General features: G+C 71.4%; 55 protein-coding genes, 1 tRNA gene and 1 pseudogene (2 of these 57 cut by a window edge). 21 read left to right on the top strand and 36 right to left on the bottom strand.

What is annotated here, in order from left to right:
- Together KAK03_RS06580 and KAK03_RS06575 are read left to right on the top strand one after the other, a co-directional pair.
- Window positions 1-61 carry the 3' end of an FABP family protein gene (locus tag KAK03_RS06580; RefSeq protein ID WP_210852608.1) on the top strand. It extends 572 nt beyond the left edge of the window, so only the last 61 of its 633 coding nucleotides appear in the window; its start codon lies off the left edge, out of view; its stop codon occupies window positions 59-61.
- Entirely contained in the window at window positions 61-930 is an 870-nt protein-coding gene (locus KAK03_RS06575; protein ID WP_247660970.1) for a DMT family transporter, read from the top strand. Before KAK03_RS06580 ends, KAK03_RS06575 begins: the two co-directional genes overlap by 1 nt.
- 14 nt (window positions 931-944) lie before the next feature.
- On the opposite strand, the gene KAK03_RS06570 is transcribed toward KAK03_RS06575, so the two are convergent.
- A tRNA-Arg gene (locus KAK03_RS06570) sits at window positions 945-1,020 on the bottom strand.
- A 147-nt stretch (window positions 1,021-1,167) separates the two neighbouring features.
- On the opposite strand from KAK03_RS06570, the gene KAK03_RS06565 reads away from it, so the two are divergent.
- A complete protein-coding gene (locus KAK03_RS06565; protein ID WP_210852606.1) occupies window positions 1,168-1,665 on the top strand; it encodes a c-type cytochrome in 498 nt (165 codons plus the stop codon).
- A 47-nt stretch (window positions 1,666-1,712) separates the two neighbouring features.
- On the opposite strand, the gene KAK03_RS06560 is transcribed toward KAK03_RS06565, so the two are convergent.
- From KAK03_RS06560 to KAK03_RS06515, 10 genes are all read right to left on the bottom strand, one after another.
- Window positions 1,713-2,228, bottom strand: coding sequence for a DUF2946 family protein (locus tag KAK03_RS06560; RefSeq protein ID WP_210852604.1), 516 nt, complete (start codon window positions 2,226-2,228; stop codon window positions 1,713-1,715).
- Window positions 2,229-2,237: 9 nt separating this feature from the next.
- On the bottom strand, window positions 2,238-3,209 hold the full coding sequence (locus tag KAK03_RS06555; RefSeq protein WP_210852602.1) for a YheT family hydrolase: 972 nt from the start codon (window positions 3,207-3,209) through the stop codon (window positions 2,238-2,240).
- A complete protein-coding gene (locus KAK03_RS06550; RefSeq protein ID WP_210852600.1) occupies window positions 3,209-3,661 on the bottom strand; it encodes a YybH family protein in 453 nt (150 codons plus the stop codon). Before KAK03_RS06550 ends, KAK03_RS06555 begins: the two co-directional genes overlap by 1 nt.
- Before the next feature lie 2 nt (window positions 3,662-3,663).
- Entirely contained in the window at window positions 3,664-4,548 is an 885-nt protein-coding gene (gene purU, locus KAK03_RS06545; protein WP_210852598.1) for a formyltetrahydrofolate deformylase, read from the bottom strand.
- A gap of 69 nt (window positions 4,549-4,617) precedes the next feature.
- Entirely contained in the window at window positions 4,618-4,983 is a 366-nt protein-coding gene (locus KAK03_RS06540) for a phosphate-starvation-inducible protein PsiE (protein ID WP_247660969.1), read from the bottom strand.
- A gap of 55 nt (window positions 4,984-5,038) precedes the next feature.
- On the bottom strand, window positions 5,039-6,028 hold the full coding sequence (locus tag KAK03_RS06535; RefSeq protein ID WP_210852596.1) for an NAD(P)H-binding protein: 990 nt from the start codon (window positions 6,026-6,028) through the stop codon (window positions 5,039-5,041).
- Between the two features lie 49 nt (window positions 6,029-6,077).
- Entirely contained in the window at window positions 6,078-6,860 is a 783-nt protein-coding gene (locus KAK03_RS06530; RefSeq protein WP_210852594.1) for an indolepyruvate oxidoreductase subunit beta, read from the bottom strand.
- Entirely contained in the window at window positions 6,857-8,515 is a 1,659-nt protein-coding gene (locus KAK03_RS06525) for a thiamine pyrophosphate-dependent enzyme (RefSeq protein WP_210852586.1), read from the bottom strand. Before KAK03_RS06525 ends, KAK03_RS06530 begins: the two co-directional genes overlap by 4 nt.
- A 134-nt stretch (window positions 8,516-8,649) precedes the next feature.
- On the bottom strand, window positions 8,650-9,120 hold the full coding sequence (locus KAK03_RS06520) for an aromatic-ring-hydroxylating dioxygenase subunit beta (protein ID WP_210852584.1): 471 nt from the start codon (window positions 9,118-9,120) through the stop codon (window positions 8,650-8,652).
- Entirely contained in the window at window positions 9,117-10,370 is a 1,254-nt protein-coding gene (locus tag KAK03_RS06515) for an aromatic ring-hydroxylating dioxygenase subunit alpha (RefSeq protein WP_210852582.1), read from the bottom strand. Before KAK03_RS06515 ends, KAK03_RS06520 begins: the two co-directional genes overlap by 4 nt.
- A 98-nt stretch (window positions 10,371-10,468) precedes the next feature.
- Between KAK03_RS06515 and KAK03_RS06510 the strand changes: the two genes are divergently transcribed.
- From KAK03_RS06510 to ybiB, 3 genes are all read left to right on the top strand, one after another.
- Window positions 10,469-11,389 (top strand): LysR family transcriptional regulator, encoded by a 921-nt coding sequence (locus tag KAK03_RS06510; RefSeq protein WP_210852580.1) that lies wholly within the window; start codon window positions 10,469-10,471, stop codon window positions 11,387-11,389.
- 141 nt (window positions 11,390-11,530) lie between these two features.
- Window positions 11,531-13,642, top strand: coding sequence for a methyl-accepting chemotaxis protein (locus KAK03_RS06505; protein WP_210852578.1), 2,112 nt, complete (start codon window positions 11,531-11,533; stop codon window positions 13,640-13,642).
- Window positions 13,643-13,695: 53 nt separating this feature from the next.
- Window positions 13,696-14,628, top strand: a complete 933-nt coding sequence (gene ybiB / locus KAK03_RS06500) for a DNA-binding protein YbiB (protein ID WP_210852576.1) — start codon at window positions 13,696-13,698, stop codon at window positions 14,626-14,628.
- Here ybiB and KAK03_RS06495 read toward each other — a convergent pair whose 3' ends face one another.
- From KAK03_RS06495 to KAK03_RS06475, 5 genes are all read right to left on the bottom strand, one after another.
- A complete protein-coding gene (locus KAK03_RS06495; protein ID WP_210852574.1) occupies window positions 14,629-16,425 on the bottom strand; it encodes a sensor histidine kinase in 1,797 nt (598 codons plus the stop codon). It lies immediately after the preceding gene.
- On the bottom strand, window positions 16,425-17,270 hold the full coding sequence (locus KAK03_RS06490) for a phosphate/phosphite/phosphonate ABC transporter substrate-binding protein (RefSeq protein ID WP_210852572.1): 846 nt from the start codon (window positions 17,268-17,270) through the stop codon (window positions 16,425-16,427). Before KAK03_RS06490 ends, KAK03_RS06495 begins: the two co-directional genes overlap by 1 nt.
- A 140-nt stretch (window positions 17,271-17,410) precedes the next feature.
- Complete coding sequence (locus KAK03_RS06485; protein ID WP_210852570.1) at window positions 17,411-17,617, bottom strand: zinc-finger domain-containing protein; 207 nt, start codon at window positions 17,615-17,617, stop codon at window positions 17,411-17,413.
- Between the two features lie 20 nt (window positions 17,618-17,637).
- A complete protein-coding gene (locus KAK03_RS06480; RefSeq protein ID WP_210852568.1) occupies window positions 17,638-18,561 on the bottom strand; it encodes a branched-chain amino acid transaminase in 924 nt (307 codons plus the stop codon).
- Window positions 18,562-18,601: 40 nt separating this feature from the next.
- The gene (locus KAK03_RS06475; RefSeq protein WP_210852566.1) at window positions 18,602-18,982 is read right to left on the bottom strand and encodes a hypothetical protein; all 381 of its coding nucleotides are present in this window, start codon (window positions 18,980-18,982) and stop codon (window positions 18,602-18,604) included.
- Between the two features lie 131 nt (window positions 18,983-19,113).
- Here KAK03_RS06475 and KAK03_RS06470 point away from each other — a divergent pair, with 131 nt between their 5' ends.
- A complete protein-coding gene (locus KAK03_RS06470) occupies window positions 19,114-19,482 on the top strand; it encodes a hypothetical protein (protein WP_210852564.1) in 369 nt (122 codons plus the stop codon).
- Here KAK03_RS06470 and KAK03_RS06465 read toward each other — a convergent pair.
- Complete coding sequence (locus KAK03_RS06465; RefSeq protein WP_210852562.1) at window positions 19,455-19,814, bottom strand: antibiotic biosynthesis monooxygenase family protein; 360 nt, start codon at window positions 19,812-19,814, stop codon at window positions 19,455-19,457. The genes KAK03_RS06470 and KAK03_RS06465 overlap by 28 nt on opposite strands.
- Entirely contained in the window at window positions 19,814-20,446 is a 633-nt protein-coding gene (locus KAK03_RS06460) for a LysE family transporter (protein ID WP_210852560.1), read from the bottom strand. The genes KAK03_RS06465 and KAK03_RS06460 overlap by 1 nt, the downstream gene beginning before the upstream one ends.
- 37 nt (window positions 20,447-20,483) lie before the next feature.
- Here KAK03_RS06460 and radA point away from each other — a divergent pair, with 37 nt between their 5' ends.
- Window positions 20,484-21,851, top strand: coding sequence for a DNA repair protein RadA (radA, locus tag KAK03_RS06455; protein WP_210852558.1), 1,368 nt, complete (start codon window positions 20,484-20,486; stop codon window positions 21,849-21,851).
- 75 nt (window positions 21,852-21,926) lie between these two features.
- On the opposite strand, the gene KAK03_RS06450 is transcribed toward radA, so the two are convergent.
- The 3 genes from KAK03_RS06450 to KAK03_RS06440 form a co-directional block, all read right to left on the bottom strand.
- A complete protein-coding gene (locus tag KAK03_RS06450) occupies window positions 21,927-22,316 on the bottom strand; it encodes a hypothetical protein (protein WP_210852556.1) in 390 nt (129 codons plus the stop codon).
- 87 nt (window positions 22,317-22,403) lie between these two features.
- Window positions 22,404-23,123 carry a PepSY domain-containing protein gene (locus tag KAK03_RS06445; protein WP_210852555.1) on the bottom strand — a complete coding sequence of 240 codons (720 nt, stop codon included), beginning with the start codon at window positions 23,121-23,123 and terminating at the stop codon, window positions 22,404-22,406.
- A gap of 6 nt (window positions 23,124-23,129) precedes the next feature.
- Window positions 23,130-24,587, bottom strand: a complete 1,458-nt coding sequence (locus tag KAK03_RS06440; RefSeq protein ID WP_210852552.1) for an aminotransferase-like domain-containing protein — start codon at window positions 24,585-24,587, stop codon at window positions 23,130-23,132.
- Window positions 24,588-24,739: 152 nt separating this feature from the next.
- Here KAK03_RS06440 and KAK03_RS06435 point away from each other — a divergent pair, with 152 nt between their 5' ends.
- From KAK03_RS06435 to KAK03_RS06425, 3 genes are all read left to right on the top strand, one after another.
- Window positions 24,740-25,033, top strand: a complete 294-nt coding sequence (locus KAK03_RS06435) for a DUF2917 domain-containing protein (protein ID WP_210852550.1) — start codon at window positions 24,740-24,742, stop codon at window positions 25,031-25,033.
- A gap of 72 nt (window positions 25,034-25,105) precedes the next feature.
- Window positions 25,106-25,618, top strand: a complete 513-nt coding sequence (locus KAK03_RS06430) for a hypothetical protein (protein ID WP_210852548.1) — start codon at window positions 25,106-25,108, stop codon at window positions 25,616-25,618.
- A 47-nt stretch (window positions 25,619-25,665) separates the two neighbouring features.
- Window positions 25,666-27,294, top strand: coding sequence for a peptide chain release factor 3 (locus KAK03_RS06425; RefSeq protein WP_210852547.1), 1,629 nt, complete (start codon window positions 25,666-25,668; stop codon window positions 27,292-27,294).
- A gap of 19 nt (window positions 27,295-27,313) precedes the next feature.
- Here the strand turns inward: KAK03_RS06425 and KAK03_RS06420 are convergent, their stop codons facing one another.
- From KAK03_RS06420 to KAK03_RS06400, 5 genes are all read right to left on the bottom strand, one after another.
- Window positions 27,314-29,197 (bottom strand): DUF4135 domain-containing protein, encoded by a 1,884-nt coding sequence (locus KAK03_RS06420; RefSeq protein WP_210852545.1) that lies wholly within the window; start codon window positions 29,195-29,197, stop codon window positions 27,314-27,316.
- 20 nt (window positions 29,198-29,217) lie between these two features.
- Complete coding sequence (locus KAK03_RS06415; RefSeq protein ID WP_210852544.1) at window positions 29,218-30,630, bottom strand: hypothetical protein; 1,413 nt, start codon at window positions 30,628-30,630, stop codon at window positions 29,218-29,220.
- A gap of 281 nt (window positions 30,631-30,911) precedes the next feature.
- Complete coding sequence (locus KAK03_RS06410; protein ID WP_210852542.1) at window positions 30,912-31,502, bottom strand: hypothetical protein; 591 nt, start codon at window positions 31,500-31,502, stop codon at window positions 30,912-30,914.
- Window positions 31,503-31,537: 35 nt separating this feature from the next.
- On the bottom strand, window positions 31,538-32,164 hold the full coding sequence (locus KAK03_RS06405; protein ID WP_247660968.1) for a hypothetical protein: 627 nt from the start codon (window positions 32,162-32,164) through the stop codon (window positions 31,538-31,540).
- A 123-nt stretch (window positions 32,165-32,287) separates the two neighbouring features.
- Window positions 32,288-33,427, bottom strand: a complete 1,140-nt coding sequence (locus KAK03_RS06400; RefSeq protein ID WP_210852540.1) for an HD-GYP domain-containing protein — start codon at window positions 33,425-33,427, stop codon at window positions 32,288-32,290.
- Window positions 33,428-33,539: 112 nt separating this feature from the next.
- Here KAK03_RS06400 and ubiA point away from each other — a divergent pair, with 112 nt between their 5' ends.
- A complete protein-coding gene (gene ubiA / locus KAK03_RS06395; protein WP_210852539.1) occupies window positions 33,540-34,433 on the top strand; it encodes a 4-hydroxybenzoate octaprenyltransferase in 894 nt (297 codons plus the stop codon).
- Window positions 34,434-34,463: 30 nt separating this feature from the next.
- A complete protein-coding gene (locus KAK03_RS06390; protein ID WP_210852536.1) occupies window positions 34,464-34,934 on the top strand; it encodes a glutaredoxin family protein in 471 nt (156 codons plus the stop codon).
- An 18-nt stretch (window positions 34,935-34,952) separates the two neighbouring features.
- On the opposite strand, the gene proC is transcribed toward KAK03_RS06390, so the two are convergent.
- Window positions 34,953-35,783: a pyrroline-5-carboxylate reductase gene (gene proC, locus KAK03_RS06385; protein WP_210852534.1), complete on the bottom strand. Its 831-nt coding sequence runs from the start codon at window positions 35,781-35,783 to the stop codon at window positions 34,953-34,955.
- 224 nt (window positions 35,784-36,007) lie between these two features.
- On the opposite strand from proC, the gene KAK03_RS06380 reads away from it, so the two are divergent.
- Window positions 36,008-37,282, top strand: a complete 1,275-nt coding sequence (locus KAK03_RS06380) for a Glu/Leu/Phe/Val family dehydrogenase (RefSeq protein ID WP_210852532.1) — start codon at window positions 36,008-36,010, stop codon at window positions 37,280-37,282.
- Between the two features lie 59 nt (window positions 37,283-37,341).
- Window positions 37,342-38,310, top strand: coding sequence for a Bug family tripartite tricarboxylate transporter substrate binding protein (locus KAK03_RS06375; RefSeq protein ID WP_210852531.1), 969 nt, complete (start codon window positions 37,342-37,344; stop codon window positions 38,308-38,310).
- Here the strand turns inward: KAK03_RS06375 and KAK03_RS06370 are convergent, their stop codons facing one another.
- Entirely contained in the window at window positions 38,311-39,969 is a 1,659-nt protein-coding gene (locus tag KAK03_RS06370) for an MBL fold metallo-hydrolase (protein ID WP_210852529.1), read from the bottom strand. It lies immediately after the preceding gene.
- 44 nt (window positions 39,970-40,013) lie between these two features.
- On the opposite strand from KAK03_RS06370, the gene KAK03_RS06365 reads away from it, so the two are divergent.
- Window positions 40,014-40,352 carry a 2Fe-2S iron-sulfur cluster-binding protein gene (locus KAK03_RS06365; protein WP_210852526.1) on the top strand — a complete coding sequence of 113 codons (339 nt, stop codon included), beginning with the start codon at window positions 40,014-40,016 and terminating at the stop codon, window positions 40,350-40,352.
- Here the strand turns inward: KAK03_RS06365 and KAK03_RS06360 are convergent.
- Complete coding sequence (locus KAK03_RS06360; protein WP_210852525.1) at window positions 40,301-41,131, bottom strand: HDOD domain-containing protein; 831 nt, start codon at window positions 41,129-41,131, stop codon at window positions 40,301-40,303. The two genes, KAK03_RS06365 and KAK03_RS06360, sit on opposite strands and share 52 nt — an antisense overlap.
- Window positions 41,132-41,259: 128 nt before the next feature.
- Between KAK03_RS06360 and KAK03_RS06355 the strand changes: the two genes are divergently transcribed.
- On the top strand, window positions 41,260-42,963 hold the full coding sequence (locus KAK03_RS06355) for an ExeA family protein (RefSeq protein WP_210852523.1): 1,704 nt from the start codon (window positions 41,260-41,262) through the stop codon (window positions 42,961-42,963).
- A 17-nt stretch (window positions 42,964-42,980) separates the two neighbouring features.
- On the top strand, window positions 42,981-43,718 hold the full coding sequence (locus KAK03_RS06350) for a general secretion pathway protein GspB (protein WP_210852521.1): 738 nt from the start codon (window positions 42,981-42,983) through the stop codon (window positions 43,716-43,718).
- Window positions 43,719-44,101: 383 nt separating this feature from the next.
- Here the strand turns inward: KAK03_RS06350 and metW are convergent, their stop codons facing one another.
- Together metW and metX are read right to left on the bottom strand one after the other, a co-directional pair.
- The gene (gene metW / locus KAK03_RS06345; RefSeq protein ID WP_210852519.1) at window positions 44,102-44,686 is read right to left on the bottom strand and encodes a methionine biosynthesis protein MetW; all 585 of its coding nucleotides are present in this window, start codon (window positions 44,684-44,686) and stop codon (window positions 44,102-44,104) included.
- Between the two features lies 1 nt (window position 44,687).
- Complete coding sequence (gene metX / locus KAK03_RS06340) at window positions 44,688-45,824, bottom strand: homoserine O-succinyltransferase MetX (RefSeq protein WP_210852517.1); 1,137 nt, start codon at window positions 45,822-45,824, stop codon at window positions 44,688-44,690.
- Window positions 45,825-46,038: 214 nt separating this feature from the next.
- Between metX and KAK03_RS06335 the strand changes: the two genes are divergently transcribed.
- From KAK03_RS06335 to KAK03_RS06325, 3 genes and pseudogenes are all read left to right on the top strand, one after another.
- On the top strand, window positions 46,039-46,986 hold the full coding sequence (locus tag KAK03_RS06335) for an HlyD family secretion protein (protein WP_210852515.1): 948 nt from the start codon (window positions 46,039-46,041) through the stop codon (window positions 46,984-46,986).
- Window positions 46,983-47,687, top strand: a pseudogene (locus KAK03_RS06330) (ABC transporter ATP-binding protein); the annotation flags it as partial. The gene KAK03_RS06335 and the pseudogene KAK03_RS06330, both read left to right, overlap by 4 nt.
- Window positions 47,688-47,752: 65 nt before the next feature.
- The gene (locus KAK03_RS06325; protein ID WP_210852513.1) at window positions 47,753-48,889 is read left to right on the top strand and encodes an ABC transporter permease; all 1,137 of its coding nucleotides are present in this window, start codon (window positions 47,753-47,755) and stop codon (window positions 48,887-48,889) included.
- Between the two features lie 20 nt (window positions 48,890-48,909).
- Here the strand turns inward: KAK03_RS06325 and KAK03_RS06320 are convergent, their stop codons facing one another.
- The 5 genes from KAK03_RS06320 to KAK03_RS24870 form a co-directional block, all read right to left on the bottom strand.
- Entirely contained in the window at window positions 48,910-49,860 is a 951-nt protein-coding gene (locus KAK03_RS06320) for an Ig domain-containing protein (protein WP_210852511.1), read from the bottom strand.
- A 67-nt stretch (window positions 49,861-49,927) separates the two neighbouring features.
- Window positions 49,928-50,956 (bottom strand): MBL fold metallo-hydrolase, encoded by a 1,029-nt coding sequence (locus KAK03_RS06315; RefSeq protein WP_210852509.1) that lies wholly within the window; start codon window positions 50,954-50,956, stop codon window positions 49,928-49,930.
- A gap of 79 nt (window positions 50,957-51,035) precedes the next feature.
- Complete coding sequence (locus tag KAK03_RS06310) at window positions 51,036-51,974, bottom strand: DUF535 family protein (RefSeq protein WP_210852507.1); 939 nt, start codon at window positions 51,972-51,974, stop codon at window positions 51,036-51,038.
- Between the two features lie 218 nt (window positions 51,975-52,192).
- A complete protein-coding gene (locus KAK03_RS06305) occupies window positions 52,193-53,524 on the bottom strand; it encodes a S1C family serine protease (RefSeq protein ID WP_210852505.1) in 1,332 nt (443 codons plus the stop codon).
- Between the two features lie 162 nt (window positions 53,525-53,686).
- On the bottom strand, window positions 53,687-54,173 hold the 3' end of the coding sequence (locus tag KAK03_RS24870) for an SEC-C metal-binding domain-containing protein (protein ID WP_247660967.1). It continues 1,664 nt past the right edge of the window; the window shows 487 of its 2,151 coding nt (coding positions 1,665-2,151); its start codon lies beyond the right edge, outside the window — the gene reads right to left on this strand; its stop codon occupies window positions 53,687-53,689.

Genomic DNA, 54,173 nt, shown 5'->3' with positions numbered 1-54,173 from the left:
CGACCGCAGCACGCTGACCAAGGTGGCCGAGCCCACGCCCAATCCGCTGGCGCGGGGCTGATGGCCGGCGCCGAGGCCTCGGTCGGGCGCGCCGCCGGCTGGATGGCCGGCTGGCTGACGCTGATGGTGGTGATCGCGGTGGCGGGCCGCGAGGCGTCGCGCGAGCTGTCGGTGTTCCAGATCATGCTGCTGCGCTCGACGCTGGGCATGGCCATGCTGTGGCCGCTGGTGCATGCCGCCGGTGGCCTGGGCGCGGTGCAGACCCGGCGCCTGCCGCAGCATGTGCTGCGCAACACGGTGCATTACGCCGCGCAGTACGGCTGGTTCGTGGCGCTGACGCTGATCCCGCTGGCGCAGGTGGTGGCGATCGAGTTCACGATGCCGATCTGGTCGGCCGCGCTGGCCGTGCTGTTCCTGGGCGAGCGCATGAGCGGCCTGAAGTGGCTGGCCGTGGGGCTGGGCCTGGTGGGCGTGGCGGCGATCGTGCGGCCGCGCGGGGGTGAGCTGGACGCCGGGCAGCTGATCGCGCTGGTGTCGGCGCTGGGCTTTGCGGTCTCGGTTGTGCTGGTGAAGTCGCTCACCCGCACCGACGAGGCGGTGGCGATCAGCTTCTGGATGCTGGTGGTGCAAAGCGCGATCGGCCTGGTGCCGGCGCTGTGGGTCTGGCACTGGCCCTCGGCCACGACCTGGGGCTGGGTGGTGGTGGTGGCCTTCTGCGGCACCTACTCGCACTACTGCTTTGCCCGGGCGATGCGCCATGCCGACGCCACCGTGGTCGTGCCGATGGATTTCCTGCGGGTGCCGCTGACGGCGCTGGTGGGCTGGCTGGCCTATGCGGAGCGGCTGGACCTGTTCACGGCCGCGGGGGTGGGCCTGATCCTGGCGGGCAATGCGCTGAACCTGCTGCGCGCGCCGGTGGGGCGGCGCTGAGCGGCCCCGGCGGGTGGCGCGCCCGGCTGGGATCGAACCAGCAACCCCTGGCTTCGGAGGCCAGTACTCTATCCATTGAGCTACGGGCGCAGCGCAGGAAGCCGCAGATTCTAGCAGTGTCAAGCCCGAGTCAGGGATGACCCGGGGGTGCGGCCTATAATCCCAGGTTGACGTTCCCGGTCGGACTGGCCGGCCGAACCCCGTCCTTCCAACCATCCCTGTCCCCCCGAGGATCCCATGCGCGACGTTCACACCCCGGCCCGTCAACGCGGCGAGGCCAGTTCCAAGAACCTGGTCACCCTGGCGGTGGTCGCCCTGCTGGCGGTGCTGGTGGGCATCTTCTTCCTGCCCAACAACAAGAAGATGAGCGACAGCTCGGACGAAGCCCAGGCCATTGCCGAGCGCCTGCAGCCGGTGGGCCGCGTGGAAGTCAAGGCCGCGGCCGGCGGTGGCGCTGCGCGCACCGGCGAGGAAGTCTTCAAGGCCGTCTGCGCCGCCTGCCATGCCGCCGGTGCGCTGGGTGCGCCCAAGTTCGGCGACGCCGCGGCCTGGGGCCCGCGCATCAAGACCGGCTACGAGGCGCTGCTGAACTCGGCGCTCAAGGGCAAGAACAGCATGCCGGCCCAGGGTGGCGGCGACACCTCCGACCTGGAAATCGGCCGCGCCGTGGTCTACATGGTGAACAACGCCGGCGGCAAGTTCGACGAGCCCAAGGCCCCGGCCGAAGCCAAGTAAGCCCGCGCCCGCACCGCGATCAAGGCCGCCCCAGGGGCGGCCTTTTTTCATGGCTGCGGGTGCAACTGGTAGCCGAAGCGCGCCGGCATCTGCGCGAACGGCAGTTCGGCCAGCGGCCAGTCGCCGCGCTCCAGCGCGTCGGACGCGGCCAGCATGTCCTGCGGGTGGACGATGCCGAAGCCGAGGTCGGCTTCCAGGAACAGCCGGCCCGCCTCGTCCAGCCAGGCCTGGCGGGCCTGTGCGGCCAGGCCGGTGTGCGACTGCAGCGCGCCGCGCTCATCCACCCGCCACACATGGGGCGCGGCCTCCAGCGTCACGTACACCCGCTGCGGGCCGTTCTGGAAGTACCAGGCGCCCTGCGCATCGGCCTCGTAGTTGCGGTGGATGAAGGCGCGCAGCTTGTCGTGGCGGATCGCGCTGCCCTTGACCTGCGGGAAGGGCCCGGCGCGCTGGATGCGCTCGTCGCGCATGAACCAGTCGCCGCGCGCGTCCAGCGCCAGCCAGTCGTGGCAGGCGGGCACGTTGGGCCACTTGGCCAGCGCGGCCTTGACGATCTCGTCCATGGGCGCAGCTTACGCGTGATCGGCCAGCCAGGCGCTCACCGCCTGCGGCATGGCCGTGACGTGGCCGGGGAATCGGCCGCTGGCAAAGCCCACATGGCCGCCGTGCGGCGGCTGCCACAGCGTCACGCAGCGGCCCACCTCGTGGGCGCGCGGCAGGCAGGCGGCGGGCACGAAGGGGTCGTTCAGCGCATTCACCACCAGCGCCGGGATGCGGATGGCCGCCAGGTGCGGCTTGGCCGAGGCACGGGTCCAGTAGTCGAGCGCTCCCCGGAAGCCGTGCACCGGCCCGGTGAAGACCTCGTCGAACTCGAACAGCGTGCGCGCGGCGCGCAGGCGCTCGCGGTCGAACAGGCCCGGGTGCTGCTCCCACTTGGCCAGCGCCTTGGGCAGCATGCTGCGCAGGAACATCGGCGTGTAGACGCGCCGGTTCAGGCCGCGGCCCAGCGCCAGGCCGCCGGCCACCAGGTCGATCGGCGAGCACACCGCGGCCACCGCGGCGGCGGTGGCGGCCGCGCTGTCGCCGCTTTCCTGGGCCCAGCGCAGCAGCGCATTGCCACCCAGAGAGATGCCCACCACCCGCAGCGGCGCCGCGGCGCGCTGGCGCAGCCGGGCCAGGATCCAGCCGATCTCGGCGAAGTCGCCCGAGTGGTAGGCGCGCGGCGCGCGGTTGAGTTCGCCCGAGCAGCCGCGGAAGTGCGGCACCGCGAAATGCCAGCCGCGGCTGCGCGCCACCTCGGCAAAGGCCAGCGCATAGGCGCTGGACGAAGAGCCCTCCAGGCCGTGGAACAGCACCAGCCAGGGGGCCTCGGCCGGGGCGTCGCCCTGCAGCACATCGACATCGACGAAGTCGCCGTCGGGCGTGTCCCAGCGCTCGCGCGTGTAGCGGGGCCGCGGACCCAGGTGGTGGCGCGCGTACAGCGCCGGCCAGATCGTCTGCGCGTGGCCGCCGGGCAGCCAGCGCGGCCCGTGGTGGCCCTGCATCAGTGCAGCACCGACGGGGTCTCGACCAGCTCCGGCGGCTCGTGCGGCGTGCCGGGGCTGGCGTGGTGCATCACCAGCCGCCAGCCCTGGGCGGTCTTGGCGTAGACGTTGGTGGCCATCACGTAGCCGGTGCGCACGCCTTCGTCGGTGCGCAGCTCGACCTGCTCCACCACGCTGTGCACCGCGCTGTCCATGGTGTGGATGCGCCGCACATTGCTGGGCTGCACATGGATCGGGCCGTTGCTGAACACCGCCTCGAAGGCCACGCGCACCGCTTCCCAGCCCACCATGCGCGGGCCGCCGGGGTGGATGCACACCACCTCGTCGTCCTCGGCCCACAGCGACATCAGCTTGTCGAGGTCGGCCTCGCGCAGCGCCTCGTAGAAGCGCTGCTCGGCGTCATCGGGCGATGCCAGCAGCATCGCGGTCTGGGCCTTGCCGATGCGGGGCATGGTCAGCGGAAGACCACCGTGCGGTGGCCGTTCATCAGCACGCGGCGCTCAACATGCCAGCGCACCGCGCGGGCCAGCACCACGCATTCCACATCGCGGCCCACGGCGGTCAGGTCCTCGGCCGACAAGGAGTGGTCCACCCGCGCCACGTCCTGCTCGATGATCGGGCCCTCGTCCAGATCAGGCGTCACGTAGTGGGCGGTGGCGCCGATCAGCTTCACCCCGCGGGTGTGCGCCTGGTAGTAGGGCTTGGCGCCCTTGAAGCTGGGCAGGAAGCTGTGGTGGATGTTGATCGCCCGGCCGCGCAGCGCCTGGCAGAACTCCTGCGACAGGATCTGCATGTAGCGCGCCAGCACCACCAGGTCGATCTGCTCGGCTTCGACGATGGCCTCGACCTGGCGCTCCTGGGCGCGCTTGACCTCGGCACTGGAGCCGCCGGCCAGCGGCAGGTGGTGGAAGGGCAGGCCGTAGCTGGCGGCCAGGTCGGCGAAGGTGGTGTGGTTGCTGACGATGGCGCGGATGTCCATCGGCAGCTGGCCGCTCTTCCAGCGGAACAGCAGGTCGTTCAGGCAGTGGCCGTGCTGGCTGACCATCAGCAGCACGCGCGGGCGCTCGTCCACCGCGTGGAAGCGGGCGTCCATCGTGAACTGCGCGCGCACATGGCCGAACAGCTTGTCCAGCGTGTCGACGCTGGCCAGGTGCTCGGGCGCCTCGAAGTGCACGCGCATGAAGAAGAGGCCGGTGGCGCCCTCGTCCTGCACGTCGCCGAACTGCTGCGAATCGATGATGTTGCAGCCGGCCTGGTACAGCAGGCCCGAGACGCTGTGGACGATGCCCTTGGCGTCCGGGCAGGACAGGGTGAGGATGAATTCGTGCGGCCGGCTCATGGGGGCGTGATTGTAAGGACGCCCTGGCCAGGACGACCCGCCGCAGGCGCCGCGCTCAGGCGGGCCGGCTCACTCTTGCGGACGGATGCGGCCGATGACCCAGCAGGCCGTGGCGATCAGCAGGATCGCGCCGCTCTCGTACAGCAGGATCGACGGGTCGGCCTCCTTGCCCTGCAGGATGATCAACCGCGCCAGCGCGGTCATCGCGATGAACAGCGGGATCGTGATCGGGATGCGGTGGCTGGCGTAGAAGGCGCCGAGCATGCCCAGCACCTCGGCGTAGATGAACATCAGCAGCAGGTCCTTCAGCTCGACCCGGCGCAGCTCCAGCAGGTGGAACACCTCCTGCGCCATGGCCACCACGGTGAACAGCGCGATCAGCATCAGGAAGGCCTTCTCGGTGCCTTCAAGAACGGACTTGACCGACAGGGACATGCGCGACTCCGGACAGGCCTGGGATGGCCTGCAATGTAGGCGCGGAGCGAATGACCTAGAAGACGGCGTGGTCGCCGCGCTCGTCGCTGCGCTCGCCGGCGAGCAGCTGGCGGTAGTGTTCCGCCAGCGTCTGCCGGCCGGTGGCGGGCGTGGCCTGGGCGTCGTAGCGGCCGCTGGCCGCATCCCACACCAGCATCGATTCGGTCGCGTAGTAGCGGCCGATGCGGGCCAGCTCGGCCTTGGCCGCCATCGCCGGCCAGACCCGGCCCAGCGTGCCCAGCAGGCCGACCACGCCGTCCAGCAGCGCCACCGGCACCTGGCGAAAGCGCGGCGGCCGGCCGGCCAGCGCGAACAGCAGCTCGCCCTGGGCGCGCGGCGTGATCGCCTCGCCCGGTCCGCCGATCGGCAGGATGCCGCGGTGGCCGGCGGGGTCGTCCACGCAGTCGGCCAGGTACTGCGCCAGGTCCTGGTTGCCGATCGGCTTGCAGGCGGTCAGCGTGCCATCGCCGAACACCAGGAAGGGCTGGCCGCGGCGCACCCGCTCGACCTGGCCCGACAGCGACTTGAAGAAGGCGGTGGGCCGCACGATCGCGTGGTCCAGGCCCGAGTCGATCAGCTCGCGCTCCAGCGCCAGCTTGGCATGCTGGAAGGCCAGCCGGGGTTTCTGCACGCAGATCGCCGACAGCAGCACCACCCGCGCCACGCCGGCCTGGCGCGCCAGACGCAGCGCCTGGGCCGGGGCGCGGTGCTCAATCGCCCAGGCATCGGCCGGGGCGCCGTGGCGCGAGGCCAGGCAGGACACCAGGGTGTCGAAGCGCTGGCCGGCGAAGCCGTCGCGCGCCAGCGAGTCCGCGTCCGTGACATCGCCCGCGCGCCAGTCCACGCCAGGGAGCTGGCGCGCCAGATCGGCGGGCGTCAGGCGCCCCTGCACGCCGGCGCGTGGCCGCACCAGGGCGGTGACCTGGTGACCGCGGTCGCGCAGCGCCTGCGCGGTGGCCAGACCAATGGTGCCGCTGGCACCGAGCAGGAAGATGCGCTGGCCCATCAGTGGCCGGCGGGGGTGGGCGGGGACGGGGTCACCGCCCGATCGTAGTTCAGGCCGTCACCGCATGCACCGCCTCCAGCGGCAGCAGCTTTGGCGCGGCCCAGACCTGCCGCGCGGTGGCCTCGCCGTGCGGCCCCAGCAGGCGCTCGGCCCAGGCGGCGAGCAGCGTGTCGTCCACCGGGTGCGGGGCAAAGGCCAGCCGGCTGCTGACCCGCGCCACGCGCGCCGAGGGCACACCCGCCGCGCGCATCGCCTGCACGAAGCCGGTGGCCGCCGCGCCCTTGCGGAAGGCGCGCAGGTTGGCCTGCACGATGCGCTCGCCCTTGGGCTCGAACAGCGTCTGCAGCTGCGCCTCCAGCGCCTCGCGCGGCAGGGGCAGCAGCGGCGCGGCGGCGCCCAGCACCACGGTGTTCTGCGCCTTCACCGTGCCGGCGGCGTGGGCCAGCCGGGTGGCGTCCACCGCCACCAGGTTCGGCAGCGAGAACAGCACCGTCAGCATCGTCTCCAGGTCCGGGTAGTGGTCGATGTTGACCAGCGGGGTCACGTCGGTCACCACCGTGCCGTCGGTGCGCAGCAGCGGCGTGTAACGCAGCGCCTCGAGCGGCTCCACCGCGGCCACCAGCGCGGCCGAGCCGGCGGCGATCAGGTCGCTGGCCACCGGCTGGTCCGACAGCCGCACGCAGGCCGACACCGCACCACCGCGCTGCGCCATGCCGTGCACCTCGGACTGCTTGATGTGCAGGCCGGCCGCATGGGCCGCCTGGTCGATCACCCAGGCGATCGACAGCACGCCCTGGCCGCCCACGCCGCCCAGCACCAGGTCGAGCGTCATGCGGCCACCACCGGGGTCTCGCCGCGGGCGTGCCTGAGCGCCTTGATCTCCTTGGCGTAGGTGACGCAGGCGCGCCGCGCGATGATCACCGACAGGCCCTCGTAGGCCAGCTCCTGGCGGATCACGGCCACCGTGTGGTCCTTCTGATGGCGCGTGGGCTCGACCACGCGGATGTGCGCGCGCGGCACGCCCAGGCCGGCCACCAGGTCCACCACCTGCTCGTCGGTGGCGGCCGTGGGCTGGCCGCCGGTCATCGCGACGATCGAGTTGTCGAGGATGAAGACCTTGATGTTGACCTTCGCCTGCACCGCGTCGAGCAGCGGTGCCAGGCCGGAATGGGTGAAGGTGCCGTCACCGATCACGCACAGCGCCGGGCTCATGCCGGCGTGCGCGGCGCCGATGGCCATGCCGATCGACGAGCCCATGCACAGGCAGGAGTGGATCGCGCGCAGCGGCTCGAGCGTGCCCAGCGAGTAGCAGCCGATGTCGCCCATCACCCGCACGTCCTCGCCCAGCTCGGCGATGACTTCCTTGATGGCCAGGTAGGTGTCGGTGTGCGGGCACTTGTCGCACAGGCGTGGCGGGCGCGGCGCCAGCACCGCGGCCAGGCCCGGCACCTGCAGCACCGGGGCCACCGGCCGGCCGAAGGCGCGGCGCACCAGGTCCTGGTTCAGCTCGCCGGTGCGCGGCAGCGCGCCGCTGAGCTTGCCCAGGATGCGCCGCTCGCGCATCAGGCCCAGCGCGCTGACCTGGCGCTCGATGAAGGGGTAGCCCTCCTCGACCACGGTGACCTCGCTGGACGCGTCGAGCAGTTCACGGATGCGCGCCACCGGCAGCGGGTAGGCGCCGATGCGCAGCAGGTTGTAGCCGGCCAGGTCCTCGCCCAGCGCCTCGACCAGGTAGTTCCAGGCGATGCCGCTGACCAGGATGCCGGGCCGGCCCTGGCCGGTGATCTGCAGCCGGTTCACCGCGTGGCTGGCGCTCCAGTCCTGCAGCGCGGCCTGCTTGTCGACCAGCGCCGCGTAGGCCCGGCGGGCGTTGGCGGGGATCAGCGTGAAACGATCGGGGTCGGGCACCCAGTGGGCGTCGTTGGGGGCGCGGCGGGTGCCGGCGCGCACCGCCGAGCGGCTGTGCGCCAGCCGGGTCACCAGGCGCAGCAGCACCGGCAGCTGCAGCCGCTCGGACAGCTCGAAGGCCTCGCGGGTGAAGTCGTAGCACTGCTGCTGGTCGGCCGGCTCCAGGCAGGGAACCATCGCGAAATCGGCGAAGAAGCGCGAGTCCTGCTCGTTCTGCGAGCTGTGCATGCCCGGGTCGTCGGCCACCACGACCACCAGGCCGCCATGGGTGCCCGACACCGCCACGTTCATGAACGGATCGGCCGCCACGTTCAGGCCCACGTGCTTCATCGCCACCAGGGCGCGCCTGCCGGCGTAGGACACGCCCACGCCTTCTTCCAGCGCCACCTTCTCGTTGGTCGACCACAGGCCTTGCACCGGCAGGCCCAGGGCCCGGGCCTGGGCCTGGAGGGTCTGGAAGATCTCGGTCGAGGGGGTGCCCGGGTAGGCATAGGCGGCGCTGAGGCCGGCGTCGATCGCGCCGCGGGCGACGGCTTCGTCGCCGAGCAGGATCTGGTCGTCGGGGGCGGTGGGGTCCATGCGGGTGGTTCCTGGGCAGGCCCGCGGACAGGCGGCGGGAATGGCCCGCAGTATTCGGACTCCGGCGATCGCGGAGGTTGACCAGGGACAAGCCCTGCGAATCTCGGGGCGGACGGACGACCTCCGGGCCGCGCTCAGATCGGGTAGATCAGCGAGTTGGGGATCATCTCGCTGTCGTACACGCACACCCGCTCGGCGAATCGCCAGCCGGCGGGGGTGTGCACCACGCGGTCGAGGTAGCGGCCGACGTTGAACACCGTGCTGAGCTGGGACAGCTTGGTGCGGAACACCGCGTAGTTCGCCTCGCAGCGCAGGCCCGCGTCGTCCTGCGACAGCAGGCGCGGCAGGCCCACCACATGGCGCTGGTAGTAGGGGTCGTGGAAGAGCGTCTCGCGGATCGCGTACACCCGGTCCTGCAGCATCGCGCGGCTGTCGAAGGCCAGCGTGGCCAGCGGCAGGCCGCGCTCGAAGTTCTCGCGCGGCACGATGCGGTAGACGCAGTCCTCGGTGAACAGCGCCACCCAGGCGTCCCAGTCGCCCGCGTCCACCGCGGCGGCGTAGTCGGCATGCAGCTGCGCGATCTCGTACAGGGTCTGCGCGTTCATTCGCCGGCCTCCATCACCTCGCGCCAGTAGCGGTACATGCCGCGGATCAGCGTCTCGGTCACCATGTGGCCGGTGTCGCCTACGTCGCGCCCGCCCAGCTCGGCCAGCGTGTGGCCGCCAGGGGTGCTGTCGAAGGCCTGCTGCGAGAACTCGATCACCTCGCCGTCGTCGGCCGAAACGAAGCCCGCCGGTCCGAACAGGTTGGCCTGGCGCAGCCGGCGCTCGGTCATCGCCGCGTCGTCGTCGGCAAAGCCGAAGTGCGTCCACTCGAAGAAGAAGGCGCCGTGGCCGTCGGGCACGATCTGGCGGGTCGAGACGCTGTTGACCTGCTGCTGCAGGATCACGCTGGGGAAGACCGTGGTCATCACGGCCGTCGGCCCACCCCACCAAGGCTCCGGCACGATGTCCAGAAAGCGCGGGTCGTTGAGCTGCATGCGCGACTTGAAGCTCGACACCGCCGTGACCTGCCCGGCCTCACCGGCCTGGCCGCGGGTGGAGATCATCGCGGCGTGGCGGTGGCGCGCGTCCATCTTCAGCGCCGACTCGTTGTCGGCGCGCCAGAGCCCGAAGGTGACGAACCAGGTGTGCAGCAGGCCCGGGTGGTAGGGGTCCTTGATGTTCTCCTGCATCAGCTTCCAGTTGCCCGGGATGTGCTGGCGGTTGTAGCCCAGCAGCTTCAGCGGCCGGCCGTTGAACAGGCGGTCGTAGTAGCCCAGGATGGTCGGGCCCAGGTAGTCCTCGAAGCTCTCCACGCCATGGTCGAAGGAGGCGAACACCGCGCCGCCTCGGCGCGCCACCTTCAGCCGCGTCAGGCCATGCTCGGCCGGGTTGAAGTCGGCCGGCATGCCGCCATGCACCTGGTCGCCCTTGCGCACGCCGCGCTGGAAGGGCACGCCCTTGAGGCTGCCGTCCAGGCCGTAGCCCCACTGGTGGTACGGGCAGACGAAGTTCTTCGCCCGGCCGTGGCGCTCGCGGCAGAAGCGCATGCCGCGGTGGGCGCAGACGTTCTCGACCACATGGATCTCGCCGTCGGCGCTGCGCGTCATGATCACCGAACGCTCGCCGATGCTGGTGCGCTTGAAGTCGCCCGGCTCGGCCACCTCCACCTCCAGGCCCACATAGCACCAGTGGCCCTGGTAGAAGAAGCGCTGCAGCTCGCGCTGGTGCAGCTGCTCGTCGGTGTAAACGCCGAACGGGATGCGGTGGGTGCCCTCGGAAGCCCAGGGCGGCAGGGCGGTGGTGGGGGTCATGCGAGCCTTGCATTGGGTCAAGGCACGCATGATCGGCAATCCTCGGTCATCAGCCAATAGAATTTCACGAATAGTCCATATTCACTGAATCAATACACATGGGCGCCCCGGCCAGCGACCTGAACCTGTGGGTGGTGTTCGACCAGCTGATGCGCACGCGCCAGGTCTCGCGGGCGGCGCTGGCGCTGGGGCTGTCGCAGCCGGCGGTCAGCAATGCGCTGGCGCGGCTGCGGCGCCAGCTGGGGGACCCGCTGTTCGTGCGCACGCCCACCGGCATGCAGCCCACGCCGCGCGCAGAGGCCATGGCCCCGGCGGTGCGCGAGGCGCTGGCCCGGCTGCAGGAAGCCGGACAGGCCCAGGCGGCCTTCGAGCCCACCCACAGCACGCGCGAGTTCCGCCTGGGCCTGAGCGACATTGGCGAGATCTACTTCCTGCCGCCGCTGATGCAGCACCTGGCGGCCCAGGCGCCGGGGATCCGCGTGTCGACGCTGCGCCAGCCCAGTGCGCAGATGGCCGAGGCGCTGGCCGGCGGTCAGCTGGACCTGGCGATCGGCCTGCTGCCGCAACTGCAGCGCGGCTTCTACAAGCGCCAGCTGTTCGACCAGCGCTATGTGTGCCTGATGCGCAGCGGCCACCCGCTGGCCAACGCGCCGCTGAGCGCCGAGGCCTTCGAGGCCGCCGAGCACCTGCGCGTGCTGGCCGAGGGCACCGGCCACGGCCAGGTCGACGAGGCGCTGGCCCGTCACGGCCTGCGCCGCCGCGTGCGCCTGAGCGTGCCGCATTTCGTGGCGGTGGGTCACCTGCTGGCTGGCACCGACCTGCTGGCCACGGTGCCTGAGCGCCTGGCCCAGGCGCTGCAAGGACCGTTCGGCCTGGTGCAACTGCCGGTGCCCGCACCGCTGCCGGCGGCAGCGATCAGCCTGTACTGGCATGCCCGGCAGCACCAGGACCCGGCCAACCGCTGGCTGCGCGCCACCCTGGCGGCCCGTTTCGGTGCACCGGCCGGTCCGCCGGCCTGAGCTTCCGGCCCGATCCACCCGGGGGTATGCCCTGGCGGCACGAATAGAGGGGTTTAGACCTGCTTGCTTTGGGGGCTTGTGGCGGCCGATCGTGTCGATACTGGTGTCACCTCCCGACATTGCCGGACACAGACGCTCGCCATGAGAAACAACGGACCCGTGACCCAGCAGGAGTACGCCTTCCCGAAGGGTGCCACCCTGGTGTCGGTGACCGACATCCAAGGTCGCATCACCTACTGCAATGGCCCCTTCATCGAGGTCAGCGGCTACAGCCGCGACGAGCTGATGGGCCAGCCGCACAACCTGGTGCGGCACCCGGACATGCCGGCCGAGGCCTTCCGGGACCTGTGGGCCACCGTGGAGCAGGGTCGGCCCTGGACGGCGCTGGTGAAGAACCGGCGCAAGAACGGCGACCACTACTGGGTGCGGGCCAACGTGACCCCGATGCTCAATGGCAGCGAGGTGGTGGGTTACCTGTCGGTGCGCAGCGAACCCAGCCGCGACGAGGTGCAGGCCGCCGAGGCCCTGTACCGGCAGATGCGTGACGAGGCCGCGCACGGCCGCCTGGTCACCACCTTGCAGCATGGCCAGCTGCGCCGACTGACCCTGTCCGGCCGGTCCGGCGAATGGCTGGCGCGTGCCCGCGATGCGCTGGGCGGCATCAGCGGCAGCCTGCCGGTGCTGGCGGCCCTGGGTGGCGTCGGCCTGGCCCTGGTGCTGCCCGCCGGCTGGGCGCTGGCCGCCGCGCTGGTGCCGGGCGCCCTGGCGGCCTGGGGCACGGCGCGCCACACGCGCCGCGTGCTGACCGGACTGACCGACGATGCCCAGCACCTGGCCGCCTGCGACCTGTCGCACACCCCGGCCACCGGCGCCCGAGGCACCCAGGGCCGGCTGCAACTGGCGCTGCGCCAGCTGGCCGTGAACCTGCGCACCGTGGTCTTCGACAGCCGGCGCGAGATGGACCATGTGCGCAGCTCGATCGGCGAGATCTCGGCGGGCAACCAGGACCTGTCGGCCCGCACCGAGTCGCAGGCCGCCAACCTGCAGCAGACCGCGGCATCGATGGAAGAGATCAATGGCGCGATCAAGCTCAGCGCCGAGTCCGCCCGGCGTGGCGCCGACCTGGCGGTGGACACCGCCCAGACCACCCGCGCCTGCGCCGAGGCCGTCGAGCAGGTGGTGGGCGACATGGATGAGATCCGCCGCGCCGCCGATGGCATGGGCGAGATCGTCCAGACCATCGAGGGCGTGGCCTTCCAGACCAACCTGCTGGCGCTCAATGCGGCGGTTGAAGCCGCGCGGGCCGGCGAATCGGGCCGCGGCTTCGCGGTGGTCGCCGCCGAGGTGCGCGTGCTGGCGCAACGCACCGCCGACGCGGTGCAGCAGATCCGCGGGTTGATTTCCGGCACCCAGGAGCGGGTGACGGTGGGCGTCAACCATGCCCGCGAGACCCGCGAACTGATGGCCCGTGCCCGTGACGCCGTGGGCGAGGTGGCGCAGGTGCTGGAACAGGTCAGCACCGCCGCTGCCGAGCAGCAGCAGGGCGTCAGCCAGATCAACGAGGCCGTCTCGCAGATGGACGGCCTGACGCAGCAGAATGCGGCCATGGTCGAACAACTGGCCGCCTCGGCCAACACGGTGTCGGCCCAGGCCGGCGCGGTGGTGGACACGATGCGCCTGTTCCGCCTGTCGGCCGACGAGCGCAGCGTCGCCCAGATCGACGCGGTGCAGCTGCGCCGCGAGGCCCGCGCCGCCGACAAGCAGGATTTTTCGCTCGACAAGGCGGTCCGCGCCCATGTGGAGTGGCGCACCAAGCTGCGCAACGCGGCGATGCAGGGCGAGCAGCTCGACATCCAGACCGTCTCGCGTGACGACGCCTGCCCGCTGGGCGGCTGGCTGCACGGCGAGGGCCGGCACCGCTGCGGCCAGCTGCCCTCGTTCACCGCGCTGGTGTCCGAGCATGCCGGCTTCCACCGGCAGGTGGGCGCCGTCGCCCGGCTGGTCAATGCCGGCCAGAGCGACCAGGCGATCGCGGCCATGGACGGCGGCACGCCCTTTGCCGAAGCCACCCAGTCCACGGTGCGCCTGATCCGGCAGCTGATGCACGAGTGCGAGCAGCGTGGCCTCACCCAGATGCCCGCGGCCTCGGCCACCCGGTCCGCCGCGCCGGCGCCGGCACCGGTGGCCCGAGCGGCCCCCGCGCCGGCCCCTGCCGCGGCCAGCGCTGCCGACGGCGACTGGGAAACCTTCTGATCCCCTGACCGGGCCCCCAGTGGCCCGGGCCTGCGCGGCCCGACAATCGGGCCATGAACTCCGCTCCACCCACGATCGCGCCCTACCTGCGCGAGATCGGCCGCGGCAAGGAGGGCGCCCGCTCGCTGAGCCGCGCCCAGGCCGCCGACCTGATGGCCCGCCTGCTGGATGGCCGCGTCAGCGACCTCGAGAAGGGCGGCTTCGCGCTGGCCATGCGCATCAAGGGCGAGACGCCGGAGGAACTGGCCGGCTTCATGGACGCGGTCGAGCCGCGCACGCTGGCGCTGAGCGCGCCCGCCGCCGCGGTGGTGCTGCCCAGCTACAACGGCGCGCGCAAGCTGCCCAACCTGACCCCGCTGCTGGCCGCGCTGCTGGCCCGCGAAGGCGTGCCGGTGCTGGTGCACGGCTTTGCCGAGGACCCCAGCCGCATCACCAGCGCCCAGGTCTTTGCCGCGCTGGGCTGGCCGCAGGCCGAGGATGCCGCGGCGGCGGCGCAGGCCTGGGCGGCCGGCCAGCCGGTGTTCATGCCGCTGGAGGCGCTGCACCCGTCGCTGGCCGAGCTGCTGAAGCTGCGCGCCGTGCTGGGCCTGCGCAACCCGGGCCACACCCTGGCCAAGCTGCTGCCGGCCCTGCCCGGCGCGGTGCGGGTGGTCAACCACACCCACCCCGAGTACGCGCTGAGCCTGTCGGAGTTCCTGGGCCAGACCGGCGCCACCGCGCTGCTGCTGCGCGGCACCGAGGGCGAGCCGGTGGCCGATGCGCGGCGACTGCCGGCGCTCAAGGCCTTTGTGCGTGGCCGGCTGGACGACGGCCTGTCGGTCGAGGCGCAGGGCGGCACGCTGGCCAGCCTGCCCGAGCTGCCGCCCGAGATCGACCCCGCCAGCACCGCCCGCACCATTGGCCGCATGCTGGCCGGCGAGCTGCCGGTGCCCGCGCCGATCGAGCGCCAGTGCCGCGTGCTGCAGGCGCTGCGCGCGCGGGCCTGATCAGCGCAGCGCCGGCAGCCACAGCGTGGCGGTGGTGCCCACACCCGGTTGGCTGCTGAGCTCGACGCTGCCGCCCTGGATCTCCATCAGCTCCTTGACGATGCTCATGCCCAGGCCGGTGCCGGGGATCGCGCCCGAGCTGTCGGCGCGGTAGAAGCGCTCGAAGACCCGGGCGACCTGCTCGGCGCTCATGCCGATGCCCTGGTCCACCACCCGCAGCCCGACGCGGCCGTCCGGGGCGTCGATCACCGACAGCCGGACCTCGCCGCCACCCGGCGAGTACTTGTAGGCGTTGGACAGCAGGTTGCGCAGCGCCTGCGCCAGCTTGGCGCGGTCGGCGCGCACCCGGCGCGGGCCGTCGGGCAGCGCCAGCAGCGGTGCCGCGCGGCCCTCGGGCAGGCCGAAGGCCTCGGCCACCTCGCGCGCCAGCGCCAGCGTGTCCACCTCGGTGAACTCGAAGTCCTGGCCGCGGCGGTCGTCGATGCGGGCCAGGTCCAGCAGCTCGTCGATGATCTGCGTCATCGCGCCGGCCTGGCGGTGGATGATGGCCAGCACCTCGGCGCGGCGCGTCTCGTTCATCGGCCGCAGGCGCAGCAGCTCGGAGAAACCGAAGATGCTGGCCATCGGCGTGCGCAGCTCGTGCGCAGCGTGCGACAGGAACTCGCTCTTCATGCGGTCCACCTCGCGTTCATGGGTGACATCGCGGAAGAACAGCAGCCGTGCCACCTCGCCGCTGCCTGATTCGCGCAGGCCCACCTCCAGTTCGCGGCCGGTGGCGGCCAGCGTGATCAGCTGGCGCAGCGGCCGATCGCCCGCCTGCTGCTGGGCGGCCTGCATGGCCACCACGCCGGGGAAGCTCTGCCCGGGCCGGCAGGCGGCCGACAGCAGCGCCGAGAAGCGGGTCTCGTCGATGCCCACCACATCGGCCTCGGCCAGGCCGCTGAGCCCTGGAAAGGCCGGACTGACCATCCGCACCAGGCCGGCCGAGTCGAAGGCCACGAAGCCGTCGGGGCTGAGGGCCAGGATGGCGTCGAGCTGCAGGTTGCGCTCGTGCAGCGAAGCGGCCATGCGCACCGTCTGCTCGTTGGCACGGGTGAGCTGCTCGACCCGCTCGGCAATCGCACCGGACATGGCGTTGAAGGCGGCGCCCAGGCGGCCGACATCGTCGCGGCCCTCGGGCACCGGCTCGATCGCGAAATTGCCCGTCGCCACCTGCAGGCTGGCGCGGGTCAGGCGCGAGAGCTGGCGCGTGATCAGCAGGCCCAGCAGGCTCAGCAGGCCGGCCGACAGCAGCATCTCGCCCGCGGCGATCGCCACGCCCTGGCTCAGCAGCTCGCCGCGCGCCTGCACGATGTGCGAGAGGTCCAGCCCGAAGCGCAGCGTGCCCAGGTGCTGGCCGGCCAGATTGATCGGGCGCGCCACGTCGTAGCGCGGCAAGGTCTCCTGCAGGTCCAGCCGACGATCGGGCTCAGGCAGCGGCCGGCCCTCGGGCCAGCCGCTCAGCGCCACCTGGCGGCCGCTGTTGTCAAGCACGGCCACGTAGCTGATGCCGCGGATCGCCTGGCTTTCGTCGATCACCGCCTTGACGGTGGCGTAGTCGAGCTGCGCCAGCGGCGCCACCAGCGCCGCCACCAGCACCGGCGAGATCTGCTCGGCCTGGCGCTCGGCCTGGTCGCCCATGGATTCACGCAGCAGGCGCAGGCTGTTGCCGACCAGCATGGCCAGCATCACCATCTCCACCACCAGCGCGGTCACCACCAGGCGGCCGCGCAGCGTGCGCCAGGGCGCCAGGTCCATCAGCGCGCCTTCAGCTCGTTGCGCACCTCGTTGGCGTAGGGCTCCATCGCCACCAGCTCGCGGGGTTCCAGCGCGCGGTAGCCGCCCAGCTTGTAGCGCGCGAAGTAGGCCTTGGCCTCGGGCGTCTGGGCGAAGCTCCACAGCGCGTCGCTGATGGCGGCCTGGCTGCGGGCGTGGCGCTCGTTGAGCAGGTAGGTGCGGCCGGTCATCGGCAGGCTCTCGGCCAGGATGCGGGTCTGGTCGCGCACCGCGGCCGGCAGGTTCTGGTAGTTGGCCAGCGACATGTAGGCGGCGGCGCACTCGCCCTTGATCACCAGCTGGCCGGTGCTGTCCGAGGCGCTGACGTAGCGCATCGTCAGGGTGGGGATCGCGTTGCGGAAGGCCCAGTGCTCGCCCCACAGCGTGACCAGCGACGAGCGCGACAGACCCACCACCGAGGTGCCGGCCAGGTCCCTGGGCTCGCGGTAGCGGCTGTCGGCGGCCACCACGGCCACCGCCTTGAAATCGGCCTTGTAGGTCAGCAGCGGCAGGTAGCGGGCATCGGTCTGCAGCAGCCGCGCCTGGTGGCCGGTGGTGATCGCGATGTCGTACTGCTGCGCCACCGCCCGGCGCGCGTACTCGGTGAAGTCAGGGGCGGTGACGATGTCCACCGGCCGCTGCAGCGCCTGCTCCAGGTGCAGACGCAGCGGCTGGTACATCTCCAGGATGACGCGCGCGCTGGAATGCGGCGCCACGCCGATGCGCAGCGGCCCCGGCGCCGCCGCTGGCGCGGCCAGCGCGGTGCCCAGCGGGCCCAGGGCCAGCAGGCCGGCAAGCAGGCGGACGAGGTGACGGCGGCTGGGCATGACGAATCTCCCGGACAGGCGTGAAGCCCGCGCGCAGGCGAGCGTGCGGCCATCCTAGGCGGCGGCCCTGGCCGCCAGGCATGAAAAAAGGCACCCGAAGGTGCCTCTTTTCCCCCGCGCCGAGCGGCGCTTGACGGTGGTCAATGGCCGTGGGCGATCTTCTCGCCGGCCTTCAGGCGGTAGACCGTGCCGCAGTAGGGGCAGCGGCCCTCGCCGTCGTGGCTGAGGTCCACATAGACCTTCGGGTGGGCGCTCCACTGGGTCATCTTGGGGTTGGGGCAGAAGACCACGCCGGGGCCCTGCAGGTCCTTGGCGCTGACTTCGACGACGCTCGCTTGTTCGCTCATGGTGGGCGTTCCTTGTGGGTTCAGACCAGGGTCAGCCAGTGGGCGTACTTCTCGTTGCGCCCGTTGACGATGTCGAAGAACGCGGCCTGGATCTTCTCGGTGATCGGGCCGCGGCTGCCGCTGCCGATCTCGATGCGGTCGAGTTCGCGGATGGGGGTGACTTCGGCGGCGGTGCCGGTGAAGAAGGCCTCGTCGGCGATGTAGACCTCGTCGCGGGTGATGCGCTTTTCCACCAGCTTCAGACCCAGGTCCTGGCAGATGTGGAAGATGGTGTTGCGGGTGATGCCGTTGAGCGCACCGGCCGACAGGTCGGGGGTGTAGACCACGCCGTTCTTGATGACGAACAGGTTCTCGCCGGCGCCTTCGCTGACGAAGCCCGAGGCATCCAGCAGCATCGCCTCGTCGTAGCCGTCGTCGGTGGCTTCCATGTTGGCCAGGATGCTGTTGGTGTAGTTCGACACCGTCTTGGCCTGCGTCATCGTGATGTTGACGTGGTGGCGGGTGTAGCTGCTGATCTTCACGCGGATGCCGCGCTTCAAGCCTTCCTCGCCCAGGTAGGCGCCCCAGGCCCAGGCGGCGACCATGGCGTGGATCTGGTTGCCCTTGGGGCTGACGCCCAGCTTCTCGGAGCCGATCCAGACCAGCGGGCGCAGGTAGCAGCTCTCCAGGGCGTTCTCGCGCACCACGGCCTTCTGCGCCTCTTCCAGCTGCTCCACCGAGAACGGCACCTTCATGCGCAGGATCTTGGCCGAGTTCAGCAGGCGCTCGGTGTGCTCGCGCAGGCGGAAGATGGCCGTGCCCTTGGGCGTCTTGTAGGCGCGCACGCCCTCGAAGGCGCCGCAGCCGTAGTGCAGCGTGTGGGTCAGCACATGGATCTTCGCGTCGCGCCAATCCACCAGTTGGCCGTCCATCCAGATCTTGCCGTCGCGGTCTTCCATGCCCATGGCTCAATGTCCTTGTACGAAATCGGTCGAATCCGCGATTTTACGGTTCCGCGCGCCGCAGCTGCCACTCGGCCAGCCGGCCGCCGCGCAGCAGCAGCTCCACGCGGTCGCCGCCGGCGTCGGTCCAGGCGAAGCGTTCCTCGGGGGGCGGCGCCAGCGGCTCGCCCAGGCTGCCGGTCAGCGGCAGGATCTGCATCAGCGTCATCCCGGTCTGCAGCTGGCTGTGCAGCATCACCGCATTGGCCACCGCGCCCTTGGGCGCGGCACCGGCCTGGCGCAGCACCCGCAGGCTGCGGCTGAACTGCAGCAGCAGCCAGAACACCACGACCGTGGCGCCCAGCAGCACGCCTTGCCAGCCCCATTGCCAGCCGCCCAGTGCCACTGCGGCGGCTGCCAGCGCCCATCCCACCCGCGGATTCATCCGGTCTCCTTCGTCACTGCGAGCCCTGGATTGTCCGGGATGCAGCTGGATACAGCCTGTGGCTTTCGCTGACTTCACGAAGCCGGCGGGCGGCCGATGAAGCGCGCATGTCACAACAACGGGAGCCGCTCATGCTGGTGATGAACCGGATCGAGGACTGGCTGGATCATGTGGATCCGTGGAGCGTGCGCGAGGCCAGCGACCTGCTGCAGGCCGTGCTGCAAGGCGCCCCGGCGGGCATCTACGACTGCGCCTGCAGCCTGGACGGCGAGCGCTGGCTGGTCATGGCCGCGCATGCCGACGCGGTGCTGTGCCTGCCGGCCAGCGAACTGCCGGCGCTGGCCGCGTGCCTGAGCGAGCGCTTCGACCTGCCGGCCACCCGGATCCAGCAGGCCTGGTGGGCGCAGGCTGACCTGCATGAGGACCGCCTGGCGGCCAACGAATCGCGGCCCGCGCCCTTGTGGGACGCGCCCTACCCGGCGCTGCGCTCGAAGGCGTAGGCCCGCTCGACCTTGGCCACGCGCAGCTCGAACTGGCTGTACCACTGCTCGCGACCCAGGCGCCTCGCATCCGAGTGCTCGGCATGCAGGCGCCACTGCGCGATGTCCTCGGGCGAGCGCCAGTAGGACACGGTGATGCCGAAGCCCTGCGCATCGCGCGTGCTCTCCATGCCCAGGAAGCCTGGCTGCCGGCGGGCCAGATCGACCATGTGATCGGCCATTTCGGCATAGCCGGCGTCGCGGCCCTCGCGCTGGCTGGCGAAGATGACCGCCCAATACGGCGGCTTGAGTCCGGTCGCGAACGGGCCGGACAGGCTCGACGGGTTCGACATCACACCCCCCGTTTGAACAAGGCCAGGAAAGCCCCAGCGGCCACGAACAGGCCGCCGAAGCTGCGGTTCATCCAGCGGATCTGCGCCGGTGTGCGCAGCAGGCGCAGCACGCGCGAGGCCAGCGCGGCGTAGCCGGTCATCACCGTGAACTCGACCACGCCGAAGGTGGCCGCGATCACCGCGTACTGCGGACCCATCGGCAGCGCCGGGTCCAGGAACTGCGGCATCACCGCCAGCAGGAAGACCGTGCCCTTGGGGTTCAGCGCATTGACGCCCCAGCCGCGCAGCACCAACTGGCCCCGGGTGGTGCCGGCCGCGCCCTCGCCGTCCGGTGCGCTGACCGGCGCCGCCGGCGAGCGCCACTGCTGCACGCCCAGCCACACCAGGTAGGCCACGCCCACCCACTTCAGCACCGCAAAGGCCAGCGCCGAGGTGGCCAGCAGCGCACCCAGGCCCACGCCCACCACCAGCAGCTGCGTCCACACGCCCAGCGCCAGGCCGAAGGCGATCGCCTGGCCGCGCCGGAAGCCGTGGTTCAGCCCCGCGCCCATCGCCGCGATCGCGCCGGGGCCGGGCGACAGGCTGATCGCGACGGTGGCCAGGAAGAAGGGGAGCCAGGTACTGAATGCCATGCCTGGAAGTGTAGGTCGCCACTGCCACAATCGTCCCATGAGCCGAGCCAAGACCATCTACACCTGCAGCGAATGCGGCGGCACCGCGCCGCGCTGGCTGGGCCAGTGCCCGGCCTGCAAGGCCTGGAACACGCTGGAGGAAACCGTGGCCGAGGCCGCCGGGCCGGCGAAGAACCGCTTCCAGGCGCTGGCCGCCTCGCAGCCGGTGGCCACGCTCAGCGAGATCGAGGCCGCCGAGGTGGCGCGCACGCCCACCGGTCTGGAGGAGCTGGACCGGGTGCTGGGCGGCGGCATCGTCGAGGGCGGCGTGGTGCTGATCGGCGGCGATCCGGGCATCGGCAAGTCCACGCTGCTGCTGCAGGCGCTGGATGCCTTGTCCAGCCGCATGAAGGTGCTGTATGTCACCGGCGAGGAGTCCACCGCCCAGGTGGCGATGCGATCGCACCGGCTGGGCCTGGCGGGCACGCGGGTGCGGGTGCTGGCCGAGATCGGGCTGGAGAAGATCCAGGCCACGATCGCCGCCGAGCAGCCGGCCTTCTGCGTGATCGATTCCATCCAGACGCTCTACTCCGACCAGCTCAGCAGCGCGCCCGGCTCGGTGGCCCAGGTGCGCGAGTGCGCGGCGCAGCTCACCCGTACCGCCAAGTCCGGCGGCTGCACCATGGTGCTGGTGGGCCATGTCACCAAGGAGGGCGCGCTGGCCGGCCCGCGGGTGCTGGAGCACATCGTCGACACGGTGCTGTACTTCGAGGGCGACACGCACAGCAGCTTCCGTCTGGTGCGGGCGATCAAGAACCGCTTCGGCGCGGTCAACGAGATCGGCGTCTTCGCGATGACCGAGAAGGGTCTCAAGGGCGTGGCCAATCCCAGCGCGATCTTCCTGTCCACCCACGCCCAGCCGGTGCCCGGCAGCTGCGTGCTGGTGACACTGGAGGGCACGCGGCCGCTGCTGGTGGAGATCCAGGCCCTGGTCGATGCCGGCGGCCCCAGCCCGCGGCGCCTGAGCGTGGGCCTGGAGCGCGACCGGCTGGCGATGCTGCTGGCGGTGCTGCACCGCCACGCCGGCGTGGCCTGCATGGACCAGGACGTGTTCGTCAACGCGGTGGGCGGCGTGCGCATCAGCGAGCCGGCGGCCGACCTGGCGGTGCTGCTGGCCATCCAGAGTTCCTTGCGCGGCCGCGCGCTGCCGCGCGGCTTCATCGCCTTCGGCGAGGTGGGCCTGGCCGGCGAGGTGCGGCCGGCGCCGCGCGGGCAGGAGCGGCTGAAGGAGGCGGCCAAGCTGGGTTTCAGCGTGGCCGTGGTGCCGCAGGCGAATGCGCCCAAGAAGCCGATCGAGGGCCTGCGCATCGTGCCGGTGGAGCGCATCGAGCAGGCGATTGACGCGCTGCGCGAGCTGGCCTCTTAGCGGAACACCACACCAGCCGCTGCGCGGCGTCGCCACCCCCGAGGGGGCCGCGGCCACCTTGGGGCGGCCTCCAGCTCAGCGGCCGCTGCGTCGCAGCAGGTCCCACAGCAGCGCGCCGCTGACCGTGGCCAGGGCCGCGGGGTGGCTGGCCAGCAGGTCGGACAAGGAGGTCAGCGCCTCGGGCGTGCGCTCCTGCAGGTAGGCGACCAGCTGGAAGACATGGTCGGCACTGACCGCGGCAGTGTCTTCGGCGGTGACCTGCAGGCGCTGCCAGCCGTGGCGATGGCGCAGGGCGGCGAACACGCCATCGGCCACGGCCACCAGACCCAGCACGCCCATCGGGCGCAGCAGGCGCTCAAGCAGCTGCACGCGCAGGCCGGCGTGGGCATCGCGGTACAGGCCGGCCACCCACAGGGGCACCAGGGCGCGGTTGCCCACCGGCGACAGGGAGGAGGGGTTGCTCATCAGGAACCTCCTTTCAAGGCAGGCCGCGATGATGACCGCCGCACGTGACGCGCGTGTGAAGCCTGGTGACGAATTGTGGGCCGGCGCTCAGCCGCGGGGGCGGCGCCAGTGGCGGCGCAGCGCCAGCAGCAGCATCACCACGCCCACGGCCACCAGGCCCAGCGCCAGCAGCGCCGCGGCGCGCAAGAGCGGGTTGTTGAAGTCCTCGCCGCCGCGGTAGTCCATCACGTGCAGGCGCCAGAAGAAGTCGTACAGCACCCAGGCGTCGTTGCGCGCGGCCAGCAGCTCGCCGCTGCGGGCGTCCAGGTAGAAGCGGGTGGACAGCGTGTCGTCGAAGCGCGCCACCCACACCTCGCGCCGCTCGCCCAGCTCGCGCACGATGCCCCAGCGCGGGCCCACCTCGGCCAGCCGCTCCACCGCCTGCAGCCGGCCGTCGCCGCGGTAGCGCTGCTGGGCATAGCGGGCGATCGCGGTGGCGTCGGGCGCGGCCAGCGGCGCGCCCTGCGCATCCAGCCAGTGTTCGCCCTGGGCGGTGCGCAGCTTCCAGGCCGGACCCGCGGCGGTGGACACGCTGCTCAGCGCCAGCACCGGCGTGTCGGGCAGCTGGGCCCGCGCCAGCGCCTGGGGCCACTGCGACGGCAGCGGCTCGGTGGCCGTCGCCAGCACATCGCCCGCCTTGACCCAGGCCTGGAAGGGCACCCACGCGAACAGCACCCCGCCCACCATCCAGGCCAGCACCTGCCAGGCCACCAGGTAGCCCAGCCAGCGGTGCCAGCGGAACAGGCGGGGGGACCAGCGGGTGGCCATGGCGTTTCAGCGCGTGCGCATCTGGCTGCGCGCCAGACTGCAGGCCAGTTCGCCCACGCGGCGCAGCGCGGCCGGGTGGCCGGCGCGCCAGTCGGCTCCCACGCCGATGCGCAGGCAGTTGCGAAAGCGCGCGTGCGCGCTGAACAGCGAGCCCGGCGCGACCAGGATGTTCTCGGCCTGCGCCGCCTGCTGCACCGCCTGCGCATCCACACCCGCCGGCAGCTCCACCCACAGCAGGAAGCCGCCGGGCGGGTCGCTGACCCGGGTGCCGGCCGGAAAGTGCTCGGCAATCAAGGCCCGCGCCTGCTCCAGGCGGCGCGCTGCCTCGCTGCGCAGCTGGCGCATCAGCGCCTGGTGGCCGGCCTGGGTCAGCAGATCAGCCAGTGCCAGCTCCAGCACCGCGGTCTGCGCGCCGTGCAGGCTCTTGAGGCGCTGCAGCGGCTCGGTCCAGCGCCCGGCCTCCACCCAGCCCAGGCGCAGGCCCGGCGCCACGGTTTTGGAAAAGGAGTCGCACAGCATCACATGGCCGCTGCTGTCGTAGCTCTTGACGCTGCGGCGCAGGGTGTCGCTGAGCACCAGGTCGCTGTAGACCGCGTCCTCGATCACCGCGATGTCGTGCCGCGTGGCCAGGGCCGCCAGGCGCTGGCGCTCGGCCAGCGGCATGCAGCTGCCCAGCGGGTTGGACAGCGTGGGCACCACCAGCACGGCGCGCACCGGCTGGGTGTCCAGCGCCAGCTGCAGCGCGTCCAGCGACAGGCCGTGGCGCGGGTGGGTGGGAATCTCCAGCGCCTTCAGGTGCAGGCCCTGCAGCAGCTCCAGGAAGGAGTAGTGGGTGGGTGATTCGATCGCCACCACATCGCCCGGCCGGGTGACGGTGCGCAGGCACAGGCTGACCGCGTCCATGCAGCCGGCGGTGATGGTGATGCGCTCGGGGTCGAGGCTGCAACCCAGCGTCAGCGCATAGCGGGCCAGCGCCTGGCGCGCCTCGGGGTGGCCGTGGGCGCCGGGGTACTGGCACAGCAGCGCGCGCTGGCGCTGCACGGTGCGCACCAGGGTGCGGCGCACGCGGTCGGCGTCCAGCAGGCTGGCGTCGGGCGTGCCGCTGCTGAAACTGACCACGCCCTGCGCCGCCACCGGGCCCAGCAGGCGCCGACCCAGCGCGTCGTCCACGCACACCGCCTGCGGCTTGCGGGTGGCGCGGGCGATCGTGGGCTCGGGCAGCTGCACGCTGCGCGGACCGCGCACGAAGAAACCGGCGCGCGGCCGCGCCTCGATCAGCTGCGTGTCCTCCAGCCAGCGGTAGGCCTGCACCGCGGTGCCAATCGCCACGCCGTGCTGGCGGGCGGTCTCACGCACCGACGGCAGGCGCTGCCCGCGCGCCAGGCTGCCCTGGCGCATCGCATCGGCCAGGCCGTGGGCGATGCGCAGGTACTGGGTGCCGGGGTCGGTGGCGGGCGCGTCCATGCCGCATTCTGTACCGGTGGGCGGCAGGCCGACTGGTACAGCAGCCCCGCAGGACGGCTGGTACAGCGCCGCGCGGTGCGCAGTCTGTACCAGTGCGGTCCGCGCGCTGCTGTGGCTGTCGCCGCGGGGCCGGGGCCCTCAGCATGCAGGCCATGAACACCGCCACCCCGCTGCTTGAACGCCCCTCGGCCGGCACCGCCGGCGAGGATCTCCACCTCGCGCCGCTGAACGGCCCGCACGGCCGCGTGCGCAGCCTGGACTGCGTGGCCGGCCCGCACCAGCTGCGCGTGCTGCAGGGCCGCGTCTGGCTGACCATCGAAGGCCAGCCCGCGGACCATGTGCTGTCGGCTGGTCAGGGCTGCGACCTCGTCGGCCCGGCGCGCCTGCACCTGAGTGCCGAGGGCGCGCGCAGCGCGCGCGTCACGCTGCGGCCCCGGGACCGCTAGAGTCGGGGCCATGCGCCCCTCACTCACCGCATCAACGCCGCCCTCCCCGCCGGCTGGTGGTGCCCGCTGCGCATGACGCGCGTGCTGGGCCTGCTGCTGCTGGCCGCGGTGGTCAGCGTGGGGCTGCTTGGCCTGGGCTGGGCGATCGCCGGCTCCATCGGCCTGGTGGCGGCCACGCCGCTGGTGGCGCTGGTGGTCACGCTGCCGCTGCAGAACGCCCTGAGCCAGGCGGCGCTGGAAACCACCCGCCTGGCCACCGCCCACGCGCTGCGCGGCAAGCGCGCGTACCGCGGCCGCCTGATCGGCGTGATCGAGGACGAAGACGGCCACTGGTGGCTGCACGTGGCCGACCTGCGCCGGGTGCTGGACGGCCTGCCCGACACCACCCGCCTGCTGGCCGCCACCCGCGGCCGCAGCACGCCCGACACCTGGCGCCTGGACGCCCATGTGCGCGCCGACGCGCTGATCGAGCTGCTGGACGCCGCCCACGCCCGGCCGACGCGGCAGTTCACACAGTGGCTGCGCCAGGAGATGGCCGCCGACGCCCGCCGGCGCGAGCGCGCGGGAACGGCCAGGCCGCGATAATCAGGGGTTGGCCGCCGCCCGGTGGCCCCCGACCGATACCCGCCCCGATGTCCGCCGAACTCGCCGAGCAGGTGCGCCAGCGCCGCACCTTCGCCATCATCTCCCACCCCGACGCGGGCAAGACCACGCTGACGGAAAAGCTGCTGCTGTTCTCGGGCGCGATCCAGATCGCCGGCTCGGTCAAGGCCCGCAAGGCCACGCGCCACGCCACCTCGGACTGGATGGAGATCGAGAAGCAGCGCGGCATCTCGGTGGCCTCCTCGGTCATGCAGATGGAGTACCGCGGCTGCACCATCAACCTGCTCGACACCCCCGGCCACCAGGACTTCTCGGAAGACACCTACCGCGTGCTGACCGCGGTGGACGCGGCGCTGATGGTCATCGACGCCGCCAATGGTGTGGAGCCGCAGACCCGCCGCCTGCTGCAGGTCTGCCGCGCGCGCAACACGCCCATCCTCACCTTCGTCAACAAGATGGACCGCGAGGTGCAGGAGCCGCTGGCGCTGATGGACGAGATCGAGCGCGAGCTGGGCATGACCGTGGTGCCCTTCACCTGGCCGGTGGGCATGGCCAAGTTCTTCGGTGGCGTGCTGGACCTGCGCAAGGACCAGATGCGCGTCTTCAGCCCCGGCGAGGACCGCGTGGCGGGCACCGAGGAGATCGTCGACGGCCTGGCCAACCCGGTGCTGAACGAGCGCTTCGGTGACGTGTACGAGCAGGCCGCCGGCGAGATCGAGCTGGTGCGCGAAGCCGCCCCCGCCTTTGACGAGGCCGAGTTCCTGGCCGGTCGCCAGACGCCGATGTTCTTCGGCTCGGCGGTCAACAACTTCGGCGTGCAGGAGGTGCTGGACGCGCTGGTCGACCTGGCGCCGCCGCCGGGCCCGCGACCGGCGATCCAGCGTACGGTGGAGCCCGACGAGGGCAAGTTCACCGGCGTGGTCTTCAAGATCCAGGCCAACATGGACCCGGCGCACCGCGACCGCATCGCCTTCCTGCGCGTGGCCAGCGGCAAATTCAGCCGCGGCATGAACCTCAAGGTGGTGCGCAGCGGCAAGACCCTGCGGCCCAACACCGTGGTCACCTTCATGAGCCAGAAGCGCGAGCTGCTGGACGAGGCCTTTGCGGGCGACATCATCGGCATCCCCAACCACGGCGTGCTGCAGTTGGGCGACACCCTGACCGAGGGCGAAGCCCTGCAGTTCACCGGCCTGCCCTTCTTCGCGCCCGAGCTGTTCCGCTCGGTGGAAGTGGCCGACCCGCTGAAGACCAAGCAACTGCGCGCCGGCCTGACCCAGCTGGGCGAGGAAGGCGCGATCCAGGTCTTCCGCCCGATGGCCGGCAGCGTGCTGCTGCTGGGCGCCGTGGGCCAGCTGCAATTTGAAGTGGTGGCCCACCGCCTGGAGCACGAGTACGGCGTGAAGGCCCGCATCATGCCGGCGCGCTACAACGTGGCGCGCTGGGTGACCTGCGAGGAAGCCGACGGCGGCGAGAAGGAATTGAAGCGCTTCATCGACGCCAACAGCCACCGCCTGGCGCTGGACGCGGTGGACGCGCCCACGCTGCTGCTGGAATACGCGGGCGAGCTGCGCGCGATCCAGGAGAACTGGCCGAAGATCAAGTTCCACGCGCTGCGCGAGCACGCGGGGTTGGTGTTTCAGCAGCGGATGGGGGACTGAACCCCCGGGGCCGATCTGCTCAGTGACTGAACGCGCGCAACCAGCCGATCATGTGTTCGTGCATGTCGGTCACCAGCGTCCCCATCTGGGCCTTGAAGAACTTGACCACGGCCGCCGGATCCTCCTCGCGCCGCTTCTTCATCGCCGCGACGATCCCCAGGGGATTGGACTTGGCGTGGCCATCGATCGTCACCGGATTGCCGTCCTCGTCGCGGACCACGTTGGTCCCCAGGTTGCGTGTGTAGTACGGCACCTCGCCAGCGCGCAGGGCTTTCCAGGCGCCCGCGGCGACGATCAGATTTCGGATCGTCGGTAGCGGCGTCGACGTGCCTCCCTTGAGCGGCACCAGCAGGGCGCCATTGCGGTGTGCCAATTCTTCGTCGATGTAACGGGTCCAGCTGTCCAGTGTCGCCGGTGTGTCGCCCGCCAGCAGCGGGTAGTTGTCGCGCTGGGCCGTGGGGATGAGGTTGTTGAATTCGGCCGTGGCAATCGGCACGAATCGAGCCGTCAACTTGCCAAGGTTCTTCTCGAGCTCGCTGAGGTCAGGCCCCTTGCCCGGGTCGCTCATCCGACCGATCACATCCGAGAAGCCCTTGAACAGGGCGTTGAGAGCCTCTGGCGTGGTCGGCAAGGTGGTGATCTTGCCGTCCTGGATGTCGCGCTCAATGGTCTTGCGGATGCCCTCGAGCGACTTGGTCCAGAGCTGATCGGCCCATCCGCCCTTCTTGCACTTCTGCGGATCGACCTTGTCGTCCTCCTCCGGGTTCTTCTTGGGCGCAAGGTAGTCGGTGTTGAGCACGAACAGGCCCGTCGTCGCCTCCATGTCGATCACCTGCAACGAATTCTTCTTCAGCAGCACGTTCTCCTGGTGGACGTCATCGAGTCCGACGTAATAGGACATCGCCATGGCACCACCCATGCTGGCGTAGATGTCCAGCACGTCGTCCTTGCCGGTGGGGCCACCGCCGGTGTCCACGAACTCCATGTAGCCGCGCCCGGTGTCCTCTGGCGGGACATCCTTGGTCATGATCGGCACGATGCGATAGGTGTCCACGCCTTCCAGCTTGGACGCCACGCCGTCGGAGCCGAACAGCATGGCGTCGATGGCCAGACTGCTTGGCTTGTAGACGACCTTCTTCTCCTTGCCGCCGTCGATGAAGCGCAGGATCAGCACCTGCTTGCCGCCCTTGTGGAAATCACTGCCGGTGAAACGGATGCCGGCCAGTGTTGCCGTCGGGCCCAGCAGGCCGCTGGACTTCATCTCGGCCAGATCCTTGGTGATGTTCTTGGACACATTGTTGCGGACCTCGTTGATGGCCTGCTCCCAGATGCTGCCATCGATGACGCCTGAGTCGACGCCCAGCTTGGTGTCCTTGACCGCGCTGATGACCAGGGAGTCCAGGCCGTCGATCGCCACCCCGAGGTCGGAGCCCATGGTCTTGACCTTGCTCACCAGGTCGTTGATGTAGTCGAACTTGTTCTGCGTCAGCGTGGCACCGTGAAGCGTGCCCATGTCGTCCTTGACGAACTCGTCGTCAACCCGCACGCCGGGTACCCCGGCCATGGTCTTGACCAGGGACACCTTGGGCGGGCCGACGCTGATGTCCTGGGACCGCACCACCGTGTCCGCCAGGTTCTTGTGGAGATCATCCAGCAGTTGTCCGTACTTGGCGTTGAGTTTGCGGTCCTCCTTGGCGCGGGCGATCTTCAGGCGCAGATCCAGCACCTTCTGGAGGCGCTCCGGTGGCGGGCTGTTCTCGATGTCGTCAAGGTCGGACGCGATGGAGGCCAGGCGGGTCTGGCTCAGGAAGATGTTCTTGGTGGCGGCCCAGCGGATCTTGGGGTTGACCTGCTCGGCCCCCATCTTGAAGGCCGCCTTGAACTGGCTGATCGACATGACCATGGTGGTGCTCCTTCCCTCGGTCAGGACAGTTCGGTGACAAAGCGATCGAGTGCCGCCGCCAGGGTGTCACGGATGCTGACTTCGATCCCGAAGGGGTTCTGGTCACAGGCGGCGACGCGGATGTCGCCGCGCAGGTGATTGGCGTAGGCACGTGCCAGCTCGCGCGCGCCGGCCGCGTCCTCGGCGGTGGCGTTGTGGCCGTCGCCCAGTTCCAGCATCGCGGCCAGCAAGGGCACCTTGAAGTTGCCTGTGACCGCATTGAGGCCGAACTCGGCAATCTCCTTGAGCTCGCTGTCGTCCTGCTCACGCAGCACGCGCTGCAGCCGGCTGATCTGCTCATCGACCGACTCGCTGGCCTCGCGCAACTCACTCGAGATGCGGCGCCACTTGGCCGGGAACTCATTGCCCAGCGGCGACTCGCCGCTGGGCGAACCTGCGCCGCCGCCGCCGCGGGATGACAGCATGTCCTGCAGTGCGCGAAGTACAGCCATCGCGCCGTCGAAGTCCTTGGCCTTGGCCAGTTCACCCATGCGGGCCACCAGCGCGGCGACCCGGGGATCCCGGGAGGCGCCGCCCGTGGCCTGGACGATGGCCGGCTGCAGGGCCTTGAGCCGGGCCATGAAGTCGGCCTGGCTGACACCTGGGGGCGCCGGCGGCACCTCGGGTGACTGCGGGGCAGGCGGCGGCGTGCCGGTCTCGTCCTGGGCTGTGGCGGCGTCATCCTCGTCGTCGCGCTCCAGTGCCGTGCCGTCCTCGGCCCACAGCACGACAGCGCTGACGCGGAAGCCACAGGCCTTGAGCGGCCCCCGAACCTTCTTGGTCAGGCCGCTGAAGGGTTTGTCCACGCGCAGATTCAGCACCCGATCTTCGATCCACGCCACGCCGTAGCAACCCTGCTTGATGTCCTGCTCGTCCTGCAGGCGACGCAGCAGCGTGCGGCCGGAGACCTTGGCGTGCAGACACAGTGCAGCGGGTTTCTTGAGCTTCGGGTTCGCGTCGATGAAGGCGAAGTTCGGTCGGTACTCCGGCTTGCGCTGGCACATCATCAACTGCGCCAGCAAACGCTTGGGGTCGAAGAGCGCGGCGACGGCGGCATCAGCGTCATCACCCTCGTCCTCGGAGCCTTTTTGTTCCGCCGCCAGGGCCTGGCGCGCCTCCTTGAGGGCGGCCGCCAGTTCCTTGCCCAGGGTGTCAAGGCGCTTCTGGTGCTTCTGGGCCTCGGCGATGATGTCCTTGCAGGCCTCCAGGGTGGGCTTGGCTGCGTCCTTGGCCTTGGCCTGCTTTGCGGCGGTATCCGAGGCGGTGCTGATCAACTTGCCCAGCGCCTCGGCCAGACTGTCCCAGGCGTCATCCCGGCTGCCGTAGGCCTTGTCCAAATCAGCCAGGCTGCGGACCTTGCGCACACTGGCGATGTCCCAGACGGACCAGTCCACACTCTGGTGCCGCTTGTGCAATGCCTTGAGCGCCTCGCTCACATCACTTCGAGGGGGAAGTGATCCTTTCTTCCGATCCCAGTGTCCGGGATCGAGCGCATCGGGAAACTCAAGCACAGCCATCTGCATCCTCCTGCCTTGGGGAGCGCCGATTCTAGGATTGGCCTGGGCGGCTCACTCGTCGGGGCCTTCCCCAGCTGTCGGCAGGGATACGACAGGTTGGCGCGCAGCGGCCCCGGCCCACCGCGTGGACACGCGACTGGGCCAGCGCCAGGTCGGCCTCAACGCTTGACAGCCGCCTTGAAGTCGGCGTCGTCGAACAGCTGGCCGATGAGCTTCTGGTAGAGCGCGCCGTACTGGTTGAACGCCGCCGGGATGGCGACCGCGCCCATGAACGACGACTCCCATTCGGCCGCGGCCACCAGCTCCTTGTCGAAGACCTGGGCACCGTCGCGCTTGACCTGGAAGCGGGCCGCCAGGCGGCCGATGCCCTTGCCGATGCCGGCGTCCAGGTTGTTGTCGGTGATCGTGCCCGAGACCACGATGCGGCCATCGGTGGACAGCAGGCCGGCGCCCTTGAGCTCGGCGGCCAGCTGGTCGCGCAGTTGCACCGCAAAGCTGCCGCCCTGCGGGGCGATGGTGTTGCCGCCACGCACGCTCAGGCCCTTGTCGGCGTCGGCGGCCTTGCCGGGCGCGGCCTTGAACTCGCCGACGCCCATGGGGGCGGGCGGGCTGCTCTTCAGGCGCTCGACGTTCGGAGCGCTGGCGGTGACGGGAACGGTGACCGAGGCACAGCCGGTGGCGAGTGCGGCCACGGCGATCAGGGACAGGGCGGCCACGCGGCGGCCGGTGGCGAGGAAGACAGACGTCATGGTGTGCGGGATAGGAGAAATGGGGGGGAACCGGATCAGCGGCCGGCGAAGGCCGGGTCGCGCGACAGCTCGTTGAGCAGTTGGCTGACGACCTGGCGGCTCATCGTGAACACGGCGTCGCCGACGCTCTCGGCCTTGGTGGCGTTCTGCGGCGCGCCCGAGGCGCCCACGGTGGTGTGGATCGCATGACGGGCCGTCTTCACCACGGCCGAGCCACCACCGGGCGGCGTGTAGCGCGCCGTGCAGACATAGCCGTCCGACACCTGGGTGCCGGCCAGTCCGAAGGTCAGGCCCGTGACGAAACCCTTGGTGAAGGCGTCGTCCGACAGCGGCACGTTGTTGATCGTGATGCTCAGCAAGCCGGCGCCCGGATCAGCCTGTTCAACGACGGTGCTGAACAGGCCGCTGTCCTTGACCTGGTTCACCACCCGGCCGCGCACCAGCTCACTGGCGCGCCCGTTGGGCGCGCCCTTCGTCTGGAACTCGAAGAACACCTGCACCGGCTGCGCCCGGGCCGGCTTGGCGAACTGGGCACTGGGCACTTCAGGCACGCCGTTGTCGACGTAGACACTGGCGCATCCGCTGAGCAGCAGGCTCAGCAACAGGGCGGCGAACGGGCGCCACCACCGGGCGCCGGTGCGCCAGGCAGTCAAGGTCATCATGTGGGTTCTCCCTGGAACTGATGTGTGGTCGGCCTGCCTGGTCGATGCCGCAGCAGGCTGCGGGCGACTATAGCGGCGCGGCTCGATCCTGCCAGTCAGGGTGATCTCGGAGCGTGGGGCTCGTCAGTGCTCCACGGTTTCCTCGAAGCGCGCGATGATCGCCCGCACCTCGTCCATGCCATGGCGCAGCGCCGCCACGCACTCGGCATCAACCTTTCCGGCGCGGGCCATGGACTCCAGCGTCTTCATCGAGTCCTCGACGGCGAACGGCGGTTTGTAGACGCGCCGGCTGGTCAGCGCGTCGAAGACATCGGCCACGGTGACGATGCGCGCTTCGATGGGGATGTCGTCGCCGCGCAGGCCTTGCGGGTAGCCGCTGCCGTCCAGGTATTCGTGGTGGTGGGCCACCAGGCGGCGCAGGATGTCGATGCCGCTGATGCCGCCCAGGCGGAAGTCGATGATCAGGCGCTCGATCATCTCGCAGCCCAGCGTGACGTGGCGCTGCATCTGCTGGCGCTCTTCGGGGGTGTACAGGCCGGGCTTGAGCAGCAGGGCGTCGGGCACGCCGATCTTGCCGATGTCGTGCAGCGGCGCGAACAGGAACAGCTGTTCGATGAACTCGTCGCTCAGCTGGCGCGGACCGCTCAGGCTGCGCGCGATCAGGCGCACGTAGCGCGACATGCGGTCGAGGTGGGTGCCGGTTTCCACGTCGCGCAGGTGGGCGAAGTCGCGCGCCACGCGCATCGAGCCCACCAGCGCCTGCACCGCGATCACCTCGTGGCTGATCATCAGCGCCACCAGCTGGGTGTAGACCTCCAGCCGGTCCACCACCTCGGGCGTGAAGGCCTCGGGCTGCAGCGAGTCGTAGAACAGGAAGCCTTCGAAGGTGTCGCCGTCGAAGATCGGCACGGTGTAGGACGATCGGTAGCCCTGCTCGCGCAGCCAGTGGCTGTGGGCCGTGTCGGTGGCCGGCAGCAGGTCCAGGCGGTCCACCACCCGGGCGCGACGTTCACGGGCCAGCGCGCCCAGGCTGGGGCTGTCCGACAGGCGGTACTGGTAGGCCCGCAGCGGCTCGCCGTGCGCGGTGCTGTTGACGAAGGTCTTGAGCAGGTCCTCGGCCGGGTCGTAGAGCGCACAGGCCATGCGGTCGATGGCTGGCGCCACCCGACGCAGTTGACCGTGCAGCGCGCCGATGCGCTCGCTCAGTGACTGGGTCTGGGCCGGGGGGAGGACCCACGCGGGGGCGTTGGATGCTTGGGTCATGGAGGGTACGCTGGGGTACTGCATTCAGCGTGGCCGCAAGGTTAACGAGGGCAGGCCCGCCGGGCAAGCGGGGCGCGGGATCGACCTGTCGCGCAGCGGTGACAATTCCCGCATGTCTGCTCCCCGTTCGCGCCTGGCGCTCTACCTTGACCTGATCCGCTGGAACCGGCCGGCCGGCTGGCTGCTGCTGCTGTGGCCCACGCTCAGCGCGCTGTGGATCGCCGCCGACGGCTTCCCCGGCTGGCACCTGCTGGTCGTGTTCACCGCCGGCACCATCCTGATGCGCAGCGCCGGCTGCTGCATCAATGACGTGGCCGATCGCGAGTTCGACCGCCACGTCAAGCGCACCGCGGCGCGGCCGGTGACCAGCGGCGAGCTGCCGGTGAAGGAGGCGCTGGGCCTGGGCGCGGTGCTGGCGCTGGCGGCCTTCGGCCTGGTGCTGACCACCAATGCGCCGACCATCCTGCTGTCCTTCCCGGCACTGGCGATCGCGCTCGTCTATCCCTATGCCAAGCGGGTGGTGGCGATGCCACAGGCGGTGCTGGGCGTGGCTTTCAGCTTCGGCATCCCGATGGCCTTCTCGGCGGTGCTGGGCGGCGCCGAGTGGAGCCTGTCGGCGGTGGGCGCGGCCGTGCCCTGGCAGGCCTGGGCGCTGCTGCTGGCCAACCTGTTCTGGGTGCTGGCCTATGACACCGAATATGCAATGGTCGATCGCGACGACGACCTGCGCATCGGCATCCGCACCTCGGCCATCACGCTGGGTCGCTTCGACGTGGCCGGGGTGATGGCCTTCTACGCCATCCACCTGGTCGCCTGGGGGGCGCTGAGCCATTCGCTGGGGCTGGACCGGCTGTCCTGGCTGGGCCTGGTGGCCGCGGGCTTGCAGGCCGGCTGGCACTACACGATGATCCGCACCAGAAGCCGCGAGGGCTGCTTCCGTGCCTTCCGGGTCAACCACTGGCTCGGCTTTGCCGTTTTCATGGGCACGGTGCTGGCCACTGCCTGAGCACCCCGACAACCCACCCAGGAGGAGCCCATGTCCATCAACCGCCGCCACTGGACCCTGGCCCTGCTGCTCGGCAGTCTGGCCGGTGCTGCCCGCGCCGAATCGCTGGAACAGCGCTTCCGCGGCTTCCTGGACAAGCTGCGCAGCCAGGGCCGCCAGCTGATCGAAAGCCGTCTGCCGGGCCTGAACGAGGCGCGCACCCCCACCATCACCCGCCGCACCGACAACCTGCCGCTGGGGCAGGGCGAGCTGGCCGTTTTCGTGGCGCCGGGCTGCCGCCTCTGCAACGACGCGATGGCCCAGTTGCGCAAGCTGAAGGTGCAGTTCGACGTGCTGGACCTGGGCAAGAGCGCCACCGCGCGGCAGTCGCACGCGCTGCTGGGCTCGCCCGACCTGCCAGTGATCCTGATGCCCACGCAGATGCTGGTGGGCTACACCGCCGCCAAGCTCAACGAGGCGCTGGCGCTGGACCAGCAGACACTGTCCCAGGTGCCGATCTGACCGCGCGCGCCGGCGCGGTCAGGCGCGGCCGAACTCGTCGCCCAGCTCCGCCGCGCGCCGCGCCGCCGCGTGCACTGCGGCCACCACCGTGGCCTTCATGCCGGCGGCCTCCATCGTGCTGATCGCCGCGTGCGTGGTGCCGCCCTTGCTGGTCACCCGCTGGCGCAGCACCTCGGGGCTGTCCACCGATTGCGCCGACAGCGCCGCCGCCCCGGCAGCGGTGCCCTCGGCCAGCTGGCGGGCCTGGGCCGGGCTCAGGCCCAGCTCGGTGCCGGCCTGCACCATGGCCTCGATCAGGTAGAAGAAGTAGGCCGGGCCCGAGCCCGACAGCGCGGTCACCGCGTCCAGGTCGCGCTCGGCGTCCACCCACAGCAGGCGGCCGGTCGGGGCCAGCAGGGCCTCGGCGCGCTGGCGCTGTGCGCTGCTGACCGCGGCACTGGCATGCAGGCCGGTCATGCCCTGGCCGATCAGCGCCGGCGTGTTGGGCATGCAGCGCACCACCTGCGCGCTGCCGCTGGCGCGGGCGATGGCCTCGCTGCGGATACCGGCCATCACGCTGATCTGCAAGGCGCCGCCGATGTGCGCGGCGCAGGGCGCGGCGGCTTCGGCGAAGAGCTGCGGCTTGACCGCCCAGACCACCGTGTCCACGCCCTGCAGCGCCGCACCAGCGGCGTCCAGCACCGTCAGTCCGAACTGCTCACGCAGCCGGGCCGCCTGCTCGGCCCAGGGTTCCACCACGATGAAGGCATCGGCCGGCGCACCCGCGCGCAGCAGGCCGCCCAGCACCGCGCTGGCCATGTTGCCGCCACCGATGAAGGCGGTGCGTCCCAGGGAAGTTGAAGCATTCATGGCGCGCAGTGTAGGCGCGGCCTGGGGCCGGCGCGCGCATGCCAAGGTCTGGCGCTGGTCATGCATGGCCTGCATGCATGAACGGCCGGAACAGCAACTATGCAAAAGTTGCATGAGGCTCGGTGACAAATTCGGCGCCACCCCGCCTACAGTCCGCCCCCATGCCGAACGGGCCGGCTCACAAGGCCGGTGACGGCTGATCCAACATCCCTGGAGACACACCGATGACCGAACCCCTGTCCTACGTCCACCCGACCCCCGACAGCCCCTGGGGCACCTACCTGATGCAGGTCGACCGCGTGGCGCCCTACCTGGGCCACCTCTCGCGCTGGATCGACACCTTGAAGCGCCCCAAGCGCGCGCTGATCGTCGACATCCCGATCGAACTGGACGACGGCACCATCGCCCACTACGAGGGCTACCGCGTGCAGCACAACCTCAGCCGCGGCCCGGGCAAGGGGGGGGTGCGCTACCACCCGGACGTGACGCTGGAAGAGGTGATGGCGCTGTCGGCCTGGATGAGCATCAAGAACGCCGCGGTCAACCTGCCCTACGGCGGTGCCAAGGGCGGCATCCGCATCGATCCCAAGAAGCTCTCGCTGAAGGAGCTCGAGCGCGTGACCCGCCGCTACACCAGCGAGATCGGCATCATCATCGGCCCGCAGCAGGACATCCCGGCGCCGGACGTCAACACCAACGCCCAGATCATGGCGTGGATGATGGACACCTACTCGATGAACACCGGCGCCACCGCCACCGGCGTGGTCACCGGCAAGCCGATCCACCTGGGCGGCTCGCTGGGCCGCGTCAAGGCCACCGGCCGCGGCGTGTTCGTCACAGGCCGCGAGGCGGCCCGGCGCATCAACCTCGACCTGCAGGGTGCCCGCGTGGCGGTGCAGGGCTTCGGCAATGTGGGCTCGGCCGCGGCCGAGCTGTTCGGCCAGGCCGGCGCCAAGATCGTGGCGGCGCAGGACCACACCGGCACCATCTACAACGGCAACGGCTTTGACCTGGCCGAGCTGATGCCGCACGTCAAGGCCACCGGCGGCGTGGGCGGCTTCAAGGGCGCCGAGGTGATAGGCAACGAGGAGTTCTGGGATGTCGACTGCGACATCCTGATCCCCGCCGCGCTGGAAGGCCAGATCACCGCCGACCGCGCCCGCCGCGTGAAGGCCAAGATGGTGCTCGAGGGCGCCAACGGCCCCACCGTGCCCAGCGCCGACGACATCCTGGCCGACCGCGGCATCCTGGTGGTGCCCGACGTGATCTGCAACGCCGGTGGCGTGACGGTCTCGTACTTCGAGTGGGTGCAGGACTTCTCCAGCTTCTTCTGGACCGAGGACGAGATCAACGTGCGCCTGGACAAGATCATGGTGGGCGCGCTCAAGCGCATCTGGGAGGTGGCCGACCAGCACCGCATCACGCTGCGCACCGCCACCTTCACGGTCTCCTGCGAGCGCATCCTGCAGGCCCGCGTCGAGCGCGGTCTCTATCCCTGATCGCCTGGCGGCACACCGCTACCATGGGGGCCTTCCAAGGCCCCTTTTTCATGCCCATGATGCTGCGCCGCACCCTGCTTGCCCTGGCCGCCACACTCGTCAGCGTCCCGCTGGCCCAGGCCCAGTCCGCCTGGCCCACCAAGCCGGTGCGCATCGTCGTGCCGGCGCCGGCCGGCTCCTCGCTGGACATCATCGCCCGGCTGCTGGGCGACAAGCTCAAGGACCGCTGGGGCCAGGCCGTGGTGGTCGAGAACAAGCCCGGCGCCGGCGGCATGCTGGGCACCGACGTGGCGGCCAAGGCGGCGCCCGACGGCCACACGATCGCGCTGTCCTTCAACGGCCCGATCGCCTTCGCGCCCTACCTGTACGCCAAGGTGCCCTACGACGCCGCCAAGGACCTGGTGCCGGTGGTGATGACCACCTCGCAGCCCAATGTGCTGGCGGTGGGCGCGCATGTGCCGGTGAAGACGCTGGCCGAGTTCATCGCCTGGGCCAAGGCGAAGAACGGCGCGATGAACTACTCGTCGCTGGGCAACGGCAGCTCGGCCCACCTGACGATGGAGCTGTTCCTGGCCGAGATCGGCGCCAAGGCCCAGCACATCCCCTTCAACGGCTCGCCGCCGGCCGCGCTGGCGGTGGCCCAGGGCGAGGCCGACGCCTGCTTCATGGTGGCCCCGGCGCTGATGGCCCATGTGCGCAACAACAAGGCCCGGCTGCTGGCGGTCAGCAGCACCCAGCACCCCGACAGTCTGAAGGACCTGCCGACGCTGGCCTCGGCCGGCCTGAAGAATGTGGAGAGCCTGGCCTGGAACGGCCTGTTCGTCGCCGCCGGCACGCCCGAGGCGGTGGTGGCGAAGATCAATGCCGATGTCAACGCCACGCTGGCTGATCCGGCGGTCAAGAGCGCCCTGGATGCCCAGGGCCTGACGCCGGTGGGCGGCAGCGCCGCCGCCTTCCGCCAGGTGGTGGCGTCCGACAGCGCGCGCTGGGGCGCGGTGATCCGCCAACTGGGCCTGAAGCTGGACTGATCAGCCCAGGCGCAGCTGCCCGGCGTCCTCGCGCACCCGCCCCTCGGCCAGCAGCTTGCCCAGGTGGGCGCGCAGCGAGCGCAGCGCCAGCGCGTGGCGCGCGCTGGGCACATCGCCATACACCGTGGGCACCAGCGCCTCGTCGCTGCAGGGGCCCAGCGTGCGCAGCGCGTCCAGCACCTTGGCCTCGCGCGCCAGGCGGTGGGCGATGAGCTTGCGCAGCTCGTCGTGCGGGCGCGCCATCAGGAAGCCGTGGCCGGGGGCGAACCAGTCCAGATCGATGGCCAGCAGCTTCTCCAGCGCGCCCAGGTAGGCGGCCATGTCGCCGTCGGGCGGGTTGATGACCACGGTGGAGCCCTGCATCACGTGGTCGCCGGTGAACAGCAGCTTCTCCTCCTCGAGCAGCCAGCAGACATGGTTGGCGGCGTGGCCGGGCGTGTGCACCGCACGCAGCGTGCAGCCCTCGCCCAGCACCAGCCGCTCGCCGTCGGCCGGCGCGTGGTCGGGCGCGAACACCGTGTCCTGCCACTCGGGGTGTACCGCCGCCAGGCCCACCAGCGGGGCGCCGGTCAGGGCGTGCAGGCGCTGCGCGGCGGGCGAATGGTCCTTGTGGGTGTGGGTGACGATGATGCGGGTGATCGGCCGGCCGGCGGCGGCCTGCAGCACGGCCTGCAGGTGGGCCTCGGTGTCGGCATCATCGGGGCCGGGGTCGAGCACCGCCAGCGGCCCGCCGGGTGCGCCGATCAGGTAGGTGTTGGTGCCCGGGCCGGTCATCACCGAGCCGTTGCCGCAGGTCACGCGCATCACGCGCTCGGACAGCGCCACCGCGCGCAGCGGCGGCAGCTCGAACCAGATGTCGCCGCGGCCCTGCGGGTCCAGCCGGCCGATCTCGGCGTAGGCCCACTCATCCGGCAGCACCGGGCGCACGCCCTGGGCGTTGCAGCCCAGACGCGGCATGTGGCGTGGCGGGTTCACCCGTGCGGCGGCCTCGTCCAGGATGGCCTGCACGCTGGTGAATCGACCCAGGTCCTGCAGCGTGCGGCGGGTGACCGGCAGCAGCTTCAGGCGGCGCTCCTTGTCCAGCGCCTGCGCCGGCGTCAGCCAGGCGATCTCCAGCGCCTCGCCCTTGTCGGCCTGCGGCTGCTGGCCGTCGGGCAGGCGCGCCACATAGAAGCGGGTGTCAAAGCGCTTGGCAATGCCCGGCGGCGTCAGCCAGTGGCTGTGATAGACCAGGGCCGAGGTGGCCAGGCGCAGGTCGTGGCGCTGGCACAGGGCGACGAAATCCTCGCCGCTTTGCATCGCGTGGCGCTCGGCCACGGCCGCCGGCAGCGAACCGTGGGCGAACAGCAGGCCCACCTCCTCGAAGCACTCGCGCACCGCGGCCACCGCGTAGTCCAGCGCGCCGCGGGCCAGGCCCAGGCGGGTGCTGTGGGCGGCGTCGTCCTCGCCGTCGCAGCGCTCGTGCAGCAGGCCGTCGGTGGCATCCAGCACGCCGCCGGGGAAGACCCAGACGCCGCTGCGGATGTCGCCGTCGCGCTCGGCACGGCGCAGCATCAGCACCTCGGGACCGCTGTCGCCGTCGCGCAGCACCACCACGCTGGCGGCCAGGCGGGCGCCGGCCAGGTCGGGGTCGTTCGGGTTCAGCGGGGTCGGGGGCATGGCGGCAGGGCGTCGGGGCGAAGCCGCCAGTCTACGATTGCGGCATGACGCCCCCACTGCCGTGTCTGCGCATCGAGCCCCTGGGCCGGGAACTGCCCGTGGCGCCACGGCAGTCGCTGCTGGAGGCGGCGCAGGCCGCGGGCCTGTGGCTGCCGCGCTCCTGCCGCAACGGCACCTGCCGCGCCTGCCTGTGCCGGCTGCGTGCCGGGGCGGTGAGCTACCGCGTGGAATGGCCCGGCCTGAGCGCCGAGGAACGCGCCGAGGGCTGGGTGCTGCCCTGCGTGGCCGAGCCGCTGGGCGATGTGGTGATCGAGCAGGCGGCCGCGCGCGATCAGCGCATCAGCGCCAGCTCCTCGTCGGGCGACGCGGCCTCGGCCAGCTGAGCGATCAGCCACTCGGGCTTGATGCGCAGCCGCGCCAGCAGCTCGGTCAGTGCCGGGCTCAGCGCGGCCTCGGGCGCGAGGCCCAACTCGACGGCGTCGGCCAGGGCTTCGGCCAGGTGCAGCACCGTGCCCAGGCCGGTGTAGGGCTGGGCCTGCAGCGGCGTGGCGCTGGCCTGGAAGGCGGCCACCAGGGTGTCGGGGAACTGCCAGCGGCGGGCCAGCTCGGCGGTGACGTCGGCGTGGCTGCACTGCCAGCGCGCCTGTTCGGCGGCAAAGCGGCCGCCGGGCGTGGCCAGCGACTGCTCCACCTCGGCCACGCCGGCCTTGTCGATCTGCGCCATCAGCAACTGGCCGGTGCGCAGCATCAGGCCGCCCAGGTAGGCGGTGTCGGCGTCCAGCAGCGCGCCGCGGCTGAGCAGCACGGCATGCTGGGCGCTGGTCATCGCGTGGCGCCAGAAACGGTCGGGGTCCAGGCCCGCGGCGCGCGGAAAGGCGCCGCTCAGGCTGGTGGCCAGCGAGAGGTTGCGCAGCATCGTCATGCCCAGTGACGCGGCGGCCTCGCGCAGGCTGCTGACGCTGCGCAGCGGGCTGTAGCGCGCCGAGTTGGCCAGGCGCAGCACCTTGGCCGACAGGGCAGGGTCCTGGCCGATCAGCTCGGCCAGCTCGCCCAGGCCGACGCGGTCGTCGTTGAAGCTCTTCACCAGCTGCGCGGCCACGCCCGGCATGTTGGGCAGCACCAGGTTGAACGGGAAGAAGCGGCGGGCGGCTTGAGCGGACATGGGCGGGCCTGGGCGGGGTGGGCGGATCAGGGGCAGTCTAGGTAAGCTGCGCCCGACCGATGCCCGGAAATGTCAGGCCGGGGCGGCGTTCATCGGCGGCTGGGCGGGGGCGGGGTATCCTCCCGGCCATGTATGAGAGCTTCTTCGGGCTCAGGCAGGCGCCGTTCACGATCGCCCCCGATCCGCGCTACCTGTTCCTCAGCGAACGCCACCGCGAGGCCCTGGCCCACCTGCTCTATGGCCTGGAGGGCGGCGGCGGCTTCGTGCTGCTGTCCGGCGAGATCGGCGCCGGCAAGACCACGCTGTGCCGGGCCTTCCTGGAGCAGGTGCCAGCGCACACCCACGTGGCCTATGTGTTCAACCCCAAGCTCGACGCGGTGGAGCTGCTGCAGACCATCTGCGGCGAGTTCGGCGTGCCGGTGCCGGCCGGACCGGGCCACGAGGCGCCGACGATCAAGGACCACATCGACGCGCTGAACGCCTTCCTGCTGCGCGTGCATGCCGAGGGTGGCCACAGCGTGCTGATCATCGACGAGGCCCAGAACCTCTCGGCCGACGTGCTGGAACAGCTGCGCCTGCTGACCAACCTGGAGACCGCCGAGCGCAAGCTGCTGCAGATCATCCTGATCGGCCAGCCCGAGTTGCGCGGCATGGTGGCGCGGCCCGAGCTGGAGCAGCTGGCGCAACGGGTGATCGCGCGCTACCACCTGGGCTCGCTGGACGAGGCCGACACCGCGCGCTACCTGGCGCACCGGCTGTCGGTGGCCGGGCTGCAGGGCGAGCTGCCCTTCGACGTGCGCGCCGTGCAGCGCCTGCATGCGCTCAGCGGCGGCGTGCCGCGCAAGATCAACCTGCTGGCCGACCGCGCGCTGCTGGGCGCCTACGCGGCCGGCCGGGCCAAGGTCGATGCGCTGCTGGTCGAGCGCGCCGGGCGCGAGGTGTTCGACAGCGCCGCACCCGCTGCACCCGACAGCGCCAGCCGCCGGCGACGCTCGCGCCGCCGCTCACGCAGCGAGTGGGCGGTGTGGGGCCTGGCGGTCGGCGTGGCCGTGCTGCTGGGCGGCAGCGTCGGCTGGTGGCTGGGCCACCAGGGCGACGCACCGCGCGCCGCTGCGCTGGCGGGCAGTGCGCCGGTGGCTGCTGCGGCCCCGTTGGCGCGGGCGTCGGCCCCGGTGGCCGCGGTACCGGTGGCGGTGTCACCGGCGGCCTCCATCGCCGACGCCAGCCCCGAGGCCTTTGCCCTGCCCGACGAGCGCAGCGCCTGGCGCCAGCTGGCCGCCGCCTGGAACGTGCAACTGGGCGAGGCTGACCCCTGCGCCGACCTGCAGCGCAACACGCGCCTGCTGTGCCTGCGCGCCAACCTGCCCTGGAACCAGGTGCGCCCGCTGGACCGCCCGGGCTGGCTGCTGTGGCGCGACCCCCAGGGCCAGGAGCGGCCGCTGCTGCTGGTCGGCCTGGACGAGCGCGTGGCACTGCTGTCGCGCGACGGCCGGCTGCAGGCCGTGCCGCTGGAGCGCCTGGCGCGCGATTGGCGCGGCGTCTTCGCCACGCTGTGGCGGCCGCCGGATGGCTACAGCGGCGCGCTCACCGCCGGCCGCTCGGGCCCGGCGGTGGACGCGCTGGCGCAGGGCCTGGCGCGCTGGGCCGGCCAGCCGCTGCCGGAGCCCGGCGCCACGCTGGATGCCGCGCTGCTGGCGCGCCTGCAGGCCTTCCAGCGCGCCCAGGGCCTGGTCGACGACGGTGTCGCCGGCCCGGCCACCTTCATGCTGCTGAACCGGGTCACCGGCGTGGCCGAACCCCGGCTGCGGCGCCCCGATGCCGCGCCACGCTGAGCCACGAGGAGCCTCCGATGTCCATCATCCTCGATGCCCTCCGCCGCGCCGACGCCGAGCGCGAACGCAGCCGCGGCGCCGTGCCCGGCCTGCACGACCAGGTCGATCTGCCCACCCCGGTGAGCGCCGCGGTGGACGAGCCTGCCGCGGCAGGCGAACGCCGCCCGCCCTGGGTGCTGATCGCGGTGCTCAGCGTGCTGCTGCTGACCGCCGTGGCCTGGTGGCTGCGCACCAGCCAGCGCCCCCCGGCCCCGGCGCCGGGGGCCGCCACCGAGCCGCCGCCGGTCACGCTGGCGCAGGGCGCTACCGCGCCTGTGCCCTCGACGGCGCCGGTCGCACCCACGGTGGCGGTGACCCCGCCGCCTGCCGCGCCCACCACCGCCCCCGCCCCCGCGCCCACCACTGCGCCCGTGCCGGCGTTGCCCTCGCCGGTGCTGAGCGCAGCGCCCGCGGCCAAGCCGCCCGAGCCCCGCGCGGGCGCCGGCCTGAAGATGTCCGAGGAATCGGCGCCGCCCCCACCCAGCCGGCCGGTGCTGCGCTACCAGGACCTGCCCGGCGCCACCCGCGCCGAGTTGCCCACGCTGAAGCTGGGCGGCGCCATGGTCTCCGACAGCCCCGGCGGCAGCGTGCTGGTCATCAACGACCAGCTGATGCGCGAGGGCGACAGCGTGGTGCCCGGCCTGCTGCTCGAGCGCATCGGTCCCCGCAGCGCCCGGCTGCGCTGGAAGGACCAGCGCTTCGAGATGCCGTATTGAAGCCCCCGGCCTCCGGAGTACCGGAGGCCACCCCCCGAGGGGGTGCGCTGGCCGCTTCGGAACGGCCGTGCGCTGGCCAGCGCCGAGGATGGAGCCCCCGGACTCCGGAGTACCAGAGGCCACCCCCCGAGGGGGTGCGCTGGCCGCTTCGGAGCGGCCGTGCGCTGGCCAGCGCCGAGGATGGAGCCCCCGGCCTCCGGAGTACCAGAGGCCACCCCCCGAGGGGGGTGCGCTGGCCGCTTCGGAGCGGCCGTGCGCTGGCCAGCGCGAAGGATGGAGCCCCCGTCCTGCGGGTTACCGCAGGCCACCCCCCGAGGGGGTGCGCTGGCCGCTTCGGAGCGGCCGTGCGCTGGCCAGCGCCCGCGTCAGCAGGTCGATCGTGATCAGCGCTCGAACTTGAAGACCGCCACGCTGGCCATCAGGTTCGGCCACTGGCGCACCACCTCGCCCGATTGCAGGCCGAAGCTGTCCAGGATGTCCAGGCCGTTCTTGCGCGCCAGCACCTCGAAGTCGGCGTAGGTGCCCACGCGGATGTTGGGCGTGTCGTACCACTCGTAGGGCAGGGCCTTGGTGACCGGCATGCGGCCGCGCAGCACGGCCAGGCGGTTGGGCCAGTGGGCGAAATTGGGGAAGCTGACAATGCCCATGCGGCCCACGCGCGCGGTCTCGCGCAGCATGTGCTCGGCATTGCGCAGGTGCTGCAGGGTTTCCAGCTGCAGCACCACATCGAAGCTGCGGTCCTCGAACAGCTGCAGGCCTTCTTCCAGGTTCAGCTGGATGACGTTGACGCCGCGCTGGGCGCAGGCCAGCAGGTTGGCGTCGTCCAGCTCCACGCCGTAGCCGCTGCAGCCGCGGTGCTGCTGCAGGTAGGCCAGCAGCTCGCCGGTGCCGCAGCCCAGGTCCAGCACACGGCTGCCCTCGGGCACCAGTTGCGCGATGACCTGCAGGTTCTTGTGCTCCGTGCTCATCTCAGAAGCCTCCTTCGGTCGCGATCCGCGCGAAGTAGGCGCGCATCACGCCGTGGTAGCGCGGGTCTTCCAGCAGGAAGGCGTCGTGGCCGTGCGGGGCGGCGATCTCGGCATAGCTGGCGGCTATGCGGTTGTCCACCAGCGCCTTGACGATCTCGCGCGAGCGCGCCGCCGAGAAGCGCCAGTCGGTGGTGAAGCTCACCACCAGGAACCTGTTCTGCCGCGCCGCGGCAAAGGCCTTGCTCAGGTTGCCGCCATGCGCGGCCGCCGGGTCGAAGTAGTCCAGCGCGCGGGTGATCAGCAGGTAGGTGTTGGCGTCGAAGTACTCGCTGAACTTCTCGCCCTGGTGGCGCAGGTAGCTCTCGATCTGGAACTCGATGTCCTGGGTGCTGTAGCCCAGCTCGGCGCTGCGCAGCGCGCGGCCGAACTTCTCCTCCATCGAGTCGTCGCTGAGGTAGGTGATGTGGCCGATCATGCGCGCCACGCGCAGGCCGCGCTTGGGCACCACGCCGTGCTCGTAGAAGTGGCCGCTGTGGAAATCGGGGTCGGTGACGATGGCCCGGCGCGCCACCTCGTTGAAGGCGATGTTCTGCGCGCTCAGGTTGGGCGCGGTGGCCACCGCCACGCAGTGGCGCAGGCGTTCGGGGTAGCGCAGCGTCCAGGCCAGGGCCTGCATGCCGCCCAGGCTGCCGCCCAGCACCGCGGCCAGCTGGGTGATGCCCAGGCGCTCGATCAGCAGCGCCTGCGCGTCCACCCAGTCCTCCACCGTCACCACCGGGAAGTCGGCGCCGTAGGGCTTGCCGGTGTCGGGGTTCAGGTGCATCGGGCCGGTCGAGCCGAAGCACGAGCCCGGGTTGTTGACGCCGATGACGAAGAAGCGGTCGGTGTCCAGCGGCTTGCCGGGGCCCACCAGGTTGTCCCACCAGCCCTCGCTGCGCGGCGTGTCGGCGTACTCGCCGGCCACGTGGTGCGAGGCGTTGAGTGCATGGCACACCAGCACCGCATTGCTCTTGTCGGCGTTGAGCGTGCCGTAGGTCTCGTAGACCAGCGTGTAGTCGCGCAGCGTGGCGCCGCTGCGCAGCGGCAGCGCATCGGCAAAGTGCATGCGCTGCGGCGAAACGTATCCGACGGAAGCCATGGCTTCGGTCCCCCAGAAAACAACAAACCCGGTGCCGCTTCAGAAACGGACACCGGGTGCGCCGGGGTCCCTCTTTAGCAGCATTTGTAGAGCGCCCGCAATCCGGAACAAATCGGCGCTGATGCCCGGAGTCTAGCAGCCTTCGGCTTGATCGGCGGGGTGGCCGCGGGCGCGGGCCTGGGCCATCATCAGCGTCTGGTCTGAGGAGCACATGATGAGGATCGCCACAGCGATGTGTGCGTTGGCCGCCGCCCTGGTCGCCTGCAGCGAACGCCCCGCCAGCGGCTGGGCCGGCTATGTCGAGGGCGAGTACGTGCATGTGGCCGCGCCAGTGGCCGGCACGCTGCAGGCGCTGGATGTGCAGGCCGGCCAGAACGTGGCCGCCGGCGCGCCGCTGTTCCGCCTGGACGCCCAGCCCGCCGCCGATGCCGCCGCCGAAGCCGAGGCCCGCCGCCGCGCCGCCCAGGCCCAGGCCGCCAACACCACCAGCGGCCGCCGCGCTGACGAGATCGCCGTCACCCAGGCCCAGCTGGCGCAGGCGCGCAGCGCCGCCGAGCGCGCCGCCGCCGAGTGGCAGCGCCAGCAGGCGCTGCAGCGCGAGGGCTTTGTCTCGCCGCAGCGGGTGGACGACGCCCGCGCCGCAGAGCGCCAGGCGCGCGATCGGGTGGCCGAGTTGGAAGCCGCGCTGCGCGTGGCGCGGCTGCCGGCGCGGGGCGAGGAACAGGCGGCTGCGCGCGCCAGTGCCGACGCCGCGTCCGCCGCGCTGGCCCAGGTGCGCTGGCGCGAGGGCCAGGCGGCGCAGCGCGCACCGGTGGCCGGCCTGGTGGCCGAGACCTACTACCGCGCCGGCGAGTACGTGGCCGCCGGCCAGCCGGTGCTGTCGCTGCTGGCGCCCAGCGCCCGCGTGGCGCGCTTCTGGGTGGCCGAGACCGAGCGCGGCGCACTGGCCCCGGGCCAGGCGGTGCAGTTGCGCTGTGACGGCTGTGGCGCGGCCATCGCCGCCTCCATCAGCCGCATCGCCACCGCGCCGGAATACACGCCACCGGTCATCTACTCCAACGGCCAGCGCCAGCGCCTGGTGTTCATGGTCGAGGCGCGCGCCACCAGCGCATCCGATGCCGCACGCCTGCCGCCGGGCCAGCCGATCGAGGTGACGCGGTGAGCGACACCGCCGCAGCGCCGGCGATCGACAGCCGTGCCGGGCTGGCGATCGACGTGCGCGGCCTGGTCAAGCGCTACGGCGGCCGCGCGGTGGTGGACCACGTCTCGCTGCGCCTGGCGCGCGGCCGCGTGTGCGGCTTCCTGGGCCCCAATGGCAGCGGCAAGACCACCACCATCCGCATGCTCTGCGGCCTGCTCACGCCCGATGAAGGCGAGGGCAGCTGCCTGGGCCTGGACATGCGCCGCGAGGCTGCCGCGATCAAGCGCCAGGTGGGCTACATGACGCAGCGCTTCGGCCTGTACGACGACCTGTCGATCCGCGAGAACCTGGACTTCGTCGCCCGCCTGTTCGAGCTGCCACAGCGCCGCGTGCAGGTGGACGCGGCGCTGGAGCGGCTGGGCCTGGTCAGCCGCCAGCAGCAGCTGGCCGGCACGCTCTCGGGCGGCTGGAAGCAGCGCCTGGCGCTGGCCGCCGCGCTGCTGCACCGCCCGCGCCTGCTGCTGCTCGACGAGCCCACCGCCGGCGTCGACCCCAAGGCGCGGCGCGAGTTCTGGGACGAGATCCACCGCCTGGCGCATGAGGGCATGACAGTGCTGGTCAGCACCCACTACATGGACGAGGCCGCGCGCTGCGACGAGCTGGTCTACATCGCCTACGGCCAGGTGCTGGCCCAGGGTAGTGCGGCCGAGGTGCTGGCCACCGCGGGCGCCACCGACCTGGAAGACGCCTTCGTGCGCCTGGTGGCGCGGGCCAAGGACAACTTCGCATGAGCACCGGCTTCAGCCTGGCCCGGCTGTGGGCGGTGTTCCTGAAGGAGCTGCAGCAGATGCTGCGCGACAAGCCCACCTTCGCGATGGCGGTGGGCATCCCGGTGCTGCAGCTGGTGCTGTTCGGCTACGCGATCAACACCGACCCCAAGGGCCTGCCCACCGCGGTGGTCTGCCAGGACCGCGGGCCGCTGGGCCGCAGCCTGCTGGCCTCGCTGCAGCACACCGGCTACTTCAAGCTGGTGGCCTCGCCGCTGTCCGAGGCCGAGGGCAGCGCGCTGATCGCCGACGGCCGCGCGCAGTTCCTGGTGGTGGTGCCGCCGGACTTCACCCGCGCCGTGGTGCGCGGCGAGCGCCCCGCCGTGCTGGTGGACGTGGACGCCACCGATCCGTCCGCCGCCGCCAACGCCATCGCCGCGCTGGGCGCGCTGGCGCCCGATGTGCTGCGCCGCGAACTGCAGGGCGCGCTGGCCGTGCGCGCCGGTGGACCACCGCCCTTCGAGCTGCGCGTGCACCGCCGCTACAACCCCGAGGGCCTGTCGCGCGTGAACATCGTGCCGGGCCTGGTGGGCACCATCCTGACGATGACCATGGTCATGCTCACCGCGCTGGCCATGACCCGCGAGCGCGAGCGCGGCACGATGGAGAACCTGCTGGCCACGCCGGTGACGCCGCTGGAGGTGATGCTGGGCAAGATCCTGCCCTATGTGGCCATCGGCTATGTGCAGCTGGGCGTGATCCTGCTGGCCGCGCGGCTGCTGTTTGCGGTGCCGATGGAGGGCAGCCTGGCGCTGCTGCTGGCGCTGATCGGCGTGTTCATGCTGGCCAACCTGGCGGTGGGTTTCACCTTCAGCACGCTGGCGAAGAACCAGCTGCAGGCACTGCAGCTGACCTTTTTCTTCTTCCTGCCGTCGATGCTGCTGTCGGGCTTCATGTTCCCCTTCCGCGGCATGCCGGACTGGGCCCAGGTGATCGGCGAGGTGCTGCCGCTGACGCACTTCCTGCGCATCGTGCGCGGCGTGCTGCTCAAGGGCAGCGGCTTTGCGCCGCTGTGGCCCGAGCTGTGGCCGATGCTGCTGTTCGCCGGCGTGGCCGGCGCGGTGGCACTGGCGCGCTACCGGCGCACGCTGGACTGATCGGCCAAGGCGGCCCGTGCTCAGACCTTGAGCAGCAGCGTCAGGTCGTAGGTCTTGACCAACCCGTTGTGGCGCACCACCAGCTGGCTGCCCACGCACTGGTTCAGGCCGGCGGTGGCGGTGCCGCTGATCCGGCCGGTGGCAGTGTCGAAGGCCCAGCCGGCCGGGACTGCCGCCGGGCAACCCGGCTGGGCGTGCAGCCGGAAGCTGTAGTCGGTGTAGTCGCTGCCCAGCAGGGAGTTGGCCTGCAGCAGGCCGATGTCGTAGCTGGTGCCCGCCACCAGCGTGGTGGGCTCGTAGGCGATGTCCAGCACGGGCGCCTCCACCTTCAAGGGCTGCCGCGCCGCGGTGGACTGGTAGGTCCGCCCATCGCGGGTGATGGTGATGCGGATCTGGGGCTGGAAGCTGCCGCTCGCTTCGGGCACACCCTGGACGACACCGGTGGTGGTGTCCATGCTCAGGCCGGCGGGCAGGCCGCCGAGCAGCTCGTAGGTCACCGTGTCGCCGGGCCGGGGCGAGTACCGGTCGATCGTGGGCCGGTCACTGAAGCTGTAGGCCCACCGGGCCCGGTTCGCATCCACTTCCCACTGGTAGACGGGTGACATGCCGACCACGCCAAAGCCATACGAGGTCTCGACGAAGCCGCTGTAGCCGCTGACGGTCAGGCGGATCGTGGCGTCGAAGTTGCCCGTCTCGGTGGGGCTGCCCGAGATGACGCAGGTGCTGCTGTTGAGGTTCACCCCCTGCGGCAAACGGCCGGCCGACACCGCGCAGGTGGGCGTGTGGCCTTGCAGGCCGCCGATGTTGGGCGCATCGCTGACCGTCCCCCACAGGTTCGCCACGCTGGGGGTGTAGCTGAAGCTGAGCACGAGGTCATCGACGTTGCTGCCGCCGCCGCCACCGCCGCCACAGGCGGTCAGGACACAGGCAGCACTGGCCAGCGCGAATGCCGCGCAGCGCGAAACGATCATTGGAGTCACTCCCTGACTGGTTGATGTGTAACGGGAGTGTAACGGCCGGCGGCGCCGGCTCAGCGTGTCAGGCCCGGCGGTACCAGGCCACGCCGTGCTCGTCGAGTTCGCAGACCGCGTCGCCCAGACCCATCAGGTGGTTCAGGCAGGCCTGGGCCTCGCCGGTGGCCATGCCCAGCAGCGCGGCCTTGGCCTCGGTGATCTCGCGCGAGAACAGCGCGGGGAAGGTGTCCACCACGCGGCGGGGCTGGACCAGCCACAGGCGCAGGCGGTTGAGCGCCTCGGCCTGGCCGTCGGCCAGCGCGTCCAGGCGCTGGTGCAGGCCGCGGAAGGGCTCGTTGTGCGAGGGCAGCACCAGCACGTCGTCGGGCACCGCGCGGCGCAGCTTGTCGATCGAGGCCAGCCAGTCGCTCATCGGGTCGGCGTTGGGCTCCATCGGGTAGACCGACACGTTCGACGAGATGCGCGGCAGCACCTGGTCGCCCGACACCAGCAGCTTCAGCGCCGGGCAGTACAGGCAGGCGTGCTCGGGCGAGTGGCCGGCGCCGGTGATCACCTGCCAGTCATGCGCGCCGATGCGCAGCGACTGGCCGTCCTGCAGGCGCAGGAAGCTGTCGGGCAGGGCGTGGATGTGCTGGCCGAAGTTGCCGAAGCGGGCCTGGTAGCTTTCGATCGCGGCGTCGCTCCAGCCGGCGCGGCGGTAGTAGGTGAGCGCGGCGGGCGGGGCTTCGCGGCCGGTGTCGGCCATCACCACGCGGCACATCAGGTACTCCAGCCGCGTCATGTACAGCGGCACGCTGAACTTGCGCGACAGCCAGCCCGCCATGCCCACGTGGTCGGGGTGCATGTGGGTGACGAAGACGCGGGTCATCGGCCGCTGGTCGGGCTGGTGGGCGAACAGCGCGCGCCAGGTGGCGGCCACATCATCGGTGCGGCTGCCGGTGTCGACCACGGCCCAGCCGTCGCCATCGTCCAGCGCGTAGATGTTGATGTGGTCCAGCGCGTAGGGCAGCGGCAGGCGCACCCAGTGCACGCCGGGCGCGACCTCGGTGCCCAGGCCGCGCTCAGGGATGGTGAACGGGTACTCCAGCGACATCCGGCCAGTGTAGCCAGCGCGCTGTGGCGCGTCTGTCCGTGCGGCGACAGGCCCCGGCGGGCTCAGCCGCGCAGGCCGCTCAAGCCGCGCGGTCCAGCGGCGCGCCGTGCTCGGCCAGGCAGCCGTGCAGCTCCTGGCGCATCTCGTCCATGAACTGGTAGCGGCGGCGGTACTGGGCGCGCTTGTGGCTGGGGATCTCGGCCACCTCGCGGCGCGGCGCGGCCACCGGCAGCTCGTAGAAGCCCTGGCCGTCGGGCTGGCCGCCGTAGTCGCGCCAGAAGGCGTCGTAGTCGAAGTGCACCTGCTCGCTGCGCTCGCTGCCGTGGTGGATGTGGCGCTCGCGGCCGCAGGCGCGCAGGCGGCGCGCGCCCACCGCCTCGGCCAGGCACTGCAGCAGGTACAGCAGCAGCGCGGGCGGGCGCAGGCCTTCGGTCAGCTTGGTGATGTGGCGGGTCAGCGGCAGCGGCATCTGGCCCTGCAGCGCGCCGATCACCACCTCCACGCCATGCTCGCAGGGCTGCAGCGAGAAGGTCAGCGCATACAGCTTGGTGCCGAAGGGGTCGTACAGCGCCAGGGTCAGGTCGCCCTCTCGCAGGTGCTGCTGGCGCGCCGCGCCCAGCAGCGCACGCATCTGGCCCTGGCCGTCGGGCAGGTTGATGCGGCAGGCCAGCAGCGGCTCGCCGCGCGCCAGGCGGCGCGAGAGCTGCGGGCCGAACAGCGTGCGCGCGGCCTGCAGATGGCCCAGCAGCCAGCGCCGGCGCGCCTCGGGGCCCAGGCCCTGGAAGGGGTAGGTGTCGTGCAGCTTGCGCAGCGTCTGCGGCTGCTCGCGCAGCAGCCGCCCCAGGCCCAGCGCGCGCAGCTGGCGCTGCATGTCCAGGTGCGCGTCCAGCGACAGCACGGTCTTGGCCCACAGCCAGTGGTGCGCCAGCGCGCGCGGGTGCCGTGGCGGGTAGGCGCCGCGGCACATGGCCGGCAGGCGGCGCAGCTCGTTCAGGGTCAGGCGGGTGGGAGAGGACATCGGCGGGTACGGCAGCAGATCCATCGACCCACGCAGGCCCCCGCCCAGGCTGGCAGGCGCCCACGCTGGGCGGGTGCGACGCTAGCCGCGCCCGCCTGGCAGCCTGTTACCGAAGGTAGACACCCGCGGCAGGCCGCTTCAGGTGGTCATCGGCCATGCGTGCAGCGGCTTAAGCGGCCCGCCGCCAGCCGGTCGCGCCGCAACAACTGCTCACCGCTTCAGCGCGAGCAGGCCAGCCGCCGGCCCTGGCCGGCGTTGAGCACCAGGCGGGTGGCGCCCAGCGATTCCACCGCGTAGCGCTCGGTGCCGCTGCCATCGGCCAGCAGCAGCTGGCTGTCGCGCAGCTGGTAGCGGCCGTTGATCGCGCGGCCCTCCATCTGCCCGCCCAGGCGCCCGTCGGCGCCGAACACCAGCGTGATCCCGCGCCCGGTGAGCGGCCCGAAGCACTCCCAGCGGCCCACCAGCGGACTGTCGGTGCCGGTGATGCGGGGCGGCACGGTATCAGTCGATGGTCCGGCCGAGCGCATCGGCGGCAGCGCCGAGCCGCGGCTGCGGTCGGTGGGGCTCATGCGCAGCACCCAGTCCACCGGCACCGCGAAGTTCAGGTTCTGGCCGTCACGCACCTGGAAGGTGACGATGCCCACCAGCAGGCCATCCTCGGTGAACAGCCCGCCGCCGCTGGAGCCCGGCGAGATGGGCGCGCTGGTCTGGATCAGCGTGCCCTCGGGCGTTTCGCGCAGCGAGGACACCAGGCCGTCGCTGAGCGTCAGGTCCAGCCCGCGCGGCGAGCCGATCGCATAGACCTTCTGCCCCACCCGCAGGCTGGCCACCCGGCCGATGGGCGCCGCCGGCGCGTCCAGCCCCGGCACCGACAGCCGGCACAGGTCATGCGTTTCATCGGCCAGCTCCACCGACGCCTCAAAGCCCTGCGCCCCCTGCAGCACCCGCAGCCGCGCCCCGCCGCGCGCCACATGGCAGTTGGTGACCACCGCGCCCGGCCCCAGCACCACGCCGCTGCCCGACACCCCGCCCTGGCCCGACTGCGCATTGATGCGCACCACACTGGCCGAGGCGCGCGCGAACAGCGCCTCCGGGCTGAGCGCCGGCCCCGGCGCCGCGGCGGCCGGTGGCGGCAGCGCAGCGGCCGCGGGTGCCGCGGCGGTCGGCCCCTCCAGCGGCGCTGCAGCAGCAGCCGCCGCGGCAGACGCCCGCGCCGCCGTGCGGCCCTGCCAGTAGCGCCAGCCCGCCATCGCGGCCACCGCGATCAACCCGCCCAGCAGCAGCCAGGTCAGCGGCGACGCCGCCCGGTCAGCGCCCTCCACCGCGCCCGCGCCGGTGTGGCGCTGCATCTCGCGGTGGCGCTGCTCGCGCTGCCGCGCGTCATACGCCGCCCGCCGACCCGGGTGCCCCAGCGTCAGCCAGGCCTCCTTCACCGCCACCCGGCGCACCTCGTCCTGCGCCGCCGCCGCCTGCTGCTCGTAGGCCTGGCGGATCGTGTCGGCGGTAGCGTCGGGCGGGACGCCGAGGAGGGTGTAGAGGGATTTGCTCATGCCGCGGGGGGGGAGGGCTGAGCGGGGATTGTCGCGTGAGGGGGAGGGCGGGTGTGCAGCGGGAGCGGACAGTGAAAGTCGATCGCTGAAAGACGGCTGATGCTCAAGGAGCGGGCCTCTTCCCGAGTCCGCTTTCAGTTCTGCACGCTGCGTCGGGATCAATTAAGGCATGCAGCACTTCTTGTACTTAATTCCACTGCCGCAGTGGCATGGGTCATTCCGTCCGAGCTTCATACGTCGCGCATCCCGCACGAACTTAGGCAAGGCATCACGTACCTGCAGCGGTGCCTTCATGCCGGCCGTCAACCGCTCCATCTCATCTGATGCTTCCCATGGAAAGTCTAGCGTGACACCGAATTGGACGTCGCCAGCTGGGCTGATAGAGATACCGAACCACCGAGGTGCCCGCAGCGCGTATTTCCGTTTCACACAGTGATTCTCTAGGGTGGCGACAGCTTCGACCGAAGGCTTCGGATTGCAGTGGAAGGTGACGCCAGATGGGTCCGTGCTGGACGCTAGCGTGACGTCATGTCGCCTACCATCAGTCTGTGTTTTTCGGGTGATTGTCTCGAGCAGCGAATGGACGTCTCTGCAAGAGTCCTCGGCCATTGACAGCAAGTGGAAGCCAAGCTCAAGGGTTGCAGGGTCG

It is taken from the genome of Ideonella alba, assembly GCF_018069845.1.
GTDB lineage: Bacteria > Pseudomonadota > Gammaproteobacteria > Burkholderiales > Burkholderiaceae_C > Ideonella > Ideonella alba.
Note: the sequence above shows the minus strand (reverse complement) of the source record. Positions and strands in the feature narration are given on the sequence as shown.

Bases quoted from the DNA above. Each gene is read 5' to 3' on its own strand.
- KAK03_RS06575 (WP_247660970.1), top strand. From the start codon at position 61: ATGGCCGGCGCCGAGGCCTCGGTCGGGCGCGCCGCCGGCTGGATGGCC.
- KAK03_RS06565 (WP_210852606.1), top strand. From the start codon at position 1,168: ATGCGCGACGTTCACACCCCGGCCCGTCAACGCGGCGAGGCCAGTTCC.
- KAK03_RS06560 (WP_210852604.1), bottom strand. From the start codon at position 2,228: ATGGACGAGATCGTCAAGGCCGCGCTGGCCAAGTGGCCCAACGTGCCC.
- KAK03_RS06555 (WP_210852602.1), bottom strand. From the start codon at position 3,209: ATGCAGGGCCACCACGGGCCGCGCTGGCTGCCCGGCGGCCACGCGCAG.
- KAK03_RS06550 (WP_210852600.1), bottom strand. From the start codon at position 3,661: ATGCCCCGCATCGGCAAGGCCCAGACCGCGATGCTGCTGGCATCGCCC.
- purU (WP_210852598.1), bottom strand. From the start codon at position 4,548: ATGAGCCGGCCGCACGAATTCATCCTCACCCTGTCCTGCCCGGACGCC.
- KAK03_RS06540 (WP_247660969.1), bottom strand. From the start codon at position 4,983: ATGTCCCTGTCGGTCAAGTCCGTTCTTGAAGGCACCGAGAAGGCCTTC.
- KAK03_RS06535 (WP_210852596.1), bottom strand. From the start codon at position 6,028: ATGGGCCAGCGCATCTTCCTGCTCGGTGCCAGCGGCACCATTGGTCTG.
- KAK03_RS06530 (WP_210852594.1), bottom strand. From the start codon at position 6,860: ATGACGCTCGACCTGGTGCTGGGCGGCGTGGGCGGCCAGGGCGTGCTG.
- KAK03_RS06525 (WP_210852586.1), bottom strand. From the start codon at position 8,515: ATGGACCCCACCGCCCCCGACGACCAGATCCTGCTCGGCGACGAAGCC.
- KAK03_RS06520 (WP_210852584.1), bottom strand. From the start codon at position 9,120: ATGAACGCGCAGACCCTGTACGAGATCGCGCAGCTGCATGCCGACTAC.
- KAK03_RS06515 (WP_210852582.1), bottom strand. From the start codon at position 10,370: ATGACCCCCACCACCGCCCTGCCGCCCTGGGCTTCCGAGGGCACCCAC.
- KAK03_RS06510 (WP_210852580.1), top strand. From the start codon at position 10,469: ATGGGCGCCCCGGCCAGCGACCTGAACCTGTGGGTGGTGTTCGACCAG.
- KAK03_RS06505 (WP_210852578.1), top strand. From the start codon at position 11,531: ATGAGAAACAACGGACCCGTGACCCAGCAGGAGTACGCCTTCCCGAAG.
- ybiB (WP_210852576.1), top strand. From the start codon at position 13,696: ATGAACTCCGCTCCACCCACGATCGCGCCCTACCTGCGCGAGATCGGC.
- KAK03_RS06495 (WP_210852574.1), bottom strand. From the start codon at position 16,425: ATGGACCTGGCGCCCTGGCGCACGCTGCGCGGCCGCCTGGTGGTGACC.
- KAK03_RS06490 (WP_210852572.1), bottom strand. From the start codon at position 17,270: ATGCCCAGCCGCCGTCACCTCGTCCGCCTGCTTGCCGGCCTGCTGGCC.
- KAK03_RS06485 (WP_210852570.1), bottom strand. From the start codon at position 17,617: ATGAGCGAACAAGCGAGCGTCGTCGAAGTCAGCGCCAAGGACCTGCAG.
- KAK03_RS06480 (WP_210852568.1), bottom strand. From the start codon at position 18,561: ATGGGCATGGAAGACCGCGACGGCAAGATCTGGATGGACGGCCAACTG.
- KAK03_RS06475 (WP_210852566.1), bottom strand. From the start codon at position 18,982: ATGAATCCGCGGGTGGGATGGGCGCTGGCAGCCGCCGCAGTGGCACTG.
- KAK03_RS06470 (WP_210852564.1), top strand. From the start codon at position 19,114: ATGCTGGTGATGAACCGGATCGAGGACTGGCTGGATCATGTGGATCCG.
- KAK03_RS06465 (WP_210852562.1), bottom strand. From the start codon at position 19,814: ATGTCGAACCCGTCGAGCCTGTCCGGCCCGTTCGCGACCGGACTCAAG.
- KAK03_RS06460 (WP_210852560.1), bottom strand. From the start codon at position 20,446: ATGGCATTCAGTACCTGGCTCCCCTTCTTCCTGGCCACCGTCGCGATC.
- radA (WP_210852558.1), top strand. From the start codon at position 20,484: ATGAGCCGAGCCAAGACCATCTACACCTGCAGCGAATGCGGCGGCACC.
- KAK03_RS06450 (WP_210852556.1), bottom strand. From the start codon at position 22,316: ATGAGCAACCCCTCCTCCCTGTCGCCGGTGGGCAACCGCGCCCTGGTG.
- KAK03_RS06445 (WP_210852555.1), bottom strand. From the start codon at position 23,123: ATGGCCACCCGCTGGTCCCCCCGCCTGTTCCGCTGGCACCGCTGGCTG.
- KAK03_RS06440 (WP_210852552.1), bottom strand. From the start codon at position 24,587: ATGGACGCGCCCGCCACCGACCCCGGCACCCAGTACCTGCGCATCGCC.
- KAK03_RS06435 (WP_210852550.1), top strand. From the start codon at position 24,740: ATGAACACCGCCACCCCGCTGCTTGAACGCCCCTCGGCCGGCACCGCC.
- KAK03_RS06430 (WP_210852548.1), top strand. From the start codon at position 25,106: ATGACGCGCGTGCTGGGCCTGCTGCTGCTGGCCGCGGTGGTCAGCGTG.
- KAK03_RS06425 (WP_210852547.1), top strand. From the start codon at position 25,666: ATGTCCGCCGAACTCGCCGAGCAGGTGCGCCAGCGCCGCACCTTCGCC.
- KAK03_RS06420 (WP_210852545.1), bottom strand. From the start codon at position 29,197: ATGGTCATGTCGATCAGCCAGTTCAAGGCGGCCTTCAAGATGGGGGCC.
- KAK03_RS06410 (WP_210852542.1), bottom strand. From the start codon at position 31,502: ATGACGTCTGTCTTCCTCGCCACCGGCCGCCGCGTGGCCGCCCTGTCC.
- KAK03_RS06405 (WP_247660968.1), bottom strand. From the start codon at position 32,164: ATGATGACCTTGACTGCCTGGCGCACCGGCGCCCGGTGGTGGCGCCCG.
- KAK03_RS06400 (WP_210852540.1), bottom strand. From the start codon at position 33,427: ATGACCCAAGCATCCAACGCCCCCGCGTGGGTCCTCCCCCCGGCCCAG.
- ubiA (WP_210852539.1), top strand. From the start codon at position 33,540: ATGTCTGCTCCCCGTTCGCGCCTGGCGCTCTACCTTGACCTGATCCGC.
- KAK03_RS06390 (WP_210852536.1), top strand. From the start codon at position 34,464: ATGTCCATCAACCGCCGCCACTGGACCCTGGCCCTGCTGCTCGGCAGT.
- proC (WP_210852534.1), bottom strand. From the start codon at position 35,783: ATGAATGCTTCAACTTCCCTGGGACGCACCGCCTTCATCGGTGGCGGC.
- KAK03_RS06380 (WP_210852532.1), top strand. From the start codon at position 36,008: ATGACCGAACCCCTGTCCTACGTCCACCCGACCCCCGACAGCCCCTGG.
- KAK03_RS06375 (WP_210852531.1), top strand. From the start codon at position 37,342: ATGCTGCGCCGCACCCTGCTTGCCCTGGCCGCCACACTCGTCAGCGTC.
- KAK03_RS06370 (WP_210852529.1), bottom strand. From the start codon at position 39,969: ATGCCCCCGACCCCGCTGAACCCGAACGACCCCGACCTGGCCGGCGCC.
- KAK03_RS06365 (WP_210852526.1), top strand. From the start codon at position 40,014: ATGACGCCCCCACTGCCGTGTCTGCGCATCGAGCCCCTGGGCCGGGAA.
- KAK03_RS06360 (WP_210852525.1), bottom strand. From the start codon at position 41,131: ATGTCCGCTCAAGCCGCCCGCCGCTTCTTCCCGTTCAACCTGGTGCTG.
- KAK03_RS06355 (WP_210852523.1), top strand. From the start codon at position 41,260: ATGTATGAGAGCTTCTTCGGGCTCAGGCAGGCGCCGTTCACGATCGCC.
- KAK03_RS06350 (WP_210852521.1), top strand. From the start codon at position 42,981: ATGTCCATCATCCTCGATGCCCTCCGCCGCGCCGACGCCGAGCGCGAA.
- metW (WP_210852519.1), bottom strand. From the start codon at position 44,686: ATGAGCACGGAGCACAAGAACCTGCAGGTCATCGCGCAACTGGTGCCC.
- metX (WP_210852517.1), bottom strand. From the start codon at position 45,824: ATGGCTTCCGTCGGATACGTTTCGCCGCAGCGCATGCACTTTGCCGAT.
- KAK03_RS06335 (WP_210852515.1), top strand. From the start codon at position 46,039: ATGAGGATCGCCACAGCGATGTGTGCGTTGGCCGCCGCCCTGGTCGCC.
- KAK03_RS06325 (WP_210852513.1), top strand. From the start codon at position 47,753: ATGAGCACCGGCTTCAGCCTGGCCCGGCTGTGGGCGGTGTTCCTGAAG.
- KAK03_RS06320 (WP_210852511.1), bottom strand. From the start codon at position 49,860: ATGATCGTTTCGCGCTGCGCGGCATTCGCGCTGGCCAGTGCTGCCTGT.
- KAK03_RS06315 (WP_210852509.1), bottom strand. From the start codon at position 50,956: ATGTCGCTGGAGTACCCGTTCACCATCCCTGAGCGCGGCCTGGGCACC.
- KAK03_RS06310 (WP_210852507.1), bottom strand. From the start codon at position 51,974: ATGTCCTCTCCCACCCGCCTGACCCTGAACGAGCTGCGCCGCCTGCCG.
- KAK03_RS06305 (WP_210852505.1), bottom strand. From the start codon at position 53,524: ATGAGCAAATCCCTCTACACCCTCCTCGGCGTCCCGCCCGACGCTACC.